The 57671-nt window shown below is 56.3% G+C and carries 53 protein-coding genes (2 of these 53 only partly in view); 17 read left to right on the forward strand and 36 right to left on the reverse strand.

Features of this window, described 5'->3' with window-relative positions:
- Positions 1 to 697, forward strand: partial view of a cyclase family protein gene (locus WBY09_RS15375; protein WP_336233182.1) — the 3' portion only. Its footprint begins 251 nt before the window's first position; 697 of the gene's 948 nt are visible here — the last part of the coding sequence; its start codon lies off the left edge, out of view; it ends in the stop codon at positions 695 to 697.
- A 103-nt stretch (positions 698 to 800) separates the two neighbouring features.
- Here the strand turns inward: WBY09_RS15375 and WBY09_RS15380 are convergent, their stop codons facing one another.
- The 19 genes from WBY09_RS15380 to WBY09_RS15470 form a co-directional block, all read right to left on the reverse strand.
- On the reverse strand, positions 801 to 1955 hold the full coding sequence (locus WBY09_RS15380; RefSeq protein ID WP_336233183.1) for an iron-containing alcohol dehydrogenase: 1155 nt from the start codon (positions 1953 to 1955) through the stop codon (positions 801 to 803).
- 21 nt (positions 1956 to 1976) lie between these two features.
- Complete coding sequence (locus WBY09_RS15385; protein WP_336233184.1) at positions 1977 to 3452, reverse strand: NAD-dependent succinate-semialdehyde dehydrogenase; 1476 nt, start codon at positions 3450 to 3452, stop codon at positions 1977 to 1979.
- An 18-nt stretch (positions 3453 to 3470) separates the two neighbouring features.
- A complete protein-coding gene (locus tag WBY09_RS15390) occupies positions 3471 to 4625 on the reverse strand; it encodes an iron-containing alcohol dehydrogenase (protein ID WP_336233185.1) in 1155 nt (384 codons plus the stop codon).
- A 35-nt stretch (positions 4626 to 4660) separates the two neighbouring features.
- Positions 4661 to 5323 (reverse strand): ATP-binding cassette domain-containing protein, encoded by a 663-nt coding sequence (locus tag WBY09_RS15395; RefSeq protein ID WP_336233186.1) that lies wholly within the window; start codon positions 5321 to 5323, stop codon positions 4661 to 4663.
- Positions 5320 to 6096, reverse strand: coding sequence for an ABC transporter ATP-binding protein (locus WBY09_RS15400; RefSeq protein ID WP_336233187.1), 777 nt, complete (start codon positions 6094 to 6096; stop codon positions 5320 to 5322). The genes WBY09_RS15395 and WBY09_RS15400 overlap by 4 nt, the downstream gene beginning before the upstream one ends.
- Positions 6093 to 7040, reverse strand: a complete 948-nt coding sequence (locus WBY09_RS15405) for a branched-chain amino acid ABC transporter permease (RefSeq protein WP_008889929.1) — start codon at positions 7038 to 7040, stop codon at positions 6093 to 6095. Before WBY09_RS15405 ends, WBY09_RS15400 begins: the two co-directional genes overlap by 4 nt.
- Position 7041: 1 nt before the next feature.
- Complete coding sequence (locus WBY09_RS15410) at positions 7042 to 7941, reverse strand: branched-chain amino acid ABC transporter permease (RefSeq protein WP_008889930.1); 900 nt, start codon at positions 7939 to 7941, stop codon at positions 7042 to 7044.
- Between the two features lie 94 nt (positions 7942 to 8035).
- Positions 8036 to 9349: an ABC transporter substrate-binding protein gene (locus WBY09_RS15415; RefSeq protein ID WP_064781110.1), complete on the reverse strand. Its 1314-nt coding sequence runs from the start codon at positions 9347 to 9349 to the stop codon at positions 8036 to 8038.
- A gap of 21 nt (positions 9350 to 9370) precedes the next feature.
- The gene (locus WBY09_RS15420; RefSeq protein ID WP_336233189.1) at positions 9371 to 10708 is read right to left on the reverse strand and encodes an ABC transporter substrate-binding protein; all 1338 of its coding nucleotides are present in this window, start codon (positions 10706 to 10708) and stop codon (positions 9371 to 9373) included.
- Between the two features lie 244 nt (positions 10709 to 10952).
- On the reverse strand, positions 10953 to 12323 hold the full coding sequence (locus tag WBY09_RS15425) for a sigma-54-dependent transcriptional regulator (RefSeq protein WP_197146669.1): 1371 nt from the start codon (positions 12321 to 12323) through the stop codon (positions 10953 to 10955).
- Entirely contained in the window at positions 12292 to 14046 is a 1755-nt protein-coding gene (locus WBY09_RS15430) for a sensor histidine kinase (protein ID WP_336233190.1), read from the reverse strand. Before WBY09_RS15430 ends, WBY09_RS15425 begins: the two co-directional genes overlap by 32 nt.
- Before the next feature lie 112 nt (positions 14047 to 14158).
- The gene (locus WBY09_RS15435; protein ID WP_336233192.1) at positions 14159 to 15781 is read right to left on the reverse strand and encodes an acyl-CoA dehydrogenase family protein; all 1623 of its coding nucleotides are present in this window, start codon (positions 15779 to 15781) and stop codon (positions 14159 to 14161) included.
- An 11-nt stretch (positions 15782 to 15792) separates the two neighbouring features.
- A complete protein-coding gene (locus WBY09_RS15440) occupies positions 15793 to 16254 on the reverse strand; it encodes an acyl-CoA thioesterase (RefSeq protein WP_336233193.1) in 462 nt (153 codons plus the stop codon).
- A 22-nt stretch (positions 16255 to 16276) separates the two neighbouring features.
- Positions 16277 to 16756 (reverse strand): MarR family winged helix-turn-helix transcriptional regulator, encoded by a 480-nt coding sequence (locus WBY09_RS15445; protein WP_197146673.1) that lies wholly within the window; start codon positions 16754 to 16756, stop codon positions 16277 to 16279.
- A 26-nt stretch (positions 16757 to 16782) separates the two neighbouring features.
- Positions 16783 to 18105, reverse strand: a complete 1323-nt coding sequence (locus WBY09_RS15450) for a TRAP transporter large permease (RefSeq protein ID WP_064781105.1) — start codon at positions 18103 to 18105, stop codon at positions 16783 to 16785.
- Positions 18102 to 18662, reverse strand: coding sequence for a TRAP transporter small permease (locus WBY09_RS15455; protein ID WP_197146674.1), 561 nt, complete (start codon positions 18660 to 18662; stop codon positions 18102 to 18104). Before WBY09_RS15455 ends, WBY09_RS15450 begins: the two co-directional genes overlap by 4 nt.
- A gap of 1 nt (position 18663) precedes the next feature.
- The gene (locus WBY09_RS15460; RefSeq protein ID WP_197146675.1) at positions 18664 to 19716 is read right to left on the reverse strand and encodes a TRAP transporter substrate-binding protein; all 1053 of its coding nucleotides are present in this window, start codon (positions 19714 to 19716) and stop codon (positions 18664 to 18666) included.
- A gap of 156 nt (positions 19717 to 19872) precedes the next feature.
- Positions 19873 to 20652, reverse strand: a complete 780-nt coding sequence (locus WBY09_RS15465) for a crotonase/enoyl-CoA hydratase family protein (RefSeq protein WP_197146676.1) — start codon at positions 20650 to 20652, stop codon at positions 19873 to 19875.
- A 32-nt stretch (positions 20653 to 20684) separates the two neighbouring features.
- Positions 20685 to 21449 (reverse strand): SDR family NAD(P)-dependent oxidoreductase, encoded by a 765-nt coding sequence (locus WBY09_RS15470; RefSeq protein ID WP_197146677.1) that lies wholly within the window; start codon positions 21447 to 21449, stop codon positions 20685 to 20687.
- A gap of 244 nt (positions 21450 to 21693) precedes the next feature.
- On the opposite strand from WBY09_RS15470, the gene WBY09_RS15475 reads away from it, so the two are divergent.
- From WBY09_RS15475 to WBY09_RS15500, 6 genes are all read left to right on the forward strand, one after another.
- Complete coding sequence (locus WBY09_RS15475; protein WP_252724053.1) at positions 21694 to 23556, forward strand: feruloyl-CoA synthase; 1863 nt, start codon at positions 21694 to 21696, stop codon at positions 23554 to 23556.
- A 5-nt stretch (positions 23557 to 23561) separates the two neighbouring features.
- Positions 23562 to 24812 (forward strand): thiolase family protein, encoded by a 1251-nt coding sequence (locus WBY09_RS15480; protein ID WP_197146678.1) that lies wholly within the window; start codon positions 23562 to 23564, stop codon positions 24810 to 24812.
- 206 nt (positions 24813 to 25018) lie between these two features.
- Positions 25019 to 26047 (forward strand): TRAP transporter substrate-binding protein, encoded by a 1029-nt coding sequence (locus WBY09_RS15485; RefSeq protein ID WP_197146679.1) that lies wholly within the window; start codon positions 25019 to 25021, stop codon positions 26045 to 26047.
- 65 nt (positions 26048 to 26112) lie between these two features.
- Positions 26113 to 26700, forward strand: coding sequence for a TRAP transporter small permease (locus WBY09_RS15490; protein ID WP_197146680.1), 588 nt, complete (start codon positions 26113 to 26115; stop codon positions 26698 to 26700).
- Complete coding sequence (locus WBY09_RS15495; protein ID WP_063089092.1) at positions 26693 to 27988, forward strand: TRAP transporter large permease; 1296 nt, start codon at positions 26693 to 26695, stop codon at positions 27986 to 27988. Before WBY09_RS15490 ends, WBY09_RS15495 begins: the two co-directional genes overlap by 8 nt.
- Before the next feature lie 10 nt (positions 27989 to 27998).
- Positions 27999 to 28454: a DUF3237 domain-containing protein gene (locus WBY09_RS15500; protein ID WP_197146681.1), complete on the forward strand. Its 456-nt coding sequence runs from the start codon at positions 27999 to 28001 to the stop codon at positions 28452 to 28454.
- Positions 28455 to 28539: 85 nt separating this feature from the next.
- On the opposite strand, the gene WBY09_RS15505 is transcribed toward WBY09_RS15500, so the two are convergent.
- The 7 genes from WBY09_RS15505 to hutI form a co-directional block, all read right to left on the reverse strand.
- Positions 28540 to 30087, reverse strand: coding sequence for a TRAP transporter large permease (locus tag WBY09_RS15505; RefSeq protein ID WP_336233196.1), 1548 nt, complete (start codon positions 30085 to 30087; stop codon positions 28540 to 28542).
- The gene (locus WBY09_RS15510; RefSeq protein WP_008889950.1) at positions 30087 to 30608 is read right to left on the reverse strand and encodes a TRAP transporter small permease subunit; all 522 of its coding nucleotides are present in this window, start codon (positions 30606 to 30608) and stop codon (positions 30087 to 30089) included. Before WBY09_RS15510 ends, WBY09_RS15505 begins: the two co-directional genes overlap by 1 nt.
- 75 nt (positions 30609 to 30683) lie before the next feature.
- Entirely contained in the window at positions 30684 to 31778 is a 1095-nt protein-coding gene (locus WBY09_RS15515; RefSeq protein WP_008889951.1) for a TRAP transporter substrate-binding protein, read from the reverse strand.
- 77 nt (positions 31779 to 31855) lie between these two features.
- Positions 31856 to 33532, reverse strand: a complete 1677-nt coding sequence (gene hutU / locus WBY09_RS15520; protein ID WP_336233197.1) for a urocanate hydratase — start codon at positions 33530 to 33532, stop codon at positions 31856 to 31858.
- Positions 33529 to 34332 (reverse strand): N-formylglutamate deformylase, encoded by an 804-nt coding sequence (gene hutG, locus WBY09_RS15525; protein WP_336233198.1) that lies wholly within the window; start codon positions 34330 to 34332, stop codon positions 33529 to 33531. Before hutG ends, hutU begins: the two co-directional genes overlap by 4 nt.
- Before the next feature lie 2 nt (positions 34333 to 34334).
- On the reverse strand, positions 34335 to 35876 hold the full coding sequence (gene hutH / locus WBY09_RS15530) for a histidine ammonia-lyase (protein ID WP_336233199.1): 1542 nt from the start codon (positions 35874 to 35876) through the stop codon (positions 34335 to 34337).
- A gap of 51 nt (positions 35877 to 35927) precedes the next feature.
- Positions 35928 to 37130, reverse strand: coding sequence for an imidazolonepropionase (gene hutI / locus WBY09_RS15535; protein ID WP_336233200.1), 1203 nt, complete (start codon positions 37128 to 37130; stop codon positions 35928 to 35930).
- Positions 37131 to 37212: 82 nt separating this feature from the next.
- On the opposite strand from hutI, the gene WBY09_RS15540 reads away from it, so the two are divergent.
- On the forward strand, positions 37213 to 38586 hold the full coding sequence (locus WBY09_RS15540; protein ID WP_336233201.1) for a formimidoylglutamate deiminase: 1374 nt from the start codon (positions 37213 to 37215) through the stop codon (positions 38584 to 38586).
- Positions 38583 to 39284: a GntR family transcriptional regulator gene (locus tag WBY09_RS15545; protein WP_008889957.1), complete on the forward strand. Its 702-nt coding sequence runs from the start codon at positions 38583 to 38585 to the stop codon at positions 39282 to 39284. The genes WBY09_RS15540 and WBY09_RS15545 overlap by 4 nt, the downstream gene beginning before the upstream one ends.
- A gap of 81 nt (positions 39285 to 39365) precedes the next feature.
- On the opposite strand, the gene yghX is transcribed toward WBY09_RS15545, so the two are convergent.
- From yghX to WBY09_RS15565, 4 genes are all read right to left on the reverse strand, one after another.
- Positions 39366 to 40130: a YghX family hydrolase gene (yghX, locus tag WBY09_RS15550; RefSeq protein ID WP_336233203.1), complete on the reverse strand. Its 765-nt coding sequence runs from the start codon at positions 40128 to 40130 to the stop codon at positions 39366 to 39368.
- Positions 40127 to 40252 carry a hypothetical protein gene (locus WBY09_RS15555; protein ID WP_336233204.1) on the reverse strand — a complete coding sequence of 42 codons (126 nt, stop codon included), beginning with the start codon at positions 40250 to 40252 and terminating at the stop codon, positions 40127 to 40129. Before WBY09_RS15555 ends, yghX begins: the two co-directional genes overlap by 4 nt.
- A gap of 308 nt (positions 40253 to 40560) precedes the next feature.
- Positions 40561 to 41514: a D-2-hydroxyacid dehydrogenase family protein gene (locus WBY09_RS15560; protein ID WP_286792622.1), complete on the reverse strand. Its 954-nt coding sequence runs from the start codon at positions 41512 to 41514 to the stop codon at positions 40561 to 40563.
- Positions 41515 to 41557: 43 nt separating this feature from the next.
- Positions 41558 to 42220 carry a dienelactone hydrolase family protein gene (locus tag WBY09_RS15565; RefSeq protein WP_286792621.1) on the reverse strand — a complete coding sequence of 221 codons (663 nt, stop codon included), beginning with the start codon at positions 42218 to 42220 and terminating at the stop codon, positions 41558 to 41560.
- A gap of 230 nt (positions 42221 to 42450) precedes the next feature.
- Here WBY09_RS15565 and WBY09_RS15570 point away from each other — a divergent pair, with 230 nt between their 5' ends.
- Positions 42451 to 43293 (forward strand): fumarylacetoacetate hydrolase family protein, encoded by an 843-nt coding sequence (locus WBY09_RS15570; RefSeq protein ID WP_286792620.1) that lies wholly within the window; start codon positions 42451 to 42453, stop codon positions 43291 to 43293.
- A gap of 358 nt (positions 43294 to 43651) precedes the next feature.
- A complete protein-coding gene (locus tag WBY09_RS15575) occupies positions 43652 to 44038 on the forward strand; it encodes a DUF2218 domain-containing protein (protein WP_167351212.1) in 387 nt (128 codons plus the stop codon).
- A gap of 140 nt (positions 44039 to 44178) precedes the next feature.
- On the opposite strand, the gene WBY09_RS15580 is transcribed toward WBY09_RS15575, so the two are convergent.
- A complete protein-coding gene (locus WBY09_RS15580; protein ID WP_008889969.1) occupies positions 44179 to 45066 on the reverse strand; it encodes a LysR family transcriptional regulator in 888 nt (295 codons plus the stop codon).
- Positions 45067 to 45236: 170 nt separating this feature from the next.
- Between WBY09_RS15580 and WBY09_RS15585 the strand changes: the two genes are divergently transcribed.
- A complete protein-coding gene (locus tag WBY09_RS15585) occupies positions 45237 to 46736 on the forward strand; it encodes a CoA-acylating methylmalonate-semialdehyde dehydrogenase (protein WP_064781083.1) in 1500 nt (499 codons plus the stop codon).
- A gap of 82 nt (positions 46737 to 46818) precedes the next feature.
- Here the strand turns inward: WBY09_RS15585 and WBY09_RS15590 are convergent, their stop codons facing one another.
- From WBY09_RS15590 to WBY09_RS15605, 4 genes are all read right to left on the reverse strand, one after another.
- Complete coding sequence (locus WBY09_RS15590) at positions 46819 to 49584, reverse strand: sensor histidine kinase (RefSeq protein WP_064790731.1); 2766 nt, start codon at positions 49582 to 49584, stop codon at positions 46819 to 46821.
- Between the two features lie 3 nt (positions 49585 to 49587).
- Complete coding sequence (locus WBY09_RS15595; protein WP_286792614.1) at positions 49588 to 49725, reverse strand: hypothetical protein; 138 nt, start codon at positions 49723 to 49725, stop codon at positions 49588 to 49590.
- A gap of 125 nt (positions 49726 to 49850) precedes the next feature.
- Complete coding sequence (locus tag WBY09_RS15600; protein ID WP_040823096.1) at positions 49851 to 50234, reverse strand: response regulator transcription factor; 384 nt, start codon at positions 50232 to 50234, stop codon at positions 49851 to 49853.
- A 118-nt stretch (positions 50235 to 50352) separates the two neighbouring features.
- Positions 50353 to 51930: a helix-turn-helix domain-containing protein gene (locus WBY09_RS15605; protein ID WP_336233206.1), complete on the reverse strand. Its 1578-nt coding sequence runs from the start codon at positions 51928 to 51930 to the stop codon at positions 50353 to 50355.
- 202 nt (positions 51931 to 52132) lie between these two features.
- Between WBY09_RS15605 and WBY09_RS15610 the strand changes: the two genes are divergently transcribed.
- The 5 genes from WBY09_RS15610 (at position 52133) to WBY09_RS15630 (ending at position 57324) form a co-directional block, all read left to right on the forward strand.
- Positions 52133 to 53494 (forward strand): ABC transporter substrate-binding protein, encoded by a 1362-nt coding sequence (locus WBY09_RS15610; RefSeq protein ID WP_082923636.1) that lies wholly within the window; start codon positions 52133 to 52135, stop codon positions 53492 to 53494.
- 118 nt (positions 53495 to 53612) lie between these two features.
- Positions 53613 to 54629, forward strand: a complete 1017-nt coding sequence (locus tag WBY09_RS15615) for a branched-chain amino acid ABC transporter permease (protein WP_008889976.1) — start codon at positions 53613 to 53615, stop codon at positions 54627 to 54629.
- Between the two features lie 2 nt (positions 54630 to 54631).
- Positions 54632 to 55810: a branched-chain amino acid ABC transporter permease gene (locus tag WBY09_RS15620; RefSeq protein ID WP_063089073.1), complete on the forward strand. Its 1179-nt coding sequence runs from the start codon at positions 54632 to 54634 to the stop codon at positions 55808 to 55810.
- Positions 55811 to 55813: 3 nt separating this feature from the next.
- Positions 55814 to 56575: an ABC transporter ATP-binding protein gene (locus tag WBY09_RS15625; protein ID WP_063089072.1), complete on the forward strand. Its 762-nt coding sequence runs from the start codon at positions 55814 to 55816 to the stop codon at positions 56573 to 56575.
- Positions 56572 to 57324 carry an ABC transporter ATP-binding protein gene (locus WBY09_RS15630; RefSeq protein ID WP_008889979.1) on the forward strand — a complete coding sequence of 251 codons (753 nt, stop codon included), beginning with the start codon at positions 56572 to 56574 and terminating at the stop codon, positions 57322 to 57324. The genes WBY09_RS15625 and WBY09_RS15630 overlap by 4 nt, the downstream gene beginning before the upstream one ends.
- A 110-nt stretch (positions 57325 to 57434) precedes the next feature.
- Here WBY09_RS15630 and WBY09_RS15635 read toward each other — a convergent pair whose 3' ends face one another.
- Positions 57435 to 57671: the 3' portion of an Lrp/AsnC family transcriptional regulator gene (locus WBY09_RS15635; protein WP_286792611.1), read on the reverse strand. Its footprint extends 234 nt past the window's final position; 237 of the gene's 471 nt are visible here — the last part of the coding sequence; the start codon falls outside the window, past its right edge; the stop codon is at positions 57435 to 57437.

The raw sequence follows: 57671 nt of genomic DNA on the forward strand, positions 1-57671 counted from the left end.
GGTTTTCTCGCCCGGACAAAGCGGTAACAAAACAATCGGCAGCAATGCAGGAACCTATAACGATGACATGTTCACCGGCTGGCTCGGTGTCGGGACACAAATTGATGGTCTGGGCCATCTGGGTGATCATCATACCTATTATAACAATAACCACGCCGAAGACATGGTCGCAGCCACCGGCCTGACCAAGTTAGGCATCGAAAACGTGCCACCAATGGCAACGCGTGGTGTCCTGCTGGACGTTGCTGCGATCAAGGGGACTGATCGTCTTGAAGGCGGCTATGTCATCACCCTTGAGGATATCATGGCGGCCCAGAAGGCGGCCGGTACAGAAATTCGCAAGGGAGATGTGGCTCTGATCCATACCGGATGGCTTGATTTGGTCGGGAAAGACAATGAGCTTTACGGAACGACCGAACCGGGCCTTGGTCTGGAAGCAGCGGAATGGTTGGCAAATCAGGGTGTTGTGGCCGTTGGCGCCGATACATGGGGGCTTGAAGCTGTTCCCCATGAAGATCCCAGTGCTTTCTTCCCGGTCCATGTGAAGCTTCTGGCAGAAAACGGTGTCTATATTCTTGAAAATATCGTCACCCGGGACCTAGCCGCAGACCGGGCGCACGAGTTCCTGTTCGTTCTCGGGCAGGCCAAGCTTAAGGGCGCTGTACAGATGATCATCAACCCCGTTGCCATTCGTTAAGCCGGTCTGATCATCTTGATAACTTTAGAACCGGCGGCCAAGCGACCAAACAGGCCGCCGGTTCTTGTGCCACGATACAAACCGAAGTTTGCAAACGGGCAAATTAATAAACGCTGCGATAAATCGCCTCGATCTCCTTGGCGGTCATGTCGCGCGGATTGCTGTCGATCAGGCGATGGATCTTGGTAAAGACTTCCTCGGCCATTTCCGGCAGGGACTCTTCGGTGACGCCAAGATCGCGCAGGCGGATTTCAAGACCGCTGGCCGGGACCATTTCCTCGATCCGTTTGACGAACGCCTCGGCGGCGGCGTCTTCGCTGTCGAAATCGACCCCTTCGATCAGGCACGGGGCGAGTTCGGCATACAGCTTTTTCGCGGCTGGCAGGTTAAAGCGGATCACCTGCGCCATGACCAGCGCATTGGCATGACCATGCGGGATGTGGAAACGTGCGCCCAGCGGATAGGCCAATCCATGAATGGCGGCAACCGATGCATTGGCAAACGCCATCCCGGCAATCAGCGATCCCTGCAACATGGCAGAGCGTGCTTCCTTGTCGCCCGGATTTTCAATCACCTTCATCAGGTTCTTGCCAAGCAGCGAAAGAGCGGTGACCGCCATGCCATCGGCAATCGGGTTTTTGCGTGTGCGGCTGGTATAGCCTTCGATCGCATGGACCATGGCATCAAGGCCCGTGGCCGCTGTGACCTTTTGCGGCAGGCCATAGGTCAGTTCCGCATCAAGAAGGGCGATATCGGGCATCAGTTGCGGGGTGTAGACAACCTGTTTGAGGTGGTCGTTATCGGTAATCACCGACACCCATGTAACTTCTGATCCGGTCCCGGCGGTGGTCGGGATCTGGATCAACGGCAGGCGATCACCTGTTGCCTTGTCCACCCCATAGATCTCCTCGATGGTCTGATCGCTGTTGGCAAGCAATGCAACCAGCTTGGCACTATCAAGCGAGCTGCCGCCGCCAAGACCGATTACGCCATCCGCCTTCCAGTCACGTGCCCCGGCAATGGCGGCTTCGACGATTTTCTGGGGCGGGTCGGCCTCGACCTCGGAAAAGATCTGAACCGCGATACCGGTGGCCTCAAGTGCATCTTGCGCCTTTTGCGCAAAACCCAGTTTGACGATGCCGGGATCGCAGACAATGGTGACACGGCTGGCGCCGAGTTCCTTCATCAGGCTGCCGGTCTTGGCAATGCCACCGGCTTCGCAGACGATGCGCGGCACGCTTCGGAACATGAAACTCATGATGTGTCTCCTTATCCGGGATCAGTTGGCATTCCCGGCGAGACCGCCGAGGCACATATATTTAATCTCGACGAAATCATCGACGCCGTATTTCGACCCTTCGCGGCCGATGCCGGATTCCTTGACCCCGCCAAACGGTGCTGATTCGGTCGAAATAATGCCTTCGTTGATGCCAACGATGCCGTATTCAAGCGCCTCGCCAACCCGCCAGATGCGGCCGATATCACGGGCATAGAAATAGGCCGCCAGACCAAATGGTGTGTCATTGGCCATGCGAATGGCGTCTTCTTCGCTGCTGAACTTGAACAGCGGCGCAACCGGACCAAAGATTTCCTCGGAGAAAATCCGCATATCCGACGTAACCCCGGTCAGGATGGTCGGGGTAAAGAAGTTGCTGTCAGGCTTGGCGCGATCACCACCCAGAACAGCCTTTGCCCCACGAGAAACGGCGTCTTCGACAAGTGCTTCGACTTTTTCAATCGCCTTGGCATTGATCAGCGGGCCCTGTGTGATGCCTTCCTCGGTGCCCAAACCGACACGCAATTTGCCAACGGCCTCGGCCAGTTTGGCGGCGAAGGCGTCATAGACACCTTCCTGAACCAGAATGCGGTTGGCACAGACGCAGGTCTGACCGGCATTGCGGTATTTCGAGGCAATCGCGCCTGCAACGGCCGCATCCAGATCGGCGTCGTCAAAGACAATAAACGGCGCATTGCCGCCAAGCTCCAGGCTGACTTTTTTGACGGTATCAGAACACTGACGCATCAAAAGTTTGCCGACCTGGGTAGAGCCGGTGAAGGACAACTTGCGCACGATCGGGTTGGCAGTCAATTCACCACCGATTTCCGCCCCGTGTGATGCGGTGACGATATTGATCACGCCATCGGGGAACCCGGCACGTTTGGCCAGTTCGACCAGTGCAAGCGCGGTCAGCGGGGTATCTTCCGCAGGTTTGATGACGACCGTGCAACCCGCGGCAAGGGCCGGGGCACATTTGCGCGTGATCATTGCCATCGGGAAGTTCCACGGCGTGATCGCGGCAACAACACCAATCGGCTGTTTGACGGTGATGATGCGTTTGTCCGCCCCATGCGACGGGATAACATCGCCATAAATGCGTTTGCCCTCTTCGGCAAACCATTCAAGGAAGGACGCGCCATAGGCCACTTCGCCGGATGCCTCGGCCAGGGGTTTGCCCTGTTCGCGGGTCATCAGCAATGCAAGGTCGGCCTGTGCCGCCATGCAGAGGTCAAACCATTTGCGCAACACATTTGCACGTTCCTTGGCGGTTTTGGCCCGCCAAGTTGGAAGGGCGGCATTGGCGGCATCAATCGCACGACTGGTTTCTGCCGCGCCCATATCGGGAACATCGGCAAGATGTTCGCCGGTGGCCGGGTCAACAACCGCAAAGGTCTTGCCGCTGTCGGATGCGACCCATTTGCCGTCGATATGCCCCTGGGTTTGCCAAAGGCCAGTATCATTTAGCTGGATGGTCATGGTGGCTATTCCTTTTCGTTACAGCACGGCGGCATAAATCGCGCGTGCGGCGTCGAACGTCATTTCACGCGGGTTGTTGATCAAAAGGCGTTCAACCTTCATCGCATCGGTCGCCAGCATATCTAGATCGCTTTCCGCCACGCCGACTTCGCGCAAGGTGCGGCTGAACGGCATGCGTTCGACCATGTCGGTCATAAAAGCAACGAAGCGATCACAGGCAGCATCGTCATTAGCGAACTTTTCATCCGGCAGAATGGCGCGGGCGAGTTCGGCATATTGCGATACGGCCGCATCCCGGTTGAATTTCAAAACCTCGATCAGGACCAGCGCATTGCTGTGTCCATGCGGGACATGGAAATGCCCGCCCAGAGGATAGGCAAGGGCATGAACCGCCGCGACCGGGGCATTGGCAAAGGCCATTCCGGCCAGCATGGACCCCTGAAGCATGGCTTCACGGGCTTCGCGTGACGGGGTGGCAGAAACCGCATCATCGATATGGGCGGTCATCAGCTGCATCGCGCGGATGGCAAGTCCGTCCGACAGCGCATTTTTCTTGTGCTTGGTGGTGTAGGCCTCGATGGCGTGCACCATGGCATCAATGCCGGTCATGCCCGTGATCGGGGCCGGAAGGCCCATGGTCAGTTTGGCATCAAGCAGTGCGATATCGGGATAAAGCAGGCTGGATACCACGCCCTTTTTCTCGTGTGTCGGCGTGGTAACGATCGAAATCGGCGTGACTTCCGAACCGGTGCCCGCCGTGGTCGGCACCTGAATAAGCGGCAGGCGCGGACCGGTTGCCAGACCGATGCCATAGATTTCGTCAAGTTTCTGTTCCTTGCCACACAGAAGGGCGACCAGTTTTGCGGTATCAAGCGATGAACCGCCGCCAAGGCCGATGACGATATCGGCCTTGAAGTCACGGGCACCCTTGACCGCGGCAAGAATGCTTTCCTCGGGCGGGTCTGCCTGAACATCGGTCCAGAGCAGGGTTTCAATCCCGGCTTCTTTAAGTGCTGCATAGGGGGCGTCGATCAGGCCAACCTTCTGCAAGCCCGGATCGGACAGAAGAACGGCGCGTTTCGCGCCGAACTCCTTGCACAGGGTGCCGAGTTGCAAGGCACCGTCGAACTCGCAGATGACGCGAGGGGTGGTTTCAAACACAAAGTCTGACATGGGGACCTCGTCTTTTGACATGTCTGTTGTCGGGATCAGGCGGTTTCCAATTCAGCCTTGGAAACGGTGCCACGTTCGATGCGATAACTGCCCGCCACCAGATCGGCGGAGTGGCTGTCATCAGATTCAGAGATCAGAACGCACAGCCCGCTGCTGCCAAGATCGGAAATGACTTCCGACAGGCGGCGTGACAGGACCGGTGCGACCCCTTCGAACGGTTCATCGAGCAACAAAAGATTGCGACCGGGCATCAATGCACGCCCGAGCGAGACCAGTTTCTGCTGACCGCCTGAAAGCTGCAGCGCACGGCGATCCCGGAACTGGGCGATTTCCGGCAGCAGATCATAGACCCATTTCAACCGTTCCGCGGCGTCCGCAATACCGTTGGTCCAGGCCGGAAGAAGAATGTTTTCCTCGACCGTCAGGGACGGGATCAGACGGCGATCTTCGGGCATATAGCTGATGCCGGCTTTGGCACGGGCAAAGTCAGCCATCTTGCGCAGGTCCTGCCCATCAAAGCTGATGGTGCCCTGATCTGCGTCCAGAAGGCCCATGATGGCGCGCATCAGCGTGGTCTTGCCCGCCCCGTTATGGCCTATCAGGCCAAACATCTTGCCGGACGGCACCGAAAGCGAGACATCGCGCAGGATCGGAATATTACCGATCGATACATCGAGATTACTGATTTGCAGGGTCATGATGCGCCATTCCCTTGTTTGGTTGTGGGACGATGGCCGGTCACAAGATCGCGGACCTGCTGATCGGCCAGAACAGCCGCAGGTTCGCCATCAGCAATGATTTCGCCGCTATAGAATGCCAGAACGCGCGAGACATAGCGTTCGACCACATCCATGTCATGTTCGACAAACAGCACCGTCACGCCATGCTGACGCACGGCATTCATGACCGTATCCATCAGGTCGGTTTTTTCGTCCACGCTGACACCACTGGTCGGTTCATCAAGCAGCAGCATCTGAGGATTGCCGATCAACGCCATGGCGATATCAACCAGTTTACGCGCACCCTGCGGAACGGCGGTTACCAGTGAATCGCGGTAGTTTTCGACACCGAATTCCTTAAGGATTTCCTCAGCCCTGGCGATGCGGGCATCGCTGCGAAGGGGACTTAGGAAACTCGGACGGGCGCTTTCGGCCGCAGCCAGCGCGACAATCAGGTTGTCGAGCACGTTCATTTCCGGGAACAGCTGTGCAACCTGGAAGGAACGCGCCATGCCGGCCCGCGTGATCGCGCGCGGGGAATGGCCCATGATGGACTTGCCGTTAAACAGGATCTCGCCCCGCGTCGGCTTGAGATAGCCCGTTACCATGTTGATGAAGGTCGTTTTGCCAGCCCCGTTGGAGCCAATCACACCAACCACTTCACCCTTGTTGATCTGAACGTTCAAATCCTTTGCGGCGATGACCGCGCCGAATTCCTTGTTCAGCGAACGTGTTTCAAGAATGCAGGTCATGCCCGTTCTCCTGTTTTTTCACGGCTGACCAGGCTCCATAGCCCTTTGGGCAGGAAGATAATGACCGCAAGCAGCGTGAAACCGAGGATCATCTGCCAGGTATGGGGAACGAATTCGATGGCGTAGGTCCGCACGAACGAGAACACGATGGCCGCAATAAACGGTGCTGCCACGTGGCCCAAACCACCCAAAAGCGCGATGAAGACAAATTCGCCCGACGTGGTCCAATAGGCCATCTCCGGATCAACGTGGCCGGTGGCAAGGGCCGTCAAACCGCCGCCAAGGGCCGATACCGCCGCCGCAGCAACATAGTTGCCATAAAGCAACCAGCGCGGTGACAGACCAAGATATTCAACACGGACTTCATTTTCGCGAACAGCTTCGCAAATGACGCCAATGCCTGCCTTGGTATAACGATGGATCAGAACAGCAACGATCAGACCAGAGACCACAGTCATGGTAAAGACGGTGTGCTGGCTGCCAGCGCCTGCTTCGGGGGCCCAGCCAAACAGGGTCCAGTCATGAACGTTAAAGCCGTCCGTGCTGCCCAGTTCCTGACTTTTGACAAGGATGCCAAACAGGATCATCGAAAATGCCAGCGACAGCATGGCAAAGAAGATTTCGCGATAGCGCGTCAGCAACAGACCCAACAGCATGGCAACAACGATTGCGACAAACATACCAAGTGACAGGGCGGCAATCGCATCATGAATGCCAAAGAACTGACCGCCCATGCCAACGGTGTAACCACCGATGCAATAGAACAGGCCCTGACCAAAGGATACGAGGCCGGAACGCATCTGCATGACGACGCCCTGGACGACAAGTGCCTTGGCCAGTGCGATGGTCAAAAGAAAGATCAGCCAACCCGGCGAAACGAAGCCGAACAGAACGCAGGCAAGCGCGATCAGTCCGAGCGAGATTTCAGTTTTATCAAGACGCATGTCAGATTTTCCTCGCCAAAGTACGACCAAACAGGCCCTCGGGACGGAACGCCAGAACCAGTGACATCACGCCATAAATGACGAACAGTTCGAATTCAGGGGCATAGTGAACGGCGGCTGCACGGCTTAGCCCGACCAAAAGGGCACCAACAGCGGCCCCCCCGATGCTGCCAAGGCCACCGATAACCACCACGGCAAAGGCCAAAACGATCACCTCGATGCCGATCCCCGGCACGACAGAGATCGCAGGTGCAGTCAGCGCACCGGCAAGTGCGCCCAGTGTGGTGCCCAGAACGAAGGTGATGGTGAACATCAGTTTCACGTTCACGCCCATGGCAACCGCGATTTCGCGGTCATGGATCACTGCACGCAGGACCTTGCCCTGGTTGGTGCGTTCAAGCCACGCCCACAGGCCAAGCCCGAGCAATGCGGATACCCCGACCAGGGCGACGTCGTAATTGGAAACCTTAAGCAAGCCGAGCGATGTTCGCCCAAGCTCGGAATAAGGCTGATAGGCGAAATACGGGCTGACACCCCAGACGATTTTCATACCGTCTTCAAGGATCAGAAGAAGGGCATAGGTAATGATCACCATCAGGATTTCGTCGCGGCCATACATGAGGCGCAGCAATCCGCGTTCGACGATCACACCGACAATCAGACCGGCAACCAGCGCGGCACCAACCAGCAACAAATAGCTGACCCATGCCGGGCCCATGCCGTTGTTGAAATACCAGCCAACCAGTGACGCTGCCGAATAGGCGCCGATAGCATAAAAGCTGCCATGCGCCATGTTCAGGATGCGCATCACCCCGTAAATCACGGTCAGGCCGGCAGCCACAAGAAACAGCCACGATGCATAGATCGAGCCATCAATCAGGACGGCAAGAAGACTTGTCATCACAAATATCCAGTGTGCAGGGAAAGGGGCGGACATCCCAAGGTAGACGGGATGTCCGCAGGATCAGGAAGCTCTGTGAAACAGAGCGGGCAACTTAGTTACATTTAGCGCCCGGGAAGCCGTCTGCGATCCAGTCCGCAGCAGCAACACCTTCCGGGGGTGTTACGCATTCGCCATCAAACGAAACAGCGTTCTTGATCGAGGCAACGCCGTCTTCGTAGTGGTATTCACCATAGGTGATACCCTGCATGGCCTGATGACCATTGCCGCGTGCCATTTCAACCGTGCCCGAAACCGACTCAAAGGTTGCACCTTTCATCGCAGCAGCAAGTTGCTCTGCCGACGGGATTTCCTTATCGGCGACACCGGCATTCTCGGCGGCATACTTCAGACCCAGGATCGCCTGGGCCATCTTGGTTGCCGGATAGACCGGCTCAAGGTCATAGGCGTTCTGATAGACACCCTCAAACCAGGTGTTCAGTTCGTTGTCCGGGGCAAACTGGCCAAACGGGCCACGTGCACCGATGATCATGCCGTTCGGGGCCTGATCCTTGTAGGTGGCAAAGGATGCTTCGCCGCAGGTCAGAAGGCCGGTTGCATCTTCGAGCAGGCCACGGGCATTTGCCTGCAGAACCAGGGCTTCCATATCACCGCCCCAGAAGGAGCTGTGAACGATTTCCGGGCGTTTCACGGACAGGGCAGAGATTTCAGCACCGTACTGGCCCTGATAGATTTTCGGGAACTGTTCTTCGACAACTTCTGCTTCAGGGAGGAGTGCCGATGCAGCGGCGGTGAAGTCAGCCCAGCTGTCCTGACCCCAGGAATAGTTCTGCTGGATACCGGCAAGACGGGTAACGTCCGGGCGGGTTGCCGCAAGGTAGCGAACCGCACCGATGTTATCGACAGATGCGTCAAGGCCGGTACGGAACATGTATTGCGCGTCCGGGTTATCCGCAAACAGACGGGGAGTACCGCAATCATAAGCGATGGTGAAGGTTTTCAGTTCTTCGGCAACCGGAGCAATTGCCAGGCAGTCACCCGAAGAAACATAGCCGATGACGGCATCGACTTTCTGACGCTGAACAAGGTTGCGGTATTCTTCAACCTGCTTGGTTGCACCACCGGCTTCGTCGATGATGACGGCTTCGATTTCAGCACCATTGATGCCGATCTTGTCGTATGGTGCGGGCAGGTTGCCCTTGTTCAGCTCTTCAACAAGAACCTTGGCGGCATTTGCCGACGGAACGCCGAAGGGACCAGCTGCCGGACCGGACAGGAAGGTCACGATCCCGACGCGGAATTTGCCGTTCTCAGCGGCCGATGCAGAACCGGCTGCGCCAGCTGCAAGGGCAAGCGCTGCGACGCCCGATACAAGGTATTTGCTGAATTTTGATTTATTGTTCTTCACTATTTCCTCCCTTGGGAAAGGTCATGGAGTTGGCGGTGGAACTGCCTCCGACCCGCCAGCCACGGCATCGCGGCGACGTTTGACCATCTCTTTTGATGGTTTGAGGTCTTCGGCATCGTAGATCGCCCAGTTCCCCACCATCAGTTTCGATGGCGGAAAGTCTTCGTTGTGGACGACCGTGCCCACGGCTTGCGCCTGGACAATCTGGTGAGTTTCGGGATCGATATAGGATGCAAACCCCGGCGGATCTTCGGGCAGGGCCAGTTGCAATCCTTCAAGTGCGGTGATGAGCGCGCGGTCATCGTCAACGCCGCCAGCCTTTTCAATGGCGCGTGCAATGGCGATGATCCCGGTATAGGCGCCTTCGGCCGCATAGGTCGGATAACGCCCGGTCATGTCGTGAAACTGTTTGACGAACCGCTTGTTGCGGCCGGTTTCGGGCCAGTTATTGTGATGGCGCGCCGACAGGATCAAACCCGGATAGGGCTGATCACCAAGGGCCATCATCACATCGTAATTAGCACCGGTATCGAAATTGGCCAGACGGGTGGTTTCAAAGAAACGGGTTGATGCCGCCTGTTTGATAAAGGCGATGAAGTCCCCGCCCCAAAGGGCGGTTACGACCACGTCGGCCTTCGCCGATTGCAGGGCGTTGATATAGATCGAATAATCCGGCTCATAGAGCTTCGGCCACAGATCGCCGACGGTCTCATATTCGACACCCAATTCATCAAGGGCAAGTTGCAGATCCGTCCAGGAAACATGGCCGTAATCATAATCCGGTCCGACAAAGGCAAGGCGTTTCCAGCCGGTTTCCTTTTGCAGGTCGCGTAAATAACGCGCACCGGCGGCCATCGACGTCCAGCTGTCATTGGTGACGCGGAAGTAATAATCGTGACCGGCCTCGATGCTGAGCCGCGATGATGCATGATCGGTACCGACCATGATGATCTTTTCGTTTTTGGCGAGATCGCTCACGGCGTGGGCCACACCTGATGACACGATGCCACAGAAGAACTTGGCATTGTCATTGGTGATGAAATCCTGTGCCAGACGGACCGCATAGGATGCCTTTGATCGCGGGTCATCGGCGATGACGCGCAGATTGGGCACATCCAGGCCGGACTTTGCTTCGGCTTCGAGGTCCTGAATGGCGATCTTGATGCCGGAAATACTGTCGCGGCCATAGGTGGCCGACCGTCCGGTCATCGGGTACAAACAGCCGATGACAGCATCTGCGTTCTGTGCAGATGCGCCCAGCTCAAAACGTTCTGCCTGTGCGGTATTGGCCGCAAACAGTGCGAACGTGGCTACAATAATGGTGATGCACCCGGAAACCGGGTGTTTGAGCATCTCCATGACTTTCCTCCCTGCGAATGGTTGTTCCATCCGCGTTTGTACCTTTGTCTCGCTATTCCGCAAAGGCTGTGCCAGTTGCGAAATTTCGGCGCAAAGTCAGGAAAGCCGAGCGATTGACTGTTTTGGGCCAAAATCATAGAGCGGCCTTGAGCGCGAATTTGAGCGTTAGGCGCTCAAACAGCAAAACACCCTTGAGCGGAAACCGCTCAAGGGTGCATCGGAAATGCTTCGGGTTGGGGATAAGTTATTGCAGGCCCAGCCTTTGTAGTCGGCGTTTCAGGGCATGACGTGAAATACCAAGTATTTCTGCCGCACGGCCTTTGTGACCGTCGGCCTGATCAAGTGCATCTTGTACCAGATGACGCTCGGTGTTGTCCATGCGGTCCTGCAATTGCGCATTGCCATCCGAAACTCCGCCATGCCGATCATCCGGGTTATCATCCGTTACGTGGAATTCAGCCGGCAGCAGATCCGTTGAAATCTGTTTGGACGGATAAAGAATGGTCAGACGCTCAATCAGGTTTTTAAGTTCGCGCACATTGCCGCGCCAGCGATGATGGCGCAGCAGATCAAGGGTTGCATCGTCAAAATGGATCGGATGGCATCCTTCGGCCTTTGCCTGATGATCGGCGAAATGGTCGACCAGTTTGATAATGTCCTCGCCGCGGTGGCGCAGTGCCGGGATATCAATGGTGATGACGTTCAGGCGGTAAAACAGGTCTTCACGGAAATTGCCCAGACGAACTTCCTCGGCAAGGTCGCGGTTGGTCGCGGCAATTACGCGGACATCGGCCGATGCGGAATGTTCGCTCCCGACCGGGCGATAGTCGCCGTTTTCAAGGAAGTGCAAAAACTTCGCCTGCAGCGCCAGCGGCAATTCGCCGATTTCATCCAGAAACAGACTGCCGCCATCGGCAAGACGGACAAGGCCGGTGCGTTTCTGATGCGCACCGGTGTAGGAGCCCTTTTCGGCGCCAAACAGTTCGCTTTCGATCAGCTGTTCCGGCAGGGCGGCACAGTTGACTTCGATAAAGGCGTTGGAAGCACGCGGGCTTTGGCCGTGAATGGCACGCGCAACCAGCGCCTTGCCGGTCCCGGACTCCCCTTGCAACAGGATGCGGCTGGCACTGCTTTGTGCGACACGGTCGATCGTTGTGCGCAATTCGCGCATCGGCGCGCATTCGCCAATCAGACCGTTGGTCGGGACATTGCGCTTGCGGTGGTAATCAAGCTCAAGTGCGGTGCGGTTCTGATCAAGGGTGGTGTTGATCGTGTGGATCAGCTCATCAAGTTCGAACGGCTTGCTCAGGTAATCGGCCGCACCGAGTTTGACGGCCTTCACCGCTGCACGCGTGTCACCATGGGCCGAAATCATGATGACGGGCACGTCGATATCAAGTTTGCGGATGCTATCAAGGACCTCCATGCCATCGGCACCGGGCAGGCGCAGATCAAGCAGGATGATATCGAACTTGTTTTCACGGACTTGCAAAAACGCATCTTCACCGGAATGGACGCCGGTGACATCCATGCCTTCGGTACGAAGCGCAAAGCTTAGCGATCGGACGAATGATTCCTCATCATCAACGATCAGAATCCTGATCTGGCGGGGCATTTTTCGATGTTTCCTCCTTTGAAGTTTCCGATTTCGTTGCCGGGAACTTCAATGTGATTGTCGTGCCCTCTTGCGGGGCACTTTCAATATTGATTGAACCGTTATTTGACTCGACCAGTTGTTGGCTGATTGTCAGGCCAAGTCCGGTTCCTTTGCTTTTCATGGTAAAAAATGGTTGCACGACGTCAAGCAAATGCTCTTTGGGGATGCCCGAACCATCATCGGTGACGCGGATTTCGACCTGATCCTGATGGCGCTCTGCGCGCAGGCTCACCGTGCCGCCTGGCTGGCAGGCCTGAATGGCATTGATCCCGATATTCAGCAGGATCTGCAGTACCTGATCCGGGTCGACAAAGATCGTCAGGCGGGAATCGCCGCTGGTGTAAAACCGCACCTGGGCCTCTTCGGCGACCGGGGTCAGGACGCGCGATGACTGTCGGAACAGATCCCGTATTTCGGTTTCCTGCGGGCAGGCTTCACCGGGTCGGCCATAAGCCAGAAGATCATTCACCACGCGTGATAGACGATCAATCTGGTGGCCCATATCATCCAAAAGTGTTTTGCGCTCGCCATCGGGTTCCTTGCGCACAAGGGCCTGAACGGTGGTTTTCATCGTCGCCAGCGGATTGCGGACCTCATGCGCCACACCGGTGGCAAACTGGCCCAGAACAGCAAGCTTTTCGGCGCGCACTGTCCGGTCAATCAGGTCTTTAAGCTGCCAGGCCATGGTGTTGAAGGCCTTGGCGACCGTGCTGATTTCATCGCGACGGCGACCTTCGGGCAGGCGGTAATACAGATCGCCTGATGCAATACTGTGTGCCCCCTGAACAAGTGTATCGACCCGTCGCCGCAGGCTGCGCGACAGGGCAAAAAAGATCGCCAGAATAACAACAATGATGACGGCGGCTGTCACCGCTAGCCAAAAGCGCGTTTCATCAATCGGCTGCAGGATGGTACCCGGTCGAACACTCATTACAAGGTTCCATCCCGGAAGGATGCTGGGGCCCTCGATCAGTTCGCTAGTGACCTCGGTCGGGCGCCCGGTGGCATCAAGAACAATACCGCCCGGCGTGCGCAAAAGCGGATCAATCACGCCCGACACCCCGGCACTTGCCAGAAGCTCGGTCAGGGATGCCAGACGCACATGCAGGGCGACAGACGTGTTCTGCCCCAGACCGGTGTCGCGAATATGGGCCCGCATCAAGATCCAGCCGGAATTGCCATTTTCAGGCAATTTGGGGCCGATAAACTCAATACCTTCATGCTCGACACGCGGCAGGCCGGAAATATCCCAGCCGTTTTTCGACCAATAAGGCGGTCCCGACGCGGCTTGGCCTGCGACCAACCGATCAAGATTATCGTACCAGTCAAAAAACAGCACACCATAAAGGTCGGGCGAATCTGCCTCCACCCGAAGCAGCGTCAGGGCCTCTTCCGCCTGTGGGGAGTTCGGCGCTTCAATAAAGGCAGGCAGGGCCGGGTGGTTTGACAGCGTAACCAACTGATAGATGCGCGCATCTAGAAAGGCAGAAAGCTTGTTTGACGTCGCCGCGACCTGCGCGCTGAGCCGTTCGCCTGTCAGACGGTCAATCAGTTCATTGGAAAAACGCTGATAAAAGAAACTGAGTGCCAGAAGCGCGCACACGACAACACCGACCGATAACAAGGTATATCGGCCTACAAGGCTTAGTCGTTGATTTCGGGACCAATGAAATCCGGCCAAAAGCGTTCCCTTGAATTAGGACTCGATTCTCGAACTATAAATTGGCCCACCTGCCAAAGAAACGTGTTTAATTTAAATGCTCAAGTTTGACGGCGAGGAGGCATCCAGAGATTTAGCGATGCGCCATGTTTGCGGTGCTGCAGGCGAGTGTCACAGCACCCCACTCCATTACCTGCGCCAGGCATTTCTCATAGCGGCTGGTTTGATCGGGTGAAAGTCGATCTGCGACTTCCGTCCAAAGTGCCACGCCATAGGTTGCCGCGCTGATTTGCATATAATCTTGGGCATACTGCTCTGGCGTGTCGCTGGCGATGATTTCTGATGTCGTCTGTTGCCAGTATGCCAAAAGCTTCTTTGCCAGCTCGGTATCACCGCGGGTGCCCGCAATCAGGTCGCTGATCAGGGCCTCGAACGCCTTGGCACTTGCGCCGTCCTTGTGGCGGGTCAAACGACCGGCAAGGGTCAGGGCATGAATGCCGTTTGTGCCTTCATAAATCTGGCAGATGCGCGCATCGCGAAGTGTTTGTTCCACCCGGTATTCTCGCAAATAACCATAACCGCCAAGCACCTGTATGCCGATCTGGGCAGCTTCAACCCCGGCATCGGTGCAGAACGATTTGCAAATCGGGGTCAGGAATTCGATCAGGTCGGAATTTGTACCGGTCTCCATCAACGCAAAGGTCTTATAGGCCATCAACCGGCCGGTCATCGCCAGCATGTCCTGGCGGGCCAGCATGCGCGCAACGTCGTGATGCTGATCAATGGAAATCGATTGACCGGTATTTCGGTCGCGGCCTTGCGTGCGCTCTGCGGCATAGCTCTGGGCGATGTGATGGGCGCGGGTGGCATGTGCCACCCCCTGCAACGCGACATCAAGGCGGGCATGGTTCATCATGGTGAACATACACATCAAACCCTTGCCAACCTGGCCAATCGGGGTGGCGGTTGCACTGTCAAACGCCATTTGGCAGGTGGGGGAGGCATGCAAACCCATCTTTTCTTCGATCCGGGTGACCGTGATGGCGTTGCGTTCCGTGTCGCCAATATCGGACGGGCACAGAAACAGCGTCAGCCCCCGAACCCCGTCTTCGCGGGTGCCGGTCCGCGCCAGAACCAGATGCAGGATTTCATCACTCAGATCCTGATCCCCGCCAGAAATAAAGATCTTCTCCCCGGTCAGAACCCAACTGCCATCTTCTTGCGGGCTTGCGACCGTGCGGATATCCGAAAGATCCGATCCTGCTTGCGGTTCGGTCAGGCACATGGTGGCAAGGTGGCTGCCCGATGCCAGTTTTGAAAGCCAGGTCTGGCGTTGGTCATCGGTGCCAAATTGCGCAATCAGTCTGGCGGCACCGGGGACAAGTCCGGTGACCATCTGAAAGGAATGACAGGCCCCGGCCAGTATTTCGCTGATCGCGCCACAGACGGTGGCCGGGGCGCCCTGACCACCAAATTCCTCGGCCAGTGAAATCGATTGCCATCCCTGTTCGACATAGGCCTGATAGGCGTTGCTGAAACCCGATGGCATCCGGACCCGGCCATTTTCGATCCGGCAGCCTTCCTGATCGCCCGGCTCATCCATCGGGGCGATGACGTCTTCGGCAAAGCGGGCAAAATGATCCAGAATTTCGCGGGTGATTTCCGCATCAAAGCCGTGTTCTGCAGCACCGTTTTCATCACCGGTCACTGACAGGGCAAACAGAATATCGTTAATCGGCGCTTTGAAGGGGATCACGACGGTGTCTCTTAAGCTTGCGTTTCCTGATGGAGTGTCAGACGGATAACCTTGTCTTCTGACAAGGCGGCCTTGACTGCATCGGGTACGGGAACAGCAACCAGACTTGCCGGGTTGTCCGGGTTGGCGCGGCCCCAGACGCGGGTTTGCGATCCTTCAAGCAAGGTGGTTTCACCCAGCGTAAAGCGATGGGAAAGGTCGAACGATTTGCCGCCCCAGCGTGATACTTCGACGTGATGCACGATCAAATCCCCGACCCGGGCAGGCGCCATAAAGCTGGCATCACCACGCACCAGCGGCGTTCCGCGAAAATCGCCATCCTTTGCGATCATCGTGGCAAGGTCGAACCCGGCAACTGACAACAAGGCCAGAAGGCCGCCTTCCATCCAGTCATAGAAGTTCGGGTTATAGACAATCCGGGCCGGGTCACAGTGACCCCATTCAACACGGATTTCACGGGACAGTCGCAACATGGAACCTTACCTGATCTAAGCGTTATTTTACCTGCTGAATACGGATCAGCATCTCTACAAGGTGTGCGCGTTCGTCGGGATCAAACCCTTCCAGAAGCTTGTCTTCGTGCTTTTGAACCGCACGGCTGGCCTCAAGGAAAAGCTCGATCCCCTTTGCGGTGGTGCGCAGCGCATAGACACGACGATCGGTTGGCACCTTGTTGCGCACGATTAATCCGCGCGCCTGAAGTTCATCGACCATGACGACAATGTTCGACCGTTCCATGGCAAGCGACCGCGCCAGATCGGTCTGACTGATGTCTGGGTTTTCATTGATGATGGCAAGCGCGCTATAGGTCGTCGGCTTCAGATCAAGATGCGTCAGGCTGGCGACAAAATCGCTATGGATCGACATATAGGCACGCTTGAGGTTATAGCCGACAAAGCCGCGCAGCGGACTGTCGGGCGACAATCCCGCAATACCGGTATCCGTATCGTTTTTCTTCTTTTTGTTTGCTTGCAACGGTGTCTCCATCTTTTTGGACGCGGCTATCCTGTGACGATATCCACCAGCCAGAATGTCAGTACCGGGAACGCGACAATGATCGCGATGCGCAGGCACTCGACCAGCAGGAACGGCACCGCCCCGCGGAAAATCTTGCGGGTCGGAATATCGGGTGCCATCGCCGATATCATAAACAGATTAAGCCCGACCGGGGGTGTGATCATCCCCAGTTCAACAACAATCAGGGTGATGATACCAAACCACAGCGCCTGATGGGTCGGGTCCATCCCGAAATCCATCGCCATAAAGGCCGGGAAAAATACCGGCACGGTCAAAAGGATCATCGACAGGCTGTCCATGATGCACCCCATGACGATGTAAAACAGGATCACCACCATCAGAACCGTCATCGGCGCGATCCCGGCCGTGCCGACCCACTCGGCGGCCATGGTCGGTACGCGGGTCAGGGCAAGCGCGACATTAAAAAGATCTGCGCCAAAAATGATGGCAAAGATCATTGCCGTGGTTCCGGCAGTCTCGATCACGCATTCAAAGAGGCCCTTCACCGACAGGCTGCGCATCAGGAAACCGGTCAGCGCAATCAGAACCACCCCAACAGATGCCCCTTCGGCCGGCGTAAAGACACCGCCATAAATCCCGCCCAGAACAGCAATGAAAACAAGCGCAACATGCCAGATCCCGCCAAGCGACCTGATGCGTTCGCGCATCGGGAGTCCGGCATGGGCCGGGCCTTCTTCGGGAAACAGGCGAACGTAAACGCCAATCGCCAGGATAAAGCCAAGCACGGCCAGAAGCCCCGGAATGGTCGCGGCGAGGAACAGTTTGACGATGTTCTGTTCAGTCAGAAGCGCATAAATGATCAAAACCACCGATGGCGGGATCAGAATGCCAAGCGTGCCGCCCGCGGCAAGTGTTCCGGCCCCAAGTGCGCCGGAATATCCGTGGCGCCGCATTTCGGGCAAGGCAACGCGTCCCATGGTGGTTGCGGTCGCAATCGAGGACCCGCAAATCGATCCGAACGCCGCACAGCCGGCAACCGATGCCATGGCAAGTCCACCCCGCCAATGACCAAGCCAGGCATTGGATGCGGTAAAGATTGCGCGGCTGATGCCCGTCCGGGTGGCGATCTGCCCCATCAGGATAAACAGCGGAATGACGGCAAGGTCATAGGAAATGTACTTATCGACAATTGCGGTCTTGAGATAAGCCGACAGCGGCAACCATCCCGACAGGACCACATATCCGCCCGCCCCGACAACGGCCATTGCCAATGCAATCGGCATGCGCAGGAAAATAAGCGCCAGCAGGACGACGACCATAATGATGCTGATTTCAACCGGGCTCATTGTGGGGCATCCGTTTGCGATGAGGTGGTTGGGCGAACAAACTGTTCGATCACGTTCGACAAGGCGGTCAGGGCTGAAAGCCCAAGCCCGAACAGTGCGAAGCCGTAGATAATCCAGGTGGGCATTCTCAAAAGCATGCTGCGGTCGTTATAATCAAACATATCAATCAGGCCGTAAGCGACCCGCCAGGAAATAATCACCCAGCCACAACAGAACAGGATCTCCCAGAGTTGATCCAGAATGGTGCGGGTGCGTTGGGGGAAGGCCATGCTGAAAATGTCGACCATGACATGGTTGCCCTTGCGTTGGCACAACGGCAAAAACAGAAATGCGGCAATCCCGCATCCCATTTCGACAATTTCAAAGTCACCACGAATGCCGCCAATGCCGATATATCGCATCGTCACGGACAGCGTTACCGTGACGGCGACAGCAAGCATGACGGCACCCGCAACGGCAGCGGATGCAATGCAGGCACGATCAACAAACTGACCAAGAAAATGAATGGGCGCAGCGCGATTGCCGCGCCCATTGTGATCACGGGTGGCGCCTGACATGTCAGGCGGTCTCGGCGTCGATCAGCTGATTAAGGCGATCAATCATCGCCTTGCCATCATGTCCGGCATCATTGAGGGTCTCGATCCACTCATCGACGACCGGCTGGGTCGCAGACTGCCAACGTTCGATTTCGTCTTTGGGAATCTCGACGAACTTGTTGCCGCGATCGGCACACATTTTGTAGCCAACCGATTCAAAGCTATCGAACTGTTTGCCAATCTGGCGTGACAGATCGATACCGGAATTGGCATCAATCACTGCTTTCAGATCATCGGGCATACTGTCATAGGCATTGCCCGCCATCAAAAGCGCAAACGAGTTGGCATAAAGACCGCGTCCGCCTTCTGCCGGGGCGCAATGCACGGATGTCAGTTCATGCAGTTTGAAGGCCGGAACCACTTCATAGGGCAGGCAGGTGCCATCAATCACGCCATTGGCAAGACCGACGGCCATTTCCGTAACCGGGAAGAAGATCGGCTCGGCGCCCAGAATGGACAGGGCCTTACCAACATTCTGGTTCGGGGCGCGGATTTGCAGGCCGTCAAGATCAGCCTGATTTTCAATCGCCTTGTCGCGCATGTGGAACTTGCCACCGGCATGAACATGATAGGCCAATGGCTTCATGCCACGGTATTCGTCCTGACCAAACTCATCCATGAACTTGTGCATGGCAACCGATGTTGCCTCGGCCGTTGTCACCATGAAGGGCAGGCTCAGCGTTTCGGAAATCGGATAACGACCCGGGGTGTAGACGGTTAGCGTCCAGGCGATATCCACAACGTTGTTTGCCACCTGTTCGGCAAGCTGCGGCGGTTTGCCGCCAAGCTGCATGGCCGGGAAAATCTGAATATCGATACGGCCATCGGACTGTTCGCGGATGGTCTTGGACCACGGTTCGAAGAACGCCTTGTGCATCGGTGCAACCGGCGGCAACATATGATGCAGACGAAGGGTCACTTCGGCTGCGCGTGCCTTGCCAATGATTGCAGGCGCTGCAAGTGCGCCGCCCATGATGCCGAGCATCTGGCGGCGATTAACGGAAAATCCTGACATCGAACGTCTCCTCACATTATGGGCGCACCGGTTTTTTGGGTGGCCCTGTTCCTTCCTGATTGTTCTGGCGTCCGCTTTGTGCGGTTTCTTGCCGATCCTTGATCTTATGGTATGCGATCTGATGGCCGCAATTATCTGCGGCTCTGTTATAGGCGGTTACTTGAAATTCGGTGCACGTTTTTCAAGGAACGCCTTCAATCCTTCCTGTGCATCTTCGCTGGTTTGCGTCAGGGCGGCACACAGGCTTTCGGTAAACAGGCCATCGGTTTTTGCCATGTCTTCGATCCGTGACAGGGCCTGGATCATGACATAGTTCGAAAGCTGCGCATTTTCGGCAACCGTATTGGCAAGCTCGATGGCCTTTTCTTCGGCGGCTTCCTCGCTGTCACAAACATAATGCGTCAGGCCAAGGCGAAGGCCGTCTTCGGCGTTGTATTTGCGCCCGGTCAGCATCATCTCGATCATGCGATCCGCACCCAGAATCCGGCCGACCCGGACCGATGCACCGCCGCCAACGAAAATGCCACGGCGCCCTTCGGGAAGCTGGAAAAAGGCGGTTTCATCGGCAATACGAATATGGGTCGCACTGGCCAGTTCAAGGCCGCCACCGATGACCGCCCCCTTAAGCAAGGAAATCACCGGCAATCCACCATACTGGATCATATCCATGATGCGGTGCCAGTTGCGTGAATGGCGCATCGTATCGGCGGCATTGCGCGCAACATGTTCGGCCAAATCAAGCCCGGCTGAAAAATGCCCGCCTTCACCAGCCAGGATAACAACCCGCACCCCTTCTGGCGGATTGGCAAAAAACGCCTCAAATGCTGCCATCAAAGTATCGCTGACCGCGTTACGCTTTTCAGGTCGCGTGATGGTCAAACGGGCAATCGATCCGTTGATTGCGACGTTCAATACGTCATTCGCGCCGTTGGTCATGTTCTTGTTCCTTACGTAAAGCAATCTGGTCTTTATTTTGCCTGCAGGCGAACCGCGCCGTCGATCCGGACGACGGTACCATTCAGCATGGTATTTTCGACGATATGGCGGGCAAGGTCGGCATATTCCTGTGCCTTGCCCAGCCGCTTGGGAAACGGAATGTTGGCTTCAATCGCCTGACGGGCTTCTTCGGGCAGGGTGTCGGTCATTGCGGTGGAAAAAAGACCCGGTGCAATCGCCATCACCCGCACACCGATCCGCGCCAACTCGCGCGCGGCTGGCAACGTCATTGACGCAATCCCGCCCTTTGATGCCGCATAGGCGCACTGGCCGATCTGCCCGTCTTCATACCCGACCGATGATGTGTTGATGATCACGCCGCGTTCGCCATCGTCATTTACCGGGGTTGCTTCCGACAGCAACTGCGCGGCATAGCTCATGGTGATGTAGCTGCCGGTCAGATTGACGTTCAGTGTTTTGACAAAATCATCAATCGGAAGGCTGCCATCGCGTGGCAAGATGCGGTTGGCGGTGCCAATGCCAGCGCAATTCACAAGGATGCGCGGCAGGCCAAGATTTTGTTTCACGGTCTTGAATGCAGCTTCGACCGAGCTTCGGTCTGACACATCGACTTCCAGACCAATTCCGCCAGTTTCACTGGCGACTCGTTTGGCGGCATCGCCGTTGCGATCAAACACCGCGACCTTCGCGCCCGCAACCGCAAATGTGCGTGCGGTGGCGGCACCAAGGCCGCTGCCGCCGCCGGTAATGATGGCGGGAACCTGATTGAGCTGCATTTCCTTACCCAAAGTTTGTTATGTTTTATAACAATTATGTTTACACAGTAAAAGAGCGGCGTCAATCGTCATTAGTCAACTGAAATCGCATCAAAATTCGCCCCCCTCGCGCGCGAGCATAATTATACTCAAGGTCAAATTGTTGGGTCCACGTACACGCATAAAGATATTGCGCTTGATGTGATGAATTATGATTGTTATGAATTATAACAAATAAGAAAATGAAAACTGGAGGTTTCGTCTCATGCCTATGATTGCTGAACCCGGACTCCGTCCGGTTCGCATGGGAGATACGCGTGTCTCGATGTCCAAAAAGGACAACGGCACGATCTATATCCGATCAACGGAAACGCCGGATGACTATCCGCGCACCATCACTGACAAGCTTGACCATTGGGCGCAACATACACCCGATCATCTGTTTCTGGCCGACCGTGACAAAACCGGCGGCTGGCAAAAACGAAGCTTCCTTGAAACCCGAAACGAGGTCCGCAGTCTTGCGCAGTACCTCATCGAACAGGACCTGTCCGAAGATCGCCCGGTCCTGATCCTGTCGGGCAACAGTCTTGAACACGGGCTTCTTGCATTGGCATCGATGTATGCCGGTATTCCCTATGCGCCGGTGTCACCAGCCTATTCGCTGGTGTCGTCCGATTTCGCCAAGCTGCGCCATATCTGTGATCTTTTGAACCCCGGTCTGATCTTTGTGGATGATGGTGCCAAATATGCCAAGGCACTGGCCGCCGTCATGCCAAAGGATGCCCGTCTGCTGGTTCTGGAAAACCCGCTGTCGCAATATGACTGCGATGTTTTCAATGATGTTCGTCAGACCACACCGACCGATGCGGTCGATGCCGCCAATGGCAAAATCACCGAAGACACGATTGCCAAGTTCCTGTTCACGTCCGGCTCCACCGGGATGCCAAAGGCCGTGATCAATACCCAGCGGATGCTGTGTTTTAACCAGATGATGCTGCGTCACGCGTTGGCATTCCTGCAGGATGAACCACCGGTGATGGTTGACTGGTTGCCCTGGAACCACACCGCAGGCGGCAACCATAATTTCGGCATCGCGCTTTATAACGGCGGCAGTTTCTATATCGATCAGGGCAAACCGACCCCGGACGGTATTCATGAAACCGTGCGCAATCTTTGCGAAGTATCGCCCAACATCTATTTCAACGTTCCCAAGGGGTACGAGGCACTTGTCCATCATCTGCGCGAAAACAAAACACTGCGCGAGATGTTCTTTGCCAAGCTCAAACTCATGCAATACGCCGGTGCCGGTTTGTCGCAATATGTCTGGGACAATCTGGAAAAGATCGCCGAGGACACGGTTGGCGAAAAGATCGTCATCGTCACCGGCTATGGCTCCACCGAAACGGCCCCCTTTGCCTTTACCACCACTTGGGCGGTTGATCAGGCGGGCAGTGTCGGCCTTCCGGCCGTCGGGCTTGATATCAAGCTGGTGCCCAATGCCGAAAAGCTCGAAGTCCGTCTTAAGGGACCGAGCATTACACCGGGATATTGGAAGCAACCTGATAAAACCCGCGAGTCTTTTGACGATGAAGGCTATTACCTGATTGGTGATGCCCTGAAATTTGTTGATCCGGATAATATCGAACGCGGCTTCCTGTTTGATGGCAGGGTTTGCGAAGATTTCAAACTCTCGACCGGGACGTGGGTGCATGTCGCCGCTATCCGGACGGCCATTGCCCAGACCTTTGCGCCCTATGTGCGTGATGCGGTGCTGACCGGTTTGAACGAAGGCTATGTCGGTGCGCTGATCTTTGCCGATTTCACCGCCTGCAAAAAGCTTTGCCCGGATCTGCCCGCCAACGCGTCGGAGCGCGATATCGCAACCCATCCGGCCGTGCAGGCGCATTTCCAGAAATGCCTCAATGAGCTGGCGACCAAATCGACCGGCAGTTCGAACTTTGTCGCGCGCGCGATCCTGCTGGAAAGTTCGCCGGAACTTGATGCGCACGAAGTCACCGACAAGGGCTCGATCAATCAGCGCGCGGTTCTGACCAAACGCGCTGACAAGGTCGCCGAACTTTATACCGACCCGTCACCCGCCGGGGTCATGATTGCCAAAAAGGGATAAGCAGAATGACTGCGAACGCCAAAGGTCTTCGGACCGAATTTGAAGATGTCTGGCTGCTGGGCGGAAAACGCACACCGTTTGTCGATTATACCGGGGCGTTCGGGCTGGTCTCCCCGATTGATCTTGGCATCAAGGCCGCCCGCGCGGCCATCGAGGACGCCGGGGTGAATGCGAACGATATCGATTTCACCGTCGCCGGATCGATGGCCCAGGCATCCTATGATGCCTATATGACGCCTCGCCATATCGGGATTTACGCCGGGGTGCCGGTGGATCGCCCCGCCCATCTTGTGCAGCGGATCTGTGGTACCGGGATCGAAGTCATCCTGCAGGCCGCTGATCATATTTCACTTGGTCGTGGGGATCTGGCACTTTGTGTTGGCACTGAATCCATGAGCCGCAATCCGATTGCCGCCTACACCCATCGCAGTGGTTTTCGCATGGGGCAGGTCGAATTCAAGGACTTCCTGTGGGAAGCGCTTCTGGATCCGGCGGTGAGTTGCACCATGGGCGACACGGCCGAAAATCTTGCCAAGAAATATAACATCACCCGCGAAGAAGTGGATCGCTTTGCCGAACGCAGTTTTGCCCGTGCCGTCGCTGCGCACGAAAACGGCTTCCTTGCCGGTGAAATTGCCACAGTAACCAACGAAACCTTTGAATTTGCCGATGGTAATCCGCGCTCCATCCGCCTGCCGCGCAAGATCGATCAGGTCGACCGCGACAGCCACATCCGGCCATCGCCCTATGACATTCTGGCAAAGCTGCGCCCTGCCTTTGGCGGGGTCCAGACGGGCGGCAATTCATCAGCCGTGGTGGATGGCGCGGCGGGCGTTGTTCTGGGCAGTTCCGATTATGCCCGCAAACACGGCCTGACACCGCGTGCCCGCATCATCGCTGGCGCAGCTGTCGGTGTGCCGCCGGAAATCATGGGTATTGGCCCAGTCCCGGCCATCGAAGCCGTTCTCGATCAAACCGGTATGACCCTTGATCAGATTGACCGGATCGAAATCAACGAAGCCTTCGGCGCGCAGATACTGGCCTGCATCCGCGAACTTGGCCTTGATGAAGACAAGGTCAATGTCAATGGCGGCGCGATTGCAATTGGTCATCCGCTGGGTGCGACCGGAGTTCGGATCACCAATACGCTGGCGCGCGAACTGGTCAAATCCGGCGGTCGCTATGGCATCGCATCGGCGTGCATTGGTGGCGGGCAGGGCATTGCTGTTCTGATCGAAAACACGAAATTGGCATAGGCACGATCCAGGGCGCCATCAACTGCGCCGGGTCGCGACAAACGGAGACGTTATTTTTAGCCGGGACATTGGTTTTGGGCCCGGTTTGGCGATCAGCCCAACCCATGGGGTAAAGGCTTCCAAGGGTGGTCTGATCAAATCGAGGAGCCGACAGACAAGGTAACAAAAACAAAATTGCCGGTGTCGGTTTTCTCAGGGAGGAAACAATGAAACGACTTAAACTTGGTTCAGTGATTGCCTTGGCGTCAGTTGCCGCCATGTCTGCCATTTCCGGTGCGTCTGCCCAGGAAGTGAATTTCCGTCTGGCCCACTGGTTGCCGCCAACCCATCCGGTACAAACCATGGGGCTTGAAGAATGGACAAACTCCATCCGCGAGGCATCCGGCGGCAACATCGACTTCACGATTTTCCCGGCCCAGCAACTGGGCTCCGCACCGGATCACTATGACATGACCCGCGATGGCATTGCCGATATCGGCTATATCAATCCGGGTTATCAGGCCGGGCGTTTCCCGATCTATGGCCTGACCGAGGTGCCCTTCAATGTGAAGGATGCGGTCAATGGATCGGTCGCCCTTCACAAGTGGTATGCGAACTACGCCGAACAGGAAATGCCGGAAGTCAAACTCTGTCTGGTCAACCCGCATGACCCCGGCACCATCCATTCAAAAATGCCGGTCCGCGTGCCGGAAGATATCAACGGCCATGCGGTACGTCCGGCGCACGCGACCATGGCACGGTTTGTAAACCTGCTGGGTGGGGCAAGTGTTCAGGTCCCTGCACCCGAGGCCCGCGAAGCCATCGCCAAGGGCACGGCAGATGCGATCACCTTCCCGTGGAACTCGATCTATATCTTCGGGATTGATCAGGAAACCAAATATCACCTTGATATGCCGTTCTATGTCTCTTCGCAGATCCTTGTGATCAACCGTGGTGTCTATGACGGGTTGTCGGCCGAAAACCGCAAAGTCATGGATGATCACTGCACGCCGGAATGGTCCGGTCGTTTTTCCAAGGGTTGGGCCGAGAACGAGGCATCGGGCCGTGACAAGATGATGGCATCGGGTGATCACGAACTGTATCAGCCGACCGCCGATGAACTGCAACAATGGCGCGATGCCGCCGAACCGCTTGTTGCTCAATGGCGCGAGAGTGTTACGGCCAAGGGCGGTGATGCCGATGCCATTTACAAGGCCTTCATCGACGCGCTCGAAGCCGAGAACGCCAAATATTGATGACACTCCCTGTATCGGCGGCATCGCATCTCGGTGCTGCCGATACCTCTGAAAGTGCATAAATCATGCGGGTTCTTCATCGCTCCCTGACATATCTCGAAGCCTTTTCGCGCAAGGTCGAAATGGTCTCGGCCATTTTGCTTGCGGTGATTACGTTGCTGGTTCTGGCCTCTGCAATTGGTCGCTACCTGTTTGCATGGCCGATCCCCGATGCATTTGATTTTTCGCGCCTGTTTCTGGGCGTGGTCATCATGTGGGGCTTTGCCTGCGTGGGCTATCGCGGATCGCACATCAAGGTCGATCTGTTTGCCCTGATGCTGCCCGCGCGTGTTCGCCGATGGACGGATTTCTTTGCCTGGATGGTCTTGCTGGGTTTCACCGGCTTGCTGTGCTGGAAGATGCTGGCGCGTGTCACCAGCGCCTATAACAGTGGTGAGACGACATTTGATCTGCAAGTACCCGTCTGGCCGGTCATGGGGCTGATCTGGCTTGGCGTTGCGGTCAGCATGCTGACCATTCTGGCGCGCGCCTTGATGATCGCGCTGACCAATGCGGGTCTGGATGATTTTGAACCCGCCGAGTCAGAGCCGCATATTGCCTCCGACCCGCAAAAACAAAAGCAAACTGGTGGTTCAGGGGGAACTGATGACTGAAGCCGATTTTGTCGCACTTGGCGGGTTTGTTGCGCTGTTTGCCCTGATGCTGCTTCGGGTTCCAATCGGCATTGCGATGGGGATTGTCGGTGTCGGCGGCTTTGCCGCAATCGTTGGCCCGACGCCTGCACTCAACCTTCTGGCGCAATCGCCGATCCGCACCATCACCGACTTTAACCTTAGCCTCATTCCGTTCTTTATTCTGATGGGCGTTCTTGCCACCAATTCCGGCATGTCGCGCGAACTGTTTCGCGCAGGGCAGGCGTGGCTGGGATCATTTCGGGGCGGCATGGCGCTTTCGACCATCGCGTCCTGTGCGGGGTTTGCCGCCATATCGGGATCATCGGTCGCAACGGCGGCAACCATGACCAAGGTCGCATTGCCGGAAATGCAGCGCAGTGGCTATCGCGATCATGTGGCGACCGGGGTGATTGCCGCGGGCGGAACGCTCGGCATCCTGATCCCGCCATCGGTTGTTTTGGCGGTGTATGGCTTTATCACCGAACAGGATGTCGGCAAGCTTTTCATTGCCGGGATCATCCCGGGCCTTTTGGCGATTGTGATGTATATGCTGGCCTTTCGGGTGACCTATGCCCGTGGATTGCCGGCGGGCGAACCGTTTGATTTACGCAACGCCATTCGGTCCTTGCGCGATGTCTGGGCGGTTCTGGCCCTGTTCATCGCCATTATCGGCAGCATCTATTTAGGTGTTGTCACCGCAACAGAGGCCGCGGCGGTTGGCTCTGTCCTGACCGCCCTGATCGGGGTGATCCGGGGGCGGCTTGGCTGGCGTAGCATTCTTGATAGTCTGGTCGAGGCCCTGCGCACCTCGGTTGCGATCTATACCATTCTGATCGGTGCGATCCTGTTTGGCTATTTCCTGGCCATCACCCAGACCCCGCAAAAGATCACCGCGTGGCTGGTCGGGCTCGATATCGGGGCCTATCCGACACTTGCCCTGATCCTTGTGTTTTTCCTGTTGCTGGGCTGCATCCTTGATGCCATGGCGATGATCATTCTTCTGGTGCCCATCGTGTTTCCGGTGGTCACCCAGTTGGGGTTTGATCCGATCTGGTTTGGCATCATTGTTGTCATGACGGTCGAACTTGGCCTGATCACACCGCCTGTCGGGATGAACGTGTTTGTCATCAATTCGATTGCCCGCGAAGTGCCCCTGCAAAAGGTGTTTCAGGGTGTCATCCCGTTTGTTGCGGTCGACATCATTCGCCTGATCCTGTTGGTGTTGGTGCCTTCCATCGTTCTTTTCCTGCCGACGACCATGAATTAAAGAGGCCGATATGAAGCTTGAACTTGAACATTTTTGCGATCTGACGGTCGAGCTGGAAGCCCCGATGGAGCTTGGCAATTCGATGCGCGGCACACGCCGGATCATTCCGATCATTGGTGGGCATGTCGAAGGCAAATCGTTGAACGGCCGCGTTCTGGCATTGGGCGCGGACTGGCAAACCGTTTTTGACAACGGAGTGGCCGAACTTGATACCCGATATTGCATCGAAACCCATGACGGGGCGCTGATTGATATCCGCAATTTCGGGTTCCGGCATGGGCCCAAGGATGTTCTGGACGCGCTTGCACGCGGTGAACATGTCGATCCGTCGAAATATTACATGCGCACCCAGCCCCGGTTCGAAACCGGCGATGAACGCTATAGCTGGCTTAATCACCGGATCTTTGTCGGATCCGGACAGCGTGAAAAAAGCACGGTCTATGTCTCGGTCTACGAAGTCCTGTAATAGCCGCTTTGGGGACTTAAAGCGCAGCCCCAAACAAAAACGCCCCCAATAAATCGGGGGCGTTTTTTCATTTTGAGTTCTTTGCCTAGAACACCACGCTTGGCAGCCAGTTGGCCAGTGACGGCCAAAGCCAGATCACGAAAATGCCAAACAGCTGAAGCGCGATAAACGGCACCACACCCTGATAAATCTGGCCGGTGGTGATTTCCGGCGGGGCGGCACTGCGCAGATAAAACAGCGAGAAGCCGAATGGTGGCGTTAAGAACGATGTCTGCAGGTTGATCGCAATCAGGATCGCAAGCCACACCGGATCATGGCCCATCATGATCAGCCCCGGCGCAATCAGCGGCAGCAGGATCACCGTGATTTCCACGAAATCAAGGAAGAAGCCCAGCACAAAGATCAACGCCATGCAGAAGATCAGCGCCCCAGTCGGACCACCGGGCATCGATTCAAGGATTTCCTCCACATGGTCTTCACCGCCCAGCCCGATAAACACCAGCGAGAACATGCTGGCTGTCAGGATCGTAGCAAAGATCATCGAACTGACCGTCATGGTCGATGTCAGGGCCGATTTCAGAATGTCGGCTTTCCATGCCTGACGCAGGCAGGCGAGGATCGCGATAATCCCGATAACAGCCAGCGCCACATAACCAGCGCCCAGGGCATAATCAACACCGGTCAGGTCACTGCGCTGGAAACGCACCGGCGCGACACCTGCCATGATCGCCAGGATCAAAAGTGCGACGGTCCCGGTCAGAACCAGATTGCGGTTCGCCCCCTGACGGACACCCGCCATCAGGATCGCACCGATTGCACCGACTGATGCCGCCTCGGTCGGGGTGGCAACCCCGCCCAGAATGGCACCCAGCACGGCAATGATCAGAAGCACAGGCGGCAAAACCGCACCCACCACTTCGCCCGCACTGGGGCGGCCATCATCGCTTTGAACCGGTGGCATATCGGCCGGGCGTATCAGCCCGCGCAGAAGGATATAGATGATATAAATCGCCACCAGCGTCAGACCCGGGATCAGCGCACCGGCAAAAATCTGCCCGACCGAAATGGTTTCGATGGTGAACTTGCCCTGTTCATATTGCGCCTGCTGATAGGCCGATGACATCACATCCGACAGAATGATCAAAAGCGTCGAGGGCGGGATAATCTGGCCCAATGTGCCCGCGGTGCAAACAAGGCCCGATGCCATTTTCGGGTTATAGCCAGTGCGCAACATGGTCGGAAGCGCGATCATGCCCATGGCAATCACCGTGGCGCCAACGATGCCGGTTGAGGCCGCGAGCAACGCCCCCACCAGTACTACCGAAATCCCCAAACCGCCGCGCAACTGACCAAACAGTCGCCCCATGGTATGGAGCAAATCTTCGGCAATGCGGGATCGTTCAAGCACGACACCCATAACGACAAACAGCGGAATGGCAATCAGAACATCATTGGTCAGCGTGCCAAACACGCGCTGCCCGAACGCCCCCATCAGGCCGATATTCATCGAATCCGTGACCCAGCCGAGATAGCCGAAAATCACCGCCGTTCCGGCGATTGAAAACGATACGGGAAAGCCCAAAAGGATGCAGCCCATCAGGGCGGCAAACATCAAAAGATCAAGATATTCCATCACTTCGCACCGCCTTGATCTTCAACATTGCCGCGCAGCAAAACCACCTGCCTCAGAAGGCAGGCGACAGACTGGATAATCAACAGAATACAAAAGGCCGGGATCAGGGATTTCAAAAACCAGACGGCCGGAATGCCCCCCACCGAAATTGCCCCTTCCATCATCGAGATCGAATTGATCACTGATGGCCAGGTCCAATACAGCAGGGCTGCCATCGACGGGATTGCCAGAACCACATAGCCAAACGCATCAATCCGCGCCTTGGTCTTGTCGGTGGCTGCGGCATAAAAAATGTCCACCCGGACATGGCCATCAACCAACAGCGTATAGCCCGCCCCCAACATGAACAAAGCGGCATGCAGATACAGAACGCTTTCATTAAGCGCAATTGAACTGAACCCGAAAACATAGCGCAGCAAGACCACGGTAAACTGCAGCAGAACCATCAGAAGTGCGAACCAGCGCACGGTCATCCCGGTCCAGTGATTTATCTGGTCAAGTGCATCAGCAAGGCGTTGCATGACATCTCCCCGTGAAAGGCACGCCTGAAAAAAGAAACCGGCGCCGGATATTTCCGGCACCGGTCATAACGTCTATCAGAAGCCAAGCGCTTTGGCGCGTGCATTCATCTGACCGTTATCGGCATAGGTCATGTAACCACCGATCAGGTCACGATAGGCAACAAAGCTTTCGGTGACCTTTTTGGTCAGTGCATCGTCGCTTTCGCGAAGCTCCGCAATCACCTCGGCACCGGCTTTGGCCATGGCTTCAACAACCTCGTCCGGAAGCTTGCGAACCTTCACATCTTGTTCTGCAACAAGCTGTTTCAGCGCCATGGCGTGCTTGGTCTCGTACTCGGTCCAGACTTCGTTATAAAGGCTGTCTGCCGCGAACTTGACGACGGCTTTCAGATCATCGGGAAGATCGGCATATGCCTTGGCATTGACCGCACATTCCTCGGCCGAGGACGGCTCGCCAACACCTGGCCAGTAGTAGTTTTTGGCAACCTGATAGAAACCAAGTGCACTGTCACTCCACGGGCCGATGAACTCACCGGCATCAAGCGCACCAGACTGAAGTGCCTGGAACATGTCGCGACCGCCCATGGCTTGAACCGCCATACCAAGTTTCGAGCACATCTCCGATGCCAGACCGGTGGTGCGGAACTTCAGCCCCTTAAGGTCATCGACCGAGTTGATTTCGTTACGGAACCAACCTGCCCACTGCGGGCCGGAGTTACCGCATAGGAACGGCTTCAGACCGAACTGGCCATAAATCTCGTCATACAGTTCCTGACCGCCACCGTAGTTCAGCCAGCCAACCTGTTCATCGGCACGCAGGCCAAACGGCTGCGACCCGAACAGAAGGATGCCTTTGGATTTCGAACCCCAGTATGCCGGAACCGCGTGATAAATCTCGGCCGTACCTTCGGCAACGGCATCAAACACGCCATTGCCCGGAACCAGTTCGCCAGCGGCATGAAGTTTGACTTCAAGACGACCACCCGAAAGTGTGGTGATACGGTCTGCAAGCTTCTGCGCAGCCACACCCGGCCCAGGCAGGTTTTTCGGCCATGCGGTGACCATGTTCCACTGGCGCTTGTCCTGTGCGATGGCAGGGGTTGCGAATGTTGCAGCGGCCGCTGCACCTGCGCCGGCCACACCGGCGGTCAGAAATTCACGTCTTTTCATGTTAAGAAGCCTCCTTGATTGTACCCTGATAGGGCGATGCAGGGGCAGTCGTCACTGCCCCCACGCGTGAGTTTTAATTACTTGCCGAGAATCCCGGGCAGGTTCAGCCCGTGTTCCCGGGCGCAATCCAGTGCGATGTCATATCCTGCATCCGCATGACGCATCACACCGGTTGCCGGATCGTTCCAAAGGACGCGTTCGACCCTGCGTGCGGCATCTTCTGTGCCGTCACAACAAATCACCATGCCGGAATGCTGCGAGAAGCCCATTCCAACACCGCCACCATGATGCAGCGATACCCAGGTTGCCCCGGACGCCGTATTGAGCAGCGCATTAAGCAACGGCCAGTCACTGACCGCATCCGAGCCATCTTTCATGGCTTCGGTTTCGCGGTTCGGGCTTGCAACCGAACCACTGTCAAGATGGTCACGCCCGATGACGACCGGGGCTTTCAGTTCACCATTCTTGACCATTTCGTTGAACGCCATACCCAGACGATGGCGCTGTCCCAGACCGACCCAGCAAATACGCGCTGGCAGGCCCTGGAACGAAATGCGCTCGCGCGCCATGTCCAGCCAGTTATGCAGGTGCGGATCATCGGGGATCAGTTCCTTGACCTTCTGGTCGGTCTTGTAGATGTCCTCAGGATCACCCGAAAGGGCCGCCCAGCGGAACGGACCAATACCCTTGCAAAACAGCGGACGGATATAGGCCGGAACAAAGCCCGGGAAGGCGAATGCGTTCTCGAACCCTTCTTCAAGCGCCATCTGACGGATGTTGTTGCCGTAATCGACCGTCGGGACGCCCGCCTCGTGGAAGGCAACCATGGCTTCGACCTGAACGCGCATCGATGCGCGCGCCGCCTTGGAAACAGCCTTGGGATCGGATTCCTGTTTTTCGCGCCATTCGGCAACGGTCCAACCCTGCGGAAGGTATCCATGCACCGGATCATGTGCCGACGTCTGATCGGTGACGATATCCGGGCGAACGCCGCGCTTGACCAGTTCCGGGAAGACATCGGCCGCATTGCCGATCAGGGCAACGGACTTGGCTTCGCCTGCCTTGGTCCAACGCTCGATCATTTCAAGCGCTTCGTCCAGCGAATGGGTTTTCTCGTCGACATAACGGGTACGCAGGCGGAAGTCTGCACGGGTTTCATCGCACTCGACTGCCAAACAGCACGCACCGGCCATCACGGCGGCCAACGGCTGTGCGCCACCCATGCCGCCAAGGCCACCGGTCAGGATCCACTTGCCCGTAAGGTTACCGTCATAATGCTGGCGGCCTGCCTCGACAAAGGTTTCATAGGTGCCCTGAACGATGCCCTGTGAACCGATATAGATCCACGAACCGGCCGTCATCTGGCCATACATTGCCAGACCCTTTTTATCGAGTTCGTTGAAATGGTCCCAGTTGGCCCAATGCGGCACCAGGTTGGAGTTCGCGATCAGAACGCGCGGCGCATCCTTGTGGGTGCGGAACACACCAACCGGCTTGCCCGACTGCACCAGAAGGGTCTGGTCATCTTCAAGTTCCTTCAGGCTGGCAACGATCTGATCGAAATCCTTCCAGGTGCGCGCTGCCCGGCCGATGCCGCCATAGACAACCAGCTCATGCGGGTTTTCGGCCACATCGGGATGCAGGTTGTTCATCAACATGCGCATCGGTGCTTCTGTCAGCCAGCTTTTCGCCGAAATTGTGCTCCCGGTGTCGGGATAAATATCACGCTGGTTGTGACGCGGATTGTTGGTCATGACTTGCCTCTTAGTGCTGGGGCCAAATCGGCCAGTGTCTTCAGGATTTCGGTAAGATGCGTGCGCAATTTTGCTGCACGGCTTTCGTCATAGGACCAAGGAGCTTCCTCGGCCGTCAGATAGGTGGATTGCGCCAGTTCCATCTGGATGGCGTGTTGATTGATCTCCGGGCGACCGTAATGGCGGGTGGTCCAGCCACCCTTGAAACGACCGTTCAGAACCGCACTGTATCCTTGGGCCTGCGAACAGATTTCCGATGTCAGCGTCTCGATCATCGGATCGCATGTCGTGCCCAGATTGGTGCCGATATTGAAATCGGGCAGGGTCCCGTCAAACAGGAACGGAATGTTTGAGCGGATCGAATGGCAATCATAGAGGATCGCCACACCGTGTTTGGCGCGCACGCGCTCAAGCTCGGCGGCCAGTGCCTGATGATAAGGCGCATGGAAGGTTGCTGCCCGATAGGCGATGTCATCCTCGGTCGGGGCAACGTCCCAGATATTCTCGCCGTCAAAATCGGTCAGCGGCACAAGGGTGGTGGTGTTCTGACCGGGATACAGGCTGACCCCTTCGGGGTCGCGGTTGGCATCAATCACGTAACGATGAAACGTTGCGCGGACCGTGGTCGCGCCATCCAGCAACCCGTCATAAAGCGTATGAATATGCCAGTCGGTATCAGCCAGTTCACGGCCACGATCATTCAGTTTCGCCGCTATGTCGTCCGGTACATAAGTGCCGGTATGGGGCAGGCCCAGAACAATCGGGCTATCGCCACGTTTGATTTCAACCGGATCGGTCATGGTTATGCTGCCTCCCCGACGACAAAGCCCGAAAGTTTGGCGGCATCTACAAGTGTGCCGCCAGTGACAAGTTCGGCGGCCTTCGCCAGATCCGGCGCCATGTAACGGTCTTCCTTGACGGTCGGGATGTCGGCACGAACGGATTTCAAAACATTGAGCAGCCCCGGGCTGGTTTTAAGTGGCGCACGGAATTCCACACCCTGCGCGGCACAGATCAGCTCGACACCAAGAATATAGGAAAGGTTGGCATTCATCCGTGCCAGTCGGCGCGCGCCGTGGGCGGCCATCGAAACGTGGTCTTCCTGATTGGCACTGGTCGGCGTGCTATCGGTCGAACACGGGTTGGCCAGATGCTTGTTTTCACTCATGAGTGCGGCAGTGGTGACCTCGGCAATCATCAGACCGGAATTCAGGCCCGGCTCCGGCGTCAGGAACGGCGGCAAATCATGTGACAGGGTCGGATCGACCATCAATGCGACACGGCGCTGGGCAATCGCCCCGATCTCGGCAACCGCAAGGGCGATCTGATCTGCGGCAAAGGCGACCGGTTCGGCATGGAAGTTACCACCCGAAACAATGCGGCCATCTTCTTTCAGAACCAGCGGGTTGTCAGTCACGGCATTGGCTTCGATCTCAAGCGTCTGACCGGCAAAGCTCAGCAAATCCATCGCCGCCCCGGTGACTTGCGGTTGGCAGCGGATGCAATAGGGGTCCTGAACGCGGGTATCTCCTTCGCGATGGCTTTCGCGGATTTCAGACCCATTCATCAGATCGCGCATCGCACGCGCGACATTGATCTGGCCCGGATGACCGCGAAGGGTATGGATTTCATCGACCAGCGGCGCGGTCGATCCCATGATCGCATCGGTCGAAAGTGACGATGTGACAATCGAACTTGCCGCATTGCGCCAGGCCGAAAACAGCCCGACCAGCGCGCAGGCGGTGGAAAACTGCGTACCATTGATCAGCGCCAAGCCTTCTTTCGGGCCCAGTACAACCGGCGTCAGGCCAGCCTTGGCAAGTGCCTCACCACCCGGCTGGGTCGCACCGTCATAGATGGCTTCGCCTGCACCAATCATGACCGCTGCCATATGCGCCAGCGGGGCCAGATCGCCCGATGCGCCAACCGATCCTTGCGACGGGACGACGGGGGTCACACCCTTGGCCAGCATGCCTTCGATCAGTTCGATCAAATCCCAACGCACACCTGATGCGCCGCGCCCAAGCGACAGCAACTTCAATGCCATCATCAAACGGGTGGTCGCGATATCAAGCGGCTCACCCACGCCGCAGCAATGGCTGAGGATCAGGTTGCGTTGCAGGGTTTCAGTGTCTTCCGGGGCAATCTTGACCGAGGCCAGTTTTCCAAAGCCGGTATTCACGCCATATACCGCATCGCTGCCGTCGGCCGCCTTGCGCACCATTGCGTGCGCCGCTTCAACACCGTCGCGGGCCGATGGGTCGAGTTTGACTGCCACCTGATCACGCCAGATGCGTTCAAGCTCTGCCAGTTTGACCGAAGCGGGGATAAGGGTGACAGTCATAATCTATCCTTAAGGTCACATGTTGATGCGGTGGCGCAGTTATCTTTGGGCTCAGGCGGCGGTGCTTTCACCGCCAATAATGCGTTCGAACAGCGGATTGAACCCGATGCGATATGAAAGCTCGGCCGGGTGTTTGGCATTCCAGATCGCAAGATCGGCGCGCAGTCCTACTTTGATCCGCCCGGTATCCGACAGGCCAAGGGCGCGTGCCGCATGGGCAGTCGCGCCAACAAGTGCCTCTTCGGGCGTCAGGCGGAACAGCGTGCAGGACATGTTCATGGTCAGAAGGATTGATGCCAGCGGCGATGAGCCCGGATTGCAGTCGGTCGCAATCGCCATCGGCACGCCGTGCTTGCGGAATGCGTCAATCGGCGGCAACTGGGTTTCATGCAGGGTATAAAACGCACCGGGCAGAAGTACTGCGACCGAGCCAGCCTTGGCCATGGCGACCGCGTCTTCTTCGGTGGCGTATTCAATATGATCGACCGACATCGCCCCATATTCGGCGGCCAGTTTGGTGCCGCCGATGTTCGATAGCTGTTCGGCATGGAGTTTGACCGGAATGCCAAGCTCGCGGGCAACATCAAAAACGCGTTTGATTTGATCGGTGTTGAAGGCAATGCCTTCGCAGAAACCGTCAACCGCATCAACCAGGCCTTCAGCGTCGGCGGCTTTCAGGGTCGGGATGCAGACTTCATCAATATAGCCGTCCGGATTGTCTTTATATTCAACCGGCACCGCATGGGCGCCAAGGAAGGTGGTTTTGATCCGTACATCACGATGATCGGCAATTTTCCGGGCTGCGCGCAGCATATTAAGCTCGGTCTCGCGATCAAGGCCATAGCCCGACTTGACCTCGATCACCGACACGCTCTCTGCCAGCAGCGCATCCACGCGCGGCAGGGCGGATGTCAGAAGATCCTCTATTGATGCTTCGCGGGTGGCTTTAACCGTGGAAACAATGCCGCCACCAGCATGCGCTACTTCTTCATAACTTGCACCCTTCAGGCGCATTTCAAACTCAACCGCGCGGTCGCCGCCATGGACAACATGGGTGTGGCAATCAATCAGGGCCGGGGTGATCAGGCGACCTTCAAGGTCACGCATTGGACCGTCAAGATATTCGGCCGGGATGGCTTCATCGGCACCGACCCAATCGATCAGGCCGTTCTTGATGGCAATCGCGCCGCACTCGATCAGGCCATAACTGTCCTGATCTTCAATCGTGACGATTTTTGCGTTTCGAAGCAGCATCGCGAAGCATCACCCCTTGATAAGTTTGTTATTAAAGATAATATGTACGTACATAATATTTCTGTCAAGACGGGTAGAGGCAATGAAGGTTCTTTGGGCAAATCAGGCACTTACGACATCAGGCTGGCAGCGCAATGTCCGGATCGAAATTGATGAGAATGGCAGAATTGCTGCGATTCAGGCCGATTCTGCTGCGCCATCCGATGCCACCAGCAAAACCGATATCCTTCTTCCGGCGATTTCAAACCTGCATAGCCACGCGTTCCAGCGCTCCATGGCCGGCCTGACGGAACGGCGCGGCCCAGATCCGCGCGATACCTTCTGGACCTGGCGGCAATTGATGTTCCGCTTCCTTGATCAGCTGACCCCGGACCATGTCGAAGCGATCGCCGCCTTCGTTCAGATGGAAATGCTGGAAGCCGGGTATGCCAATAATACAGAGTTCCATTACCTGCATCACCGTCCCGGTGGGCATTTGTATGACAATATCGCCGAGATGGCCGAACGTATTGCCGCCGCGACCGAAATCACCGGCATCGGCCTGACGCTTCTGCCCGTGCATTATCAATATGGCGGCTGTGACAAGCGCCCGCTCGGTCCCGGTCAGATCCGTTTTGGCAATGATCCCGACCAGTTCACCAAATTGTATGAGGAATCCGTTCGCGCAATCAAAAACCTGCCTGCGGATACGGTGATGGGTGTCGCGCCACATTCCTTGCGTGCCGTTGGCCGCGAAGACCTGCTTGCGACCAGTCTTCTATCCAAGGACGGACCGATCCACATGCATCTGGCCGAACAACTGGCCGAGGTGGATGAAGTGCGCGAAAGCTGGGGCAAGCGCCCGACCGAATGGCTGCTTGAAAATGCCGATGTGAATGCGAACTGGTGTTTGATCCACTGCACCCAGATGGAAGAACACGAAACGCTTGAGCTGGCTAAAACCGGTGCTGTGGCTGGTCTCTGCCCGATCACCGAAAGCAGTCTGGGCGATGGTATCTTTGATGGCGTTCGTTATCTCAATGCCGGTGGCGTGATTGGTGTGGGGTCGGATTCCAATATCCGCATTTCGCTGTCGGAAGAATTGCGGACCCTCGAATACAGCCAGCGTCTGCGCGACAATTCCCGCGCGGCTTTGGCAACCGAACAAAAATCGACCGCACGTCGCATTTATGATGCTGCCGCCAAGGGCGGCGCACAGGCCGCCGGACGCGATTCAGGCCGGATTGAGGTCGGTGCACTGGCCGATTTGATGGCGCTGGATGGTTCGGCGGTTGACCTGATCGGTCGGACAGGCGATACGATCCTCGATACATATATCTTTGCCGGAGATGATCGCATGGTGCGTGATGTCTGGTCGGCCGGTCGCCATGTTGTGACCGAGGGCCGCCACATCGCCCATGACGCGATCACCAACCGGTATCGCAAGGTGATGGAACAACTCAAGGAAGCAGTGTGAACAGCCTGGAACAGCAAAGCTGGCAATCCGTCCATGACGAGGTTTTGCGCCGCATTCATACCCGTGAGTGGAAACCCGGCGACCTGATCCCCAAGGAAGTCGAACTTGCCGAGCAACTTGGCTGTGCGCGCGCCACGGTGAACCGTGCGCTGCGTGAACTGGCATCTGAAGGCTTCCTGGATCGAAGGCGTAAGGCCGGCACGCGGGTCGCTGCCCACCCGGTGCGGCGCGCCAAACTTGATATTCCGGTCATCCGTCTTGAGATCGAAGGGCGCGGGCAGAAATATGCCTATGGCCTGCTGTTTAGCGAACGGCGTACGCCGCCGCCTGAAATCTGCGCCAATCTGGGTGTCACGGCCGAAAGTGATATGCTGCATATCACCTCGCTCCATCTGGCCGATGGCAAACCGTTCATGTTTGAAGATCGCTGGGTGTCGATTGCCGCAACGCCGACAATCCTTGATGCCGATCTTGAGAAAATTAGTGCCAATGAATGGCTGGTTTTGCATGCGCCCTATACGCGCGGCGACATCTATTTTTCCGCGGTCAATGCCAGCGCGGCCGAGGCCAAGGTGCTGCGCACCGATCCCGGCACATCACTTTTCCTGATGGAACGTACCACCTGGGAAAATAACACTGGCATCACATCGGCCAGGCTTCTGTTTGCACCGGGCTATCGCAAACATTCTGCGATCTGAGTTTCAATCCAAAAAGGGCGAGCCGGGTTGTCGTGAAGCACGTCCGGCTAGCCCTTTTAAGCAGATCAAAGGCAAAATGCTTTAGGACAGGTATTTGTTGAACCAGTCAATGGTGCGTTGCCATGCCAGTTCGGCTGCGTCCTCGTCATAACGTGGCGTGGAATCGTTATGGAAGCCATGGTTGGCGCCCGGATAGATATAGGCCTCATAGACCTTTTCATTGGCCTTTAATGCCTTTTCGTAGGCTGGCCATCCGGCATTGATACGCTCATCAAGTTCACCGTATTGCAACAGGATCGGTGCCTGAATACGGGGGACATCCTCGACCGCGGGCTGACGGCCATAGAACGGAACGGCGGCCCCCAATTCCGGATAGGCAACTGCGGCGGCATTGGCGACACCGCCACCATAGCAGAAGCCAGTGATGCCAGTCTTATCCGTGGTGGCCTCGTGGGCGGTGAGGAATTCAATGGCGGCAAAAAAGTCGTTCATCAGCTTGGTTGGGTCGACTGTGCGTTGCAATTCGCGGCCCTTGTCGTCATTGCCGGGGTAGCCTCCAACCGATGTCAATCCATCCGGGGCAAGTGCGACAAAGCCTGCCTTGGCTACACGCCGCGCGACATCTTCGATATAGGGGTTCAGACCCCGGTTCTCATGCACGACCACAACACCGGGTACCTTGCTGGTCACATTGGCCGGTTTGACCAGATAGCCACGCACTTCGCCGTGACCGTTGGGCGACGGGTACATGATGTATTCAGCAACAATATCTGGATCGGTAAAGTCGACCTGATGAGCCATGGCATAGTTTGGGCTCATGGCATTAAGGATCGCAAGGGCGGTCATTCCACCAACCGCATATCGCCCGCACGATCAAGAAACTCACGACGATCAATCATGCCGTGGGCATAGAAATCATAAAGTTCGAGAAGCTCCGGAGAAAAATCCTTGGCAGTCAAACGTTCCATCATGCGATCCTTGTGAAATTACACATCAGATTTTGGGGCTTGCTGGTGACGAATATCTGATTATCCGGATTGAACTGTCAGCCTGAATCAGGGACCAGCTTGTCGCGCTGCATCCTGATTTGGATCTGATTTCTATTTTCAACGAAGTTCGAGAATTCGCAAATCACAAACGTGCTACCTGCGAGATTGGCGTTACCAAGATCACATATTTCGCTGTCTTTCCAAGTCGTCTCTTCGGCGTCTGGCGGTGGCTGGTTTTCCCATGGCATCGAGCCTCGTAGAGCTCAGAAAATGGTTAAATGCGCTTCTTAAGGTTCTATGACCCGGATCGGTTTGCCGTTTTGCCAAGCCAGAATGGCCTCGACCGTCTGGCCGTAAAACACGTTCCAGGTGTTGCGGGTGACATAGCCAAGATGCGGGCTTAGCAACAGGCCATCACAATGGCGCAGCGGATGCGATACGGGCAGTGGTTCCTTGTCGTAAACATCGAGTGCCGCACCGGCAATCTCGCCGCTGTTGAGCGCATCAATCAGGGCAGTATCATCAATGATCGGGCCGCGTGATGTGTTGATCAGATAGGCGGTTGGCTTCATCTGTTTGAGCTCATTCGTGCCAATCAGGCCATGGGTGCGATCAGACAGGCGTTGATGGATGGTGACGAAATCCGACGCGCGCAGCAGGTCTTCCTTGGTTGCCATATGGGTTACGCCAAGTTCGTCGCAGCGTTCCTGCGTCAGGTTGGCGCTCCAGGCGCAGACATGCATGTCAAAGGCCTGTGCCATTTTCGCGACCTTTGCGCCCAACCGTCCAAGCCCGATAATTCCCAAGGTCGAACCTGCAAGGTCCTGACCGATCCCGACTTGCCAGCCGCCGGCGCGCATCGATGCGTTTTCCGCCATGAGGTTGCGGGCCAATGCCAGCATCAGGGCAAAGGTCAGTTCCGGCGTTGCCGTGGAAGGCGATTCTGTGCCGCAAACCGTGATGCCCAGCTCACTTGCGGTCGCGACATCAATGGCGTCATTGCGTTTGCCGGTGGTCACGATCAGCCGCAGGTTCGGAAGCGCGCGCAAAATGTCGCCCGTAAGAGCTGTGCGTTCACGCATGACACACAGGACGTCAAATGGTTCAAGGCGGCTGATGAGGTCGCCCGTATTGCAAACATGATCGTTAAATACGGTGATCTCGCCGTGATTTTGGACGTCTGTCCAGTCGGCCGATTGCAGGGCGATGTTTTGATAGTCATCAAGAATGGCAATACGCATCTGGGCTGTGTTTCCAATGGGTCAGGGCAGGGGTTCTGTCGTGTCAGGCTGTGATATGAAGGGCAAGAAATTCGGCTGTGCGGGCATGTGCAACTTCGGCGGCCGCTTCGACATAGGCGGATGGGCGTGCTTCGTTGGCAAAGGCGTGACCGGCTTCATACATATGCACTTCCATGCCGGGCAGGGCTGCCTTGGCGTCTTCGATCATCTCCACCGGGACGTGACCATCAGACAGGCCGAAATGTGCCAGAAATGGCGTTTGCAGCGGCTTATCAAGGTATTGGTCGATACGTGTGCCATAAAATGAAACACCTGCCGCGATATCAAGACATTGGGCGCTGCGCAGTGCCAACCCGCCGCCCCAGCAAAAGCCGATCACACCAACCTTGCCGCCCTTGGCAGACAGGGCGCGGGCGGCGGCATCGATGTCGCTCAGGGTGTTTGACAACTCGGACGCCATCATCAACGCACGCGCCCGATCAAAATCGTTGAAGTCAACAACCGCCCCACGCTCCACCCGGTCAAACAGGGCAGGGATGGCAACCTCGTAACCCAGGGCGGCATATTTGCGCGCAACCCCCTTGAGCTGTTCGGTGATGCCAAAGATTTCCTGCAGGATTACAATCGCGCCGCGTCTTGCACCAACGGGTGGCTCAAACCAACAATCAAGCTCATGCCCGTCGGCTGCGGTAAGGGTGTCCATCATGTCCTGTCGTTTCCTTTCTCGGCGCAATGGTCTTTTCGGTGATGATATCGAATTGCGGGGCGAGAACAATCATCATGGTTACTGCGGATAATGTATCCTCAATTGGCTTGCCCTTTGGGATCATGATGTGACATCACTAAGGTATGAGGAATAAATCGTTCTTTTTGTAAGACTTGGCTTGGTCTAGGACGCAGAAAGAACCCGCGTGACGATATCAGGAGAGAGAATTCATGAAGCTTTTGCGCTATGGCCCGGTCGGGGCGGAAAAACCGGGGCTTTGTGATGCGGATGGCGTAATCCGCGATCTTTCCAGCGTGATTGATGATCTTGATCCAACCACGATTTCCGATGAAACTTTTGCACGTATTGCCGCACTTGACCCGGAAAGCCTGCCTGTCGTGTCGGGTGATCCGCGCATTGGCGCCTGTGTCGGGCGGCCCGGCAAATTTATCTGCATCGGTTTGAACTATTCTGACCATGCGCAAGAAGCAGGTATGGAACTACCGCCTGAACCGATCATTTTCCTCAAGGCAACTTCGGCCGTTTGTGGTCCGAATGATACGATCGAAATTCCGCGTGGCTCGACCAAAACCGATTGGGAAGTCGAACTGGGCGTGGTGATCGGCAAGCACACCAAATATGTCGACGAGGCCGATGCGCTTGATCATGTCGCAGGTTACTGCCTGATCAATGACGTTTCCGAGCGCGCGTTTCAGCTTGAACATTCAGGGCAATGGGTGAAGGGCAAAAGTGCCGATACCTTCGGCCCGATTGGTCCGTGGCTTGTCACTCGCGATCAGATTGCCGATCCACAGAATCTTTCCATGTGGCTCGATGTGAATGGCAAGCGTTATCAGAACGGCAGTACGAAAACCATGGCCTATGGTGTTGCATTCGTGGTCAGCTATCTGTCGCGTTTCATGAGCCTGCAACCCGGTGACATCATCTCGACCGGCACCCCGCCGGGTGTGGGTATGGGGCAAAACCCGCCGGTGTACCTCGAACCCGGCGACGTGATGGAACTGGGAATCGATGGTTTGGGCGCGCAGCGTCAGGAAGTCGTTCAGGGCTAGGCAACGCTGCCATGCAAATATCGGGATGCAGCAATCGAGATCTCGTCACAGCAATGTGATCTCTGCTGCATACCGTTGTTAAACAACGATTTTTTACGATGATCTGCGTGATCTGGCGGATCGTCACGCCAATATTTCAGAAATTTTTGCCGACAGACTTGCGCTTTGCCCGATTCAGGACATTTTTGTCAGGACAAAGTGCATTGACGTTCTTCTGTGATGTGCGATAAATGACTAGTAGTCATTATTGTTCAGTGCTTAAGCAATGTGAAATGCGTGTCCAAGGGGTATGGGGATACCGTGCGCATAAAGCGCCCTTACAGGATTGGTGATGCACATGTCTAATCTGGCGATCAAAGTGAACGAGTCTTGGCCGGTTTCGGTCAATCCGATGGATGTTTCAGTTGATGAGGCTGGCCCTGTGTCTCGGACTTCAAAGGCACAGGATGGTGTCGGTAGCTTTGCGTTTGCAGATATCTATTTGCGCGGCGCGCCTTGCTTTCTCAAGGGGATGATGCTGCAAGCCCGTGGCGAAGACGTCAAGGGCACCTTGCGCAAACCCGATGCTGGTGTTCTGGCATTTGAAAATGGTGCGTGCGAGCTGACGGCGACGCCGCTGTTTCTGACAGTTGCGATGTCAGCGGCCGACGAACACAGCCTTGCAGACATGCAGGCTTATTTCGAAGACAAGCTGCGGACCCTGTCGCCGCAAACCAAGATCGAAATTGACTGGCGAAATAAATGACCATTTGTCACCTTTTTGTGATCAAAAAGCCCGTTCAGCATTGAACGGGCTTTTGTTTTGTTTGCCTGGTCACAACGGGTATGTGATGGCGATCCGCTTTGCGCAATCCGGTCATTGCCGTTGACGGTAATTGTGTGTTCTCAGCTCATGATAAAGCGGTCCCGGGCCCCGCGCACGACGCGCGTTATATGATCGACAATGGCCGCGACACTTCGCGTATCCTTGGTGTCCGGGTGCTGGAGCATCCAGTAATTGCGGGTGAAGCGGATTTCAGGCAGCAGGCGAACGAGGTCGGGGATGCCCTCGGTGGCGTAGTCGTGCAGTATACCGATGCCATATCCGTTGCGCACGGCCTCCATCTGGGCCACCACACTGCCGCATTCAAATCGGCGTTTCATCAGTTTGCCAAGGCGGGCGGCGTAATCCAGTGCGCGGCTGTAAATCAGGTCTTCGATATGGGTGACAAACAGGCGGTCTGTCAGATCGGCCTCGGTTTTGACCGCACCAAACCGTTCGATATAGGATTTGCTGGCATAGACGCTGAGCGTGTAGTCGGTGAGTTTGCTGATTACCAGGCGCCCTTGTTTCGGTCGGTCGAGCGTGATGGCGATATCTGCTTCGCGTTGCGATAGCGAGAATGTCCGTGGCAGCGGCACCAGCTGAATGACAAGATCCGGGTGATTGGACGCAAAGTGAGCCAACTCACTAGCCAGAAAATAGTTGCCCAATCCATCGGGGACGCCAACGCGGACCGTGCCGCTGATCAGCTCTGACTGGTTGGAAACGGCGGTGCCAGCACGCAAAAAAGCGGACTCTGCGGCCTCTGCCGCCTGCATCAATTCCCGTCCAGCCGGGGTCAGGTCCGATCCGGTGGTGCGCCGTTCAATCAGTTTGGTGCCAAGTTCCTGCTCAAGCGCAGTAAGCTGGCGCCCAACTGTTGCGTGGTTCAGGCCAAGCTGCCGGGCGGCGGCAAGGATCTGACCTTGGCGGGCAACAGCCAGAAAGATGCGGAAGCGATCCCAATCCATGATGGGTGTGATCCTGTCATGACTTTAATTTTTGCACATCGAATTTGCGGAAATGATAATTGATGTGCATCCCTGTGCATAGCCATAATGGGTGCAGAATATTAAGGGGTAAGACCCCCACTTATATTAAGATCGTCCCACTGATCATCAGGTTTATCGGGAGAAACCCAATGGCAACCCAACTTACCCATTACATCAACGGCAAACGCGTTGCCGGCAACTCCGGCCGCTCAGTACCGGTTTTCAATCCGGCAACTGGCGCACAGAGTGCAACGGTTGATCTGGCATCCAAGGCCGAGGTCCGTGCCGCAGTTGAATCCGCGTCCGCCGTTGCCGCCGAATGGGCCGCAACCACGCCGCTGCGCCGTGCACGTATCCTCAACAAGTTCCTCGGCATCCTTGAAGATCGTTCCGAAGAACTCGCAGCCGCCATCACGGCTGAGCATGGCAAGGTGCTGTCCGATGCGCTGGGTGAAGTCACCCGCGGGATCGAGGTTGTAGAGTTTGCCACCGGAGCACCGCAGTTGCTGAAAGGTGAGTTCACCGAGAATGTCGGCACCAAGGTTGATAGCCATTCCATCCGTCAGCCGCTGGGCATCGTTGCCGGTATCACGCCGTTCAACTTCCCGGCCATGGTGCCGATGTGGATGTTCCCGGTCGCCCTTGCCTGCGGTAACTGCTTTATCCTCAAGCCGTCAGAGCGTGATCCGTCCGCCTCGCTTCTGCTGGCCGAATGGCTGACCGAAGCCGGTCTTCCCGATGGCGTATTCAACGTTGTTCAGGGCGACAAGGAAGCAGTGGATGCGCTTTTGTTTGATCCGGATGTTTCGGCTATCAGCTTTGTCGGCTCGACCCCGATTGCCAAATACATCTATGAAACCGCGACCGCGCAGGGCAAACGTTGCCAGGCCCTTGGTGGTGCGAAGAACCACATGATCATCATGCCCGATGCCGACATGGATCAGGCGGTCGATGCCCTGATGGGCGCTGCTTACGGATCGGCTGGCGAGCGTTGCATGGCAATCTCGGTCGCTGTTCCGGTTGGCAAGGAAACCGCCGATACCCTGATCGAAAAACTGGTTCCGCGCATTAATGAACTGCGCGTGGCACCGGGTATTGATCCGGCGGCCGAAATGGGCCCGCTTGTGACCGCAGCCCACCGTGACAAGGTTGTCGGCTATATCAACAAGGGTGTCGAAGAAGGTGCCAAGCTGGTGGTCGATGGCCGTGATATCAAGCTTCAGGGCTATGAAGACGGTTACTTCGTCGGTGGTACCCTGTTTGATGACGTCACACCGGATATGAGCATCTACAAGGAAGAGATCTTTGGCCCGGTTCTGTCGGTTGTACGTACCGATGATTTCGAAACCGCTGCCAACCTTGTTGATGATCATGAATATGGCAATGGTACCGCGATCTTCACCCGCGATGGTGATACCGCCCGTGAATTTGCCGCACGCACCCAGACCGGCATGGTTGGCATCAACGTGCCGATCCCGGTCCCGATGGCCTTCCATTCGTTTGGTGGCTGGAAAGCATCGCTGTTTGGCGACCATCACATGCATGGCCCGGAAGGTGTGCGGTTCTATACCAAGCTTAAAACCATCACCACGCGCTGGCCGACCGGCATTCGCAAGGGTGCTGAGTTCGTTATGCCCACCATGAAATAGGCGATGAAATAAGTATTGCACTCATCGCAGTATCAAAGGGCGCGCAAAGCCAAATTTGCGCGCCCTGATTTGTTCGGGGGTGTTAGCTGCCAAAGGATGCCGGTTTGGCGGGTTTGATGGCTTCCATGATGGTGCCGGGAATGAAAACGCGGAAGGTTGCCCCGCGTCCCGCAGGACTTTCGGCCCATATCTTGCCCTGACAATGTTCGACAACATGCTTGGCAATCGCAAGGCCTAGGCCCGAACCGGATGGTTTGGGTTTGTCATCGGCGTATTTGCCGCCGCGCGAAAACTTGTCAAAGATGATTTCAAGTTCGTTCGGGGCAACGCCCTTGCCGTTATCAGTGATCGACACCAGATAGCCGCCATCCATGGCTTCCCCGCGCACCGATACTTCGGGGTGATCGGGGGCAGAGAATTTGGCTGCGTTCGACAGCAGGTTGATGAAGACCTGCGTCAGGCGATCGCGGTCAACATGCAACAAAGCCGAATTCCGCGAATATTCCTTGGTCAGAACAACGCCCTTGGCGTCAAACAGCCCTTTGACCGCATCAATACTTTCATCAAGCACCGTGCGCGGATCAACTTCGACAGCACGCCAATCGGAATGACCTGCTTCAAGGCGGGCAAGGTCAAGATGGTCGTCAATCAGGCGAGTCAGGCGTTCGCTTTCGCGGACAATGATTTCAAGGAAGTGATCGGCTTGTTTCGGGTCCAGGTTCGGGGAGTCGACCAGAATTTCCGAAAACGACCGGATCGAGGTCAGCGGCGTTCTGAATTCGTGGCTGACCATGGTCAGGAATTCATCCTTGAGCCGGTCCAGTTCCTTGAGCCGTTCGTTGGCGGCACGCAGCTCGGCCGCGGCTTTTTCAAGTTCGCGCGACTTGGTTTCAAGGCGCTGGGAATATTCAATGACGTGCGAGGTTTCTTCCAAAATCTCAAGCACTTCATCAAGGCTGACCATCTCGCCCTTGGCGACTGATGACACCATCACACGGGCCGATGCCGCCCCGATGGAGCCCGCCAGAAGCCGTTCGGTAAAGGCAATCATGTCGGCATCGGCTTCGCCCTTGCCCCGCCAGGATGGATCAATGCTTTGGTCAAACTGGCGGAACGACTGATAGGCACGATCCCGACCCAAAAACCGTTCTACCAGTTCATACAAATCATTGGCCGAGGCCGATGACCGCCAGATCACGGTATCCTGCCCCTTGCGTGAAAAGGCATCGACAAACAGGGTTGCCTGAATGCGTTCAAGTGCACTTGGTTCGGTAAACAGACTGATCAACACATAGGCCGCGGTATTGAGTGAAATCGACCAGATCAGCGCATGGGTCAGGGGCGCAAAATCCGTCAAACCAAACAGGCTTTCGGGGCGCAACCACGGATGACCAAACGCGCCATTGAGAATAAGCGACGGATCCATCCAGCCACTATCGGCAAGCGATGGCAGCAACAGGGTATAGCCCCAAACCGCAAAGCCGATGGTAAGGGCCACCTGCGCGCCGGTGCGCGTGCCACCCTTCCAGTAAAGCCCGCCAATCATGATCGGAATGAACTGGGCAATGGCGGCAAAGGAAATCAGCCCGATTTCGGCCAGCGCATCACTGGCCCCGGCGGACCGGTAATAGGCAAAGCCCATAAACACCACGACGACGATGGACGCGCGCCGGATAAAGATCAAAAGCCCGGTCAGATCATCACGTTCGGTCAGACGCAGGGGGCGAATGCGCAAAAGCGCTGGCACAATCAGGTCGTTACAAACCATGGTCGAAAGCGCGATGGTCGCAACAATCACCATGCTGGTACTGGCCGATAGGCCGCCGACATAGGCCAGTAACGCCAGCATCGATTGGTCTTCAAACAGCGGCACGGAAATCACAAAGAAATCCGGATCCGACCACACCGGAAGGGCACCCAGCCCCGCCAGTGCAATCGGCAGAACAAACAAGTTCATCGCCAGCAGATAAAGCGGGAAGGCCCAGCTTGCGGTGGCAAGGTGACGTTCATCAACATTTTCAACAATGATCACCTGAAACTGGCGCGGCAGGCACAGGATGGCCGCCATCGAAAGCATCATAAGCGTCAGCCAGCGCGAACTGCCCCCTTCGGGCAGCATCAGAAGCTTTGCCGTATCGGCGTTTTCAGCAGATTGAGCAAACAGGTCGCCAAGCCCGTCATACATCACGAATGAGACAAAGAAGCCGACGGCCAAAAGGGCAAACAGCTTGACCAGGCTTTCAAAGGCGATGGCGGCAACCATGCCTTCGTGATGTTCGTCTGCATCAATGAAGCGCGTGCCAAACAGAATGCCAAACAGCGTCAGGCCAACGGCGGCCCAAAAGCCGCTATCGGAAAAGATGCTGACCGTTTCGCGGACCGGTTCGACCATGCCAAATTCCCAGCCGGTCAGCACGGTGTAACTGGTGGCAATCGCCTTGAGTTGAAGCGCGATATAGGGCGTGGTGCCGATCACCGCGATCAGGGTTACAAGGACCGAAAGCTGGGTGCTTTTGCCATAGCGTGACGAGATAAAGTCGGCAATCGAGGTAATGCGATGGGCCTTGGAAATGCGCAGCATCTTGCGCAGCAAAAACCACCATCCGAGAAAGATCACGGTTGGACCAAGGTAAATCGTCAGATACTCAAGTCCGTTGCGCGCGGCTGTTCCGACCGCGCCATAAAACGTCCATGACGTGCAATACACCGCGATGGATAAGGTATAGACCGTCGGGTTGCGGACCCAGGAATGGCCATCACGCGCACGTTTGTCGCCCCACCATGCAATCGCATAAAGCAGGCCGACATAAATCAGCGACACAAGGATGACCAGTTCCGAGGATAGCATGGGCTATTTCCTCTCGATCTGGGCGGCACTGCGCAGCGCGCGGGTCAGAACGGCGCACAGCGCAATAAGGATGGCCCATCCGGCAAAGAAATAGACAAACAGGATCGGCAGGCCAAGGATCGTGCCATCAAGCGAAAACATCCCCACAATCGGAGGCAGCCAGATGAACAACGCCACCAGCATCAGAACAAGGGCGCGTTCGGTAAGTTTGCGTGGTGGTGTGATGGGGGCCTCCTGCGCATTGATGGGGAACGCAAACGCGCGCGTCAGTTTTCCGCACGTTCCAGCAGGGCTTTGACCCGGGACACAACATCGCGTGTGGAAAACGGCTTGGTGACAAAGTCATCCACGCCAAGCTCAAGCCCCTTGCGGCGGTCCACTTCGCGGGTTTTGGCAGTCAGCATCATGATGGGCATTTGTCGGGTGTTGGGGTCGTTACGCGCTGCGCGCACGACTTCAAACCCGTCGCAAACGGGCATCATGACATCAAGTAAAACCATGTCCGGAATATCGCGCGCAATCATCGAAATCGCCGTACGGCCATCCGTTGCAACGCTGACGTCATAGCCTTCCTTTTCCATCAGAAAGCTGAGTGATTCGACAATGGTTTCCTCGTCTTCGGCAATCAAGACCTTTGGTCTCTCATTCAAGGACGTTCTCCCCGATTTTTTGGATTTTTATATTCCCAATCCTAACGACTTATGGGCTGAATGATAATGCTACTTTGGGGTGGTATACATAAGACGTTGCTTGAAAGCCCTCATCGGATCATTTTTTGGCGGTTTTCGGCGTGCCATCGGCCATTTCATAGGCCCGCTGTGCGCAATCATCGCGCGGGCACTGGCGGCATGAAATCCCGACCGGCACCGCAGATTCAGGACGATCAAGCGATAATCGGTCGCCATAAACCACATCATTTGAAAAGGCCGTGTCGCAACCGATCATCACCGAATGAACTGAGCGCGGAACGCCATATCCCCCGGCCCCGGACCGCAACGCACGCGCGACAAACAGAAATTCACTGCCATCGGGCAGGCGGACAAATTGCGGAATGACGCGTTCGGGCGCGGTATAGGCTTCATGCACCACCCAGCGCGGGCAGGCGCCGCCATAACGCGGCAATTGCAGGCCGGATGCCGAGAACCGTTTGGAAATGTTCCCGGCGATGTCGGTCCGCACCAAGTGGAATGGAATGCCTTCGGCCCCTGGGCGGCGAAGCGTCGTCAAGCGGTGGCAAATCTGTTCCCAACTTGCCGCGTAACGTTGCTGCAAAAGTTCGATGTCATGGCGCATCCTGCGTGCGTCATCCAAAAACAGGTCATAGGGAAACAGCAGTGCGGCGGCGGTGTATGAAATCAATGCCTCGGATGCGCGAACCCGTCCGGCTTTGCTACTAATCTGGGCGCGATCCAATATTTCATTGATCGGGTCTGCGGCTTCAAGGCGGCAAATGGTGCGTGCCGCCTGAAAACGCGCCGAGGTGATCGGAAGGGCGCGGGAAATGCGCAAAGTATTACTCTTGGCATCCCACTGATAGCCGCTTGTCAGGAAGTCCTCGGATGGACGGCGTTCGATCCGGGTGTTGTGGGTGTCTTCCAGATAATTGATCAGATCAGTCAGATAGAGCCCGCCATCAGGATCAATCGCCGGGCGCATTTCGTTGGCGTGGTCTTCAAGGGCGGGAAAGTGGTTGGCATTGTCATATAGCAGATCATCAACTTCCTCGGCCGGGCTGGCGGCCGGGCGGCCGGCTTCGCCACGTTCGAGAAAGTTGAAAATCTCGGTCGCGGATTCGGCAAGGCGCTGGGATTCGCGCACCAGTGTCGCGTTAAAGCGTGCCCGCTGGTCGCGTGACAGATCATCATAGTCATCGAAAATCTCGGCCACTGTGCGGATCGAGGTAATCCGCGTCAGGATCGAATGGCTGGCCTCGGTCAGGAACGGATCATGGCTGAGCCGTTCGGACAGCGCGTCAATATCATCAAGACCACTGCGATAGGCGCGATACAGCGACAAGAACGCTGTGATCATGCCCGGTGAGGCCGCAATCATGGCGGGGAATTCGCGGCTTTCGACCGGGGTGGTGCGAAAGACCGGATCGGATGCAACTTCGGCCAGATCCGAAAGCAACCGGCTTTCCTCGGAGCCTGACAGGCTATGAGGATGAATTTCCAGTGCCTCGGCAATCCGCATCAACAATCCGCCACCAATCGAGCGGCGGTTATGTTCAATCAGATTAAGGTAGGACGCCGAGATACCCGCAGCCTTCGCCAGGGCATTCTGGGTCATCCCGATGTCTTTTCGCCGTCCGCGAATGCGGTGTCCGATGGGGGCCTGACGCGCCATACTAAAGTCTTACCTGTTGACAGAATTTACTAATTTTCACAAAGATCATCTATATATTTACAAAAAAGTTCTTTTATATCAACTAGGTGTTGATTCATTTTCAGATGATCCTCATTGTTTTGTCAGGTCGATAAAAAAACGAACCAAAAAACAGGCCTCAGATTTCTCTGAAACAGATCCCAAGACATTGGGGAGGAAAACCATGTCGGAGACTAAGCTTATCGGAAATGTATCTCGTCGTACGATCCTGAAGGGATCCGCGGCAACCACGGGTGCAGCCCTCATCGGCGGCACTTTCCCGATGCATTTCATCAAGAACGCGCATGCCCAGACCTTCCGGGGTGATCCGGGCAGTGCTGCCAGCGTCAAACTCGGTTTCAACGTGCCGCAGACCGGTCCGTATGCCGATGAGGGTGCTGACGAATTGCGTGCCTATCAGCTTGCGGTCAAGCACATCAACGGCGAAGGCGACGGCGGTATGCTCAATACCATCAAGCCGCTTGAGCTCAAGGGTAACGGCATCCTCGGCAAGAAAGTCGAGTTCGTGACCGGTGATACCCAGACCAAGTCCGATGCTGCGCGTGCTTCTGCCAAGCGTATGATTGAAAAAGACAATGTGGCGATGGTCACCGGTGGTTCGTCCTCTGGTGTGGCAATTGCCGTGCAGGGTCTTTGCCAGGAAATGGGCGTCATCTTCATGGCGGGTCTGACCCACTCGAACGACACCACTGGTAAAGACAAAAAGCGTTATGGCTTCCGCCACTTCTTTAACGCTTACATGTCCGGTCAGGCGATCGCGCCGGTTCTGCTCGACGAGTATGGCGCAGAACGTCGCGCCTATCACCTGACGGCCGATTACACTTGGGGCTGGACCCAGGAAGAATCGATCAAGGCCGCGACCGAAAACATCGGTTGGGAAACCGTCAACACGGTTCGTACCCCGGTGGGTGCGGGTGACTTCTCCCAGTACATCACCCCGGTTCTGAACTCTGGCGCAGATGTCCTGATCCTGAACCACTATGGTAAGGACATGGTCAACTCCCTGACCCAGGCCGTTCAGTTCGGTCTGCGTGACAAGCAGGTGAATGGCAAGAACTTCGAAATCGTTGTTCCGCTTTATTCCCGCCTGATGGCACAGGGTGCTGGCGAAGCTGCAAAAGGTATCCTTGGGACCACCAACTGGCACTGGTCGCTTCAGGATGCCGGTTCGCAGGCCTTCGTGAAATCGTTCGGTCAGGAATACGGCTTCCCGCCGTCCCAGGCTGCACATACCTGCTACGTCCAGACGCTGCTTTATGCAAACGCCTGTGAAATGGCCGGTACGTTCGCACCTTGGGAAGTCATCAAGCAGCTCGAAGGTTTCGAGTTCGATGGCGCGGGCAATGGCCCGACCCTGTACCGTGCAGAAGACCATCAGTGCTTCAAGGATGTTCTGGTCGTGCGTGGTAAAGAAAACCCGCAGTCCAACTTCGACCTTCTTGAAGTCGTCAAGGAAGTGCCGCGGTCACAGGTCGAGTATCCGGCCGACATGTTCGGCGGTGAACTGGGTCCGTATCAAGTCTGATGCACCCAAATTGATGCAAGCAGGGCCGGCCATCTCCCAATGGTCGGCCCGTTTGCCCTCTGGCCTCGGCCTGTACGACTTTTGACTAAGTCCCTTACGAATACGCGGCGGATATCTGATGGACGCTATATTTCTTCAAATCCTGAATGGTCTGGACAAGGGCGGTGCCTATGCACTGATTGCGCTTGGCCTGACCCTGGTGTTCGGCACGCTTGGCGTGGTGAACTTCGCGCATGGTGCCATCTTCATGATGGGCGCATTTTGCGCGGTAACTCTCGAAAAACTTTTGACCCTCTCGGTCAAGGTCAAGGATGAGTCGGTTACCTTCTTTGATGCCTACAAGGAAACGCCCTACCTCGAACTGTGGTTTGGCGATACCGGCACGGCGATCATTGACTGGTCGGTACCGTTATCAATCATTCTGGCAATACCGGTGATGTTGCTCATCGGCATTGTCATGGAACGCTCCCTCATCCGGCATTTCTACAAGCGTCCTCACGCCGAACAGATTCTTGTGACCTTTGGTCTGGCCATCGTGCTTCAGGAACTGGTCAAGGCCGCCTTTGGCGCAAACCCGATCCCGCAGGGCGCACCGGATATCGTTTCCGGCTCTGCTGCCGTTGGTGCGATCTTTGGTCTGGGCGAAGCGGTGGTTTATCCGTGGTGGCGTCTGATCTATCTGGCGTTCTCGCTGATCACCATTGGTCTTGTGTTCTCGTTCCTGCATTTCACCACCTACGGGATGGTGGTGCGCGCCGGGATGGCCGACCGCGAAACGGTCGAACTTCTGGGCATCAATATTGAACGTCGCTTTACGATTGTGTTTGGCATCGCGGCCGTGGTCGCGGGTCTGGCAGGCGTGATGTACACGCCGGTTCTGCCCCCGGATTACCATCTGGGCATGGACTTCCTGGTGCTGTCATTTGTCGTGGTTGTTGTGGGTGGCATGGGCTCCTTGCCCGGTGCGGTGGCCGCTGGCTTCCTGCTGGGAATCCTGCAGTCCTTCTCGTCCATGACCGAGGTAAAAGACATCTTCCCGGGCATTGACCAGATCATCATCTACCTTGTTGCCGTCGTCATTCTGCTGACCCGTCCGCGTGGTCTGCTGGGACGCCGGGGCGTGATGGAGAGCTAATAATGTCAAATACAAAAATCGTCTCGCCCAAGAAAGATATGATCTTTATGGCCATCCTGTCGGTCGTGGTCCTGACCATGCCGATCTGGTTGCAACCCTTCGGGGCGGCCTATCCTGACCTGATGCAGAAGTTCATGATCTTTGGCATTTTTGCCATCGGCTATAACATCCTGTTTGGCCTGACCGGCTATCTGTCCTTTGGTCACGCAGCCTTCCTCGGTGTTGGGTCCTATACCGCCGTCTGGTCGTTCAAACTGCTGTCGATGAACGTTATTCCGGCCATGATCTTTGGCACGGTTCTCTCAGGGCTGTTTGCGCTCGCGATCGGCTTTGTGTCGTTGCGTCGTTCGGGGATTTACTTCTCGATCCTGACACTGGCCTTTGCGCAGATGTCCTATAACCTCGCCTATTCGGTTCTGACCCCGATCACCAATGGTGAAACCGGTCTGCAGCTTGAACAGGCCGACCCGCGCGTTCTGGATCGGATGTCGGGCATCGTCGATGACGGATCGCTTCCGACCCCGAACCTGTTCGGGATCGAGGGGATCGGTTATTCCGGCTTCTATATCTGTGCCGCCCTGATGCTGATTTCGTTCTTCATTTATCTGCGCATCTTCCGATCCCCATTCGGGCTTAAGCTGCGTGCGATCAAGTCGAACCAGAACCGCATGGGTTATACCGGGTTCAGCACCCGTCCATATCTGATGACCGCGTTTGTCATTTCGGGCATGTATGCCGGTCTTGCCGGCTCGCTTCTGGCGGTAACCGATCCGCTGGCCGGGGCCGAGCGCATGCAATGGACCGCATCGGGCGAGGTCGTTCTGATCACGATCCTTGGTGGTGTCGGTACGCTGATTGGTCCGCTTCTGGGCGCTGGTATCATCAAGTATTTCGAGAACATCTTCTCGGCCTTTAACGATACCGTGTTGCTCAATGCGTTTTCCTTCCTGCCCGATTGGCTGGCCCATCCGGTGGCATCGGTGGTTGGTCTGTTTGTCGGCGAAGGTTGGCACCTGACCCTTGGTCTGGTCTTCATGCTGATCGTGATCTTCCTGCCCGGTGGCATCATGGAAGGTATCACGCGCCTGACGCGCCTGGTTACCAAACGTGATAAGGCCGAGCCGAAGTCCGAAGCCCACGAAACCAAAGAAAAAGAACAAACATCGGCGGGGGAGGTCTGATCCATGTCCGAATACATTCTTGACGTCACCGACGTCGACAAGAACTTTGGCGGTCTGCAGGCGCTTTCCGATATCAACCTTCGGGTCAAGGAAGGCACCGTGCACGCGATCATCGGGCCAAACGGTGCGGGCAAATCGACATTGCTGAACGTGATTGTCGGACGCTTGGCACCAAGCCGCGGTCGTGTGTTGCTTGGCGATCAGGTTCTGACCGGCAAGGAACCGCACGAGATCAACCAGCTTGGTGTCGCGCGTGTCTTCCAGACGCCGGAAATCTTCCCGGAACTGTCGCTTTTGCAAAACGTGATGGTTCCGGCCTTTGCCAAGCGCGAAGGCATTTTCAAGATGAACTTCCTCAGCAGCCTGTTTGCGGAAAAAGAAGTCCGCGAACATGCTGAGCACCTTCTTGAAGATGTCGGTTTGCTTCAGCATAAGGATCATCTTGCCGGTTCGATGTCGCGTGGTGACAAACGTCGTCTTGAACTTGCAATGTGCCTTGGCCAGCAGCCGAAACTGTTCCTGCTGGATGAGCCGACTGCTGGCATGTCGCGCCATGACACCAACCGCACGATTGATCTGCTCAAACGGATCAAGGAACGCGGCATGACCAAGGTGATCATTGAACACGACATGCATGTTGTCTTCAGTCTTGCCGATCGCATCAGCGTCTTGGCCCAGGGTGCCATCATTTGTGAAGGCACGCCGGAAGAAGTACGTAACGACCCACGGGTCAAGGAAGCCTATCTCGGAGGGGAAACGGTATGAACGCTTTGCCAAAACAGGAACCCGTCCGTAAACAGGGTGGAGATCCGGCGTTTTTCTCGGTCTATGACATCCATGCCTATTACGGCGAAAGCTATATCGTTCAGGGGCTGTCCTTTGATGTCCGTGAAGGCGAAATTCTGGCCCTTCTGGGGCGTAACGGGGCGGGCAAGACATCGACACTCCGCACGCTTGCGCGCATGGGTGACCCGGAACTCAAGCATGGTGAAATCTGGCTTGATCACCAGCCGTTGCACGAAATGAAGGCATGGCAGGCCGCCCGTCTGGGTCTGCAACTTGTGCCCGAAGATCGGCGCATCATTCCGGGCATGACGGTTCAGCAGAACCTTGAACTGGCCCAGATTGCCGAGCCGCATGGCTGGTCGATCCAGCGCATCTATGAACTGTTCCCGCGTCTTGGTGAAAGGGCGGAACAGGAAGCCATCACGCTTTCCGGTGGCGAACAACAGATGCTGGCGATCGGGCGTGCACTTGCCCGTGACATCAAGCTTTTGCTGCTCGATGAACCCTATGAAGGCCTGGCGCCGGTCATTGTTCAGGAAATTGAAAAGACCCTGCAAAACGTCAAGAAGCTTGGCATTACGACGATTATTGTCGAGCAGAATGCAATTGCAGCCCTGAAACTGGCCGACCGCGCGATTATCATGGATAGCGGCGAGATCGTCTTTGACGGCACCGCGCAGGCTGTTCTCGATAACGAGGAGCTGCGCGATCAGTACCTTGCCATCTAAAGACAGGGGGGCGTCACCGAAACTTTTTTGTAAGGGGAGTTTCGGGACAGGTAAGGCCGTGCCTTCGGGGCGCGGCCTTTTCCCTTTTTATGGCTTGAACGCAACGTACTCTAAAGATCCGGATCGACGGCAAGCCCCTCGAAATCCTTCAGCACATTCAGCACAATCGATGTCTTCACATGCTGGACCGAGTCATGGGGCAACAACACCTCATTGACGAAATGCGAAAGTGCGGCCAGGTCCTTGGTCGCGACCTTAAGATGGTAATCCATCTCCCCGGTCAGCGAAAACGCCTCCAACACTTCGGGCAAATCCGCCAACAGTCTGGCAAACCGTTTGGCATTGTC

Origin of the sequence: Thalassospira sp. CH_XMU1458, from assembly GCF_037027205.1 — a bacterium.
GTDB lineage: Bacteria > Pseudomonadota > Alphaproteobacteria > Rhodospirillales > Thalassospiraceae > Thalassospira > Thalassospira tepidiphila.

What these genes read in the sequence shown, in the direction of transcription:
- WBY09_RS15480 (WP_197146678.1), top strand. Translation starts at nt 23,562, where the DNA reads ATGACTGCGAACGCCAAAGGTCTTCGGACCGAATTTGAAGATGTCTGG.
- WBY09_RS15510 (WP_008889950.1), bottom strand. Translation starts at nt 30,608, where the DNA reads ATGCAACGCCTTGCTGATGCACTTGACCAGATAAATCACTGGACCGGG.
- yghX (WP_336233203.1), bottom strand. Translation starts at nt 40,130, where the DNA reads ATGACCGCCCTTGCGATCCTTAATGCCATGAGCCCAAACTATGCCATG.
- WBY09_RS15595 (WP_286792614.1), bottom strand. Translation starts at nt 49,725, where the DNA reads ATGTTTTCGCTTGATGGCACGATCCTTGGCCTGCCGATCCTGTTTGTC.
- hutU (WP_336233197.1), bottom strand. Translation starts at nt 33,532, where the DNA reads ATGACCAACAATCCGCGTCACAACCAGCGTGATATTTATCCCGACACC.
- WBY09_RS15485 (WP_197146679.1), top strand. Translation starts at nt 25,019, where the DNA reads ATGAAACGACTTAAACTTGGTTCAGTGATTGCCTTGGCGTCAGTTGCC.
- WBY09_RS15605 (WP_336233206.1), bottom strand. Translation starts at nt 51,930, where the DNA reads ATGGCGCGTCAGGCCCCCATCGGACACCGCATTCGCGGACGGCGAAAA.
- WBY09_RS15405 (WP_008889929.1), bottom strand. Translation starts at nt 7,040, where the DNA reads ATGCGTCTTGATAAAACTGAAATCTCGCTCGGACTGATCGCGCTTGCC.
- WBY09_RS15610 (WP_082923636.1), top strand. Translation starts at nt 52,133, where the DNA reads ATGTCGGAGACTAAGCTTATCGGAAATGTATCTCGTCGTACGATCCTG.
- WBY09_RS15450 (WP_064781105.1), bottom strand. Translation starts at nt 18,105, where the DNA reads ATGAGCCCGGTTGAAATCAGCATCATTATGGTCGTCGTCCTGCTGGCG.
- WBY09_RS15590 (WP_064790731.1), bottom strand. Translation starts at nt 49,584, where the DNA reads ATGCTATCCTCGGAACTGGTCATCCTTGTGTCGCTGATTTATGTCGGC.
- WBY09_RS15570 (WP_286792620.1), top strand. Translation starts at nt 42,451, where the DNA reads ATGAAGCTTTTGCGCTATGGCCCGGTCGGGGCGGAAAAACCGGGGCTT.
- WBY09_RS15385 (WP_336233184.1), bottom strand. Translation starts at nt 3,452, where the DNA reads ATGACCATCCAGCTAAATGATACTGGCCTTTGGCAAACCCAGGGGCAT.
- WBY09_RS15630 (WP_008889979.1), top strand. Translation starts at nt 56,572, where the DNA reads ATGAACGCTTTGCCAAAACAGGAACCCGTCCGTAAACAGGGTGGAGAT.
- WBY09_RS15495 (WP_063089092.1), top strand. Translation starts at nt 26,693, where the DNA reads ATGACTGAAGCCGATTTTGTCGCACTTGGCGGGTTTGTTGCGCTGTTT.
- WBY09_RS15410 (WP_008889930.1), bottom strand. Translation starts at nt 7,941, where the DNA reads ATGACAAGTCTTCTTGCCGTCCTGATTGATGGCTCGATCTATGCATCG.
- WBY09_RS15395 (WP_336233186.1), bottom strand. Translation starts at nt 5,323, where the DNA reads ATGACCCTGCAAATCAGTAATCTCGATGTATCGATCGGTAATATTCCG.
- WBY09_RS15500 (WP_197146681.1), top strand. Translation starts at nt 27,999, where the DNA reads ATGAAGCTTGAACTTGAACATTTTTGCGATCTGACGGTCGAGCTGGAA.
- WBY09_RS15490 (WP_197146680.1), top strand. Translation starts at nt 26,113, where the DNA reads ATGCGGGTTCTTCATCGCTCCCTGACATATCTCGAAGCCTTTTCGCGC.
- WBY09_RS15565 (WP_286792621.1), bottom strand. Translation starts at nt 42,220, where the DNA reads ATGATGGACACCCTTACCGCAGCCGACGGGCATGAGCTTGATTGTTGG.
- WBY09_RS15560 (WP_286792622.1), bottom strand. Translation starts at nt 41,514, where the DNA reads ATGCGTATTGCCATTCTTGATGACTATCAAAACATCGCCCTGCAATCG.
- WBY09_RS15390 (WP_336233185.1), bottom strand. Translation starts at nt 4,625, where the DNA reads ATGTCAGACTTTGTGTTTGAAACCACCCCTCGCGTCATCTGCGAGTTC.
- WBY09_RS15380 (WP_336233183.1), bottom strand. Translation starts at nt 1,955, where the DNA reads ATGAGTTTCATGTTCCGAAGCGTGCCGCGCATCGTCTGCGAAGCCGGT.
- WBY09_RS15515 (WP_008889951.1), bottom strand. Translation starts at nt 31,778, where the DNA reads ATGAAAAGACGTGAATTTCTGACCGCCGGTGTGGCCGGCGCAGGTGCA.
- hutI (WP_336233200.1), bottom strand. Translation starts at nt 37,130, where the DNA reads ATGCTGCTTCGAAACGCAAAAATCGTCACGATTGAAGATCAGGACAGT.
- WBY09_RS15475 (WP_252724053.1), top strand. Translation starts at nt 21,694, where the DNA reads ATGCCTATGATTGCTGAACCCGGACTCCGTCCGGTTCGCATGGGAGAT.
- WBY09_RS15580 (WP_008889969.1), bottom strand. Translation starts at nt 45,066, where the DNA reads ATGGATTGGGATCGCTTCCGCATCTTTCTGGCTGTTGCCCGCCAAGGT.
- WBY09_RS15420 (WP_336233189.1), bottom strand. Translation starts at nt 10,708, where the DNA reads ATGGAGATGCTCAAACACCCGGTTTCCGGGTGCATCACCATTATTGTA.
- WBY09_RS15620 (WP_063089073.1), top strand. Translation starts at nt 54,632, where the DNA reads ATGTCAAATACAAAAATCGTCTCGCCCAAGAAAGATATGATCTTTATG.
- WBY09_RS15585 (WP_064781083.1), top strand. Translation starts at nt 45,237, where the DNA reads ATGGCAACCCAACTTACCCATTACATCAACGGCAAACGCGTTGCCGGC.
- hutH (WP_336233199.1), bottom strand. Translation starts at nt 35,876, where the DNA reads ATGACTGTCACCCTTATCCCCGCTTCGGTCAAACTGGCAGAGCTTGAA.
- WBY09_RS15465 (WP_197146676.1), bottom strand. Translation starts at nt 20,652, where the DNA reads ATGACCAACGGCGCGAATGACGTATTGAACGTCGCAATCAACGGATCG.
- WBY09_RS15505 (WP_336233196.1), bottom strand. Translation starts at nt 30,087, where the DNA reads ATGGAATATCTTGATCTTTTGATGTTTGCCGCCCTGATGGGCTGCATC.
- WBY09_RS15400 (WP_336233187.1), bottom strand. Translation starts at nt 6,096, where the DNA reads ATGACCTGCATTCTTGAAACACGTTCGCTGAACAAGGAATTCGGCGCG.
- WBY09_RS15555 (WP_336233204.1), bottom strand. Translation starts at nt 40,252, where the DNA reads ATGGAACGTTTGACTGCCAAGGATTTTTCTCCGGAGCTTCTCGAACTT.
- WBY09_RS15425 (WP_197146669.1), bottom strand. Translation starts at nt 12,323, where the DNA reads ATGCCCCGCCAGATCAGGATTCTGATCGTTGATGATGAGGAATCATTC.
- WBY09_RS15440 (WP_336233193.1), bottom strand. Translation starts at nt 16,254, where the DNA reads ATGTTGCGACTGTCCCGTGAAATCCGTGTTGAATGGGGTCACTGTGAC.
- WBY09_RS15470 (WP_197146677.1), bottom strand. Translation starts at nt 21,449, where the DNA reads ATGCAGCTCAATCAGGTTCCCGCCATCATTACCGGCGGCGGCAGCGGC.
- WBY09_RS15625 (WP_063089072.1), top strand. Translation starts at nt 55,814, where the DNA reads ATGTCCGAATACATTCTTGACGTCACCGACGTCGACAAGAACTTTGGC.
- WBY09_RS15460 (WP_197146675.1), bottom strand. Translation starts at nt 19,716, where the DNA reads ATGTCAGGATTTTCCGTTAATCGCCGCCAGATGCTCGGCATCATGGGC.
- WBY09_RS15455 (WP_197146674.1), bottom strand. Translation starts at nt 18,662, where the DNA reads ATGTCAGGCGCCACCCGTGATCACAATGGGCGCGGCAATCGCGCTGCG.
- hutG (WP_336233198.1), bottom strand. Translation starts at nt 34,332, where the DNA reads ATGACCGATCCGGTTGAAATCAAACGTGGCGATAGCCCGATTGTTCTG.
- WBY09_RS15615 (WP_008889976.1), top strand. Translation starts at nt 53,613, where the DNA reads ATGGACGCTATATTTCTTCAAATCCTGAATGGTCTGGACAAGGGCGGT.
- WBY09_RS15540 (WP_336233201.1), top strand. Translation starts at nt 37,213, where the DNA reads ATGAAGGTTCTTTGGGCAAATCAGGCACTTACGACATCAGGCTGGCAG.